This window comes from Phytopseudomonas punonensis, assembly GCF_900142655.1.
GTDB classification, from domain to species: domain Bacteria; phylum Pseudomonadota; class Gammaproteobacteria; order Pseudomonadales; family Pseudomonadaceae; genus Aquipseudomonas; species Aquipseudomonas punonensis.
On sequence record NZ_FRBQ01000001.1, the window covers coordinates 286,637 to 343,764 of the forward strand.

Annotated in this window: 50 protein-coding genes and 1 pseudogene (1 of these 51 cut by a window edge); 19 read left to right on the plus strand and 32 right to left on the minus strand. The window is 63.4% G+C overall.

The genetic code is table 11. The features are described 5' to 3' along the window. The first annotated feature begins 56 nt into the window (after nt 1-56). Complete coding sequence (locus BUC40_RS01300; protein ID WP_073261846.1) at nt 57-734, plus strand: DUF4197 domain-containing protein; 678 nt, start codon at nt 57-59, stop codon at nt 732-734. Between the two features lie 578 nt (nt 735-1,312). On the opposite strand, the gene BUC40_RS01305 is transcribed toward BUC40_RS01300, so the two are convergent. After that, nucleotides 1,313-4,417, minus strand: coding sequence for an efflux RND transporter permease subunit (locus BUC40_RS01305; protein ID WP_073261848.1), 3,105 nt, complete (start codon nt 4,415-4,417; stop codon nt 1,313-1,315). Nucleotides 4,418-4,423: 6 nt separating this feature from the next. After that, a complete protein-coding gene (locus BUC40_RS01310; protein WP_073261850.1) occupies nt 4,424-5,527 on the minus strand; it encodes an efflux RND transporter periplasmic adaptor subunit in 1,104 nt (367 codons plus the stop codon). Nucleotides 5,528-5,620: 93 nt separating this feature from the next. Here BUC40_RS01310 and BUC40_RS01315 point away from each other — a divergent pair, with 93 nt between their 5' ends. The 8 genes from BUC40_RS01315 (at nt 5,621) to hutC (ending at nt 14,460) form a co-directional block, all read left to right on the plus strand. After that, nucleotides 5,621-6,256: a TetR/AcrR family transcriptional regulator gene (locus BUC40_RS01315; protein ID WP_073261852.1), complete on the plus strand. Its 636-nt coding sequence runs from the start codon at nt 5,621-5,623 to the stop codon at nt 6,254-6,256. A gap of 57 nt (nt 6,257-6,313) precedes the next feature. Beyond that, the gene (locus BUC40_RS01320) at nt 6,314-6,685 is read left to right on the plus strand and encodes a GFA family protein (RefSeq protein ID WP_073261855.1); all 372 of its coding nucleotides are present in this window, start codon (nt 6,314-6,316) and stop codon (nt 6,683-6,685) included. Nucleotides 6,686-6,838: 153 nt separating this feature from the next. Continuing rightward, nucleotides 6,839-8,056 carry an imidazolonepropionase gene (hutI, locus tag BUC40_RS01325; protein ID WP_073261857.1) on the plus strand — a complete coding sequence of 406 codons (1,218 nt, stop codon included), beginning with the start codon at nt 6,839-6,841 and terminating at the stop codon, nt 8,054-8,056. Next, entirely contained in the window at nt 8,046-8,981 is a 936-nt protein-coding gene (gene hutG / locus BUC40_RS01330) for a formimidoylglutamase (protein WP_073261859.1), read from the plus strand. Before hutI ends, hutG begins: the two co-directional genes overlap by 11 nt. 88 nt (nt 8,982-9,069) lie before the next feature. Further along, entirely contained in the window at nt 9,070-10,392 is a 1,323-nt protein-coding gene (locus tag BUC40_RS01335; protein WP_073261861.1) for a YjiH family protein, read from the plus strand. 38 nt (nt 10,393-10,430) lie between these two features. After that, nucleotides 10,431-12,101, plus strand: a complete 1,671-nt coding sequence (hutU, locus tag BUC40_RS01340; protein ID WP_073261863.1) for a urocanate hydratase — start codon at nt 10,431-10,433, stop codon at nt 12,099-12,101. A 3-nt stretch (nt 12,102-12,104) separates the two neighbouring features. After that, nucleotides 12,105-13,637 (plus strand): histidine ammonia-lyase, encoded by a 1,533-nt coding sequence (hutH, locus tag BUC40_RS01345; protein ID WP_073261865.1) that lies wholly within the window; start codon nt 12,105-12,107, stop codon nt 13,635-13,637. Nucleotides 13,638-13,758: 121 nt separating this feature from the next. After that, a complete protein-coding gene (gene hutC / locus BUC40_RS01350) occupies nt 13,759-14,460 on the plus strand; it encodes a histidine utilization repressor (RefSeq protein WP_208605750.1) in 702 nt (233 codons plus the stop codon). Here the strand turns inward: hutC and BUC40_RS01355 are convergent, their stop codons facing one another. Next, the gene (locus tag BUC40_RS01355; protein ID WP_073261869.1) at nt 14,461-15,315 is read right to left on the minus strand and encodes a LysR family transcriptional regulator; all 855 of its coding nucleotides are present in this window, start codon (nt 15,313-15,315) and stop codon (nt 14,461-14,463) included. 98 nt (nt 15,316-15,413) lie between these two features. Between BUC40_RS01355 and BUC40_RS01360 the strand changes: the two genes are divergently transcribed. Next, nucleotides 15,414-16,379 carry a DMT family transporter gene (locus BUC40_RS01360; protein ID WP_073261871.1) on the plus strand — a complete coding sequence of 322 codons (966 nt, stop codon included), beginning with the start codon at nt 15,414-15,416 and terminating at the stop codon, nt 16,377-16,379. Here the strand turns inward: BUC40_RS01360 and BUC40_RS01365 are convergent. The 4 genes from BUC40_RS01365 to BUC40_RS01380 form a co-directional block, all read right to left on the minus strand. Beyond that, nucleotides 16,357-18,552, minus strand: coding sequence for a xanthine dehydrogenase family protein molybdopterin-binding subunit (locus BUC40_RS01365; protein ID WP_073261873.1), 2,196 nt, complete (start codon nt 18,550-18,552; stop codon nt 16,357-16,359). The two genes, BUC40_RS01360 and BUC40_RS01365, sit on opposite strands and share 23 nt — an antisense overlap. Next, complete coding sequence (locus tag BUC40_RS01370) at nt 18,549-19,538, minus strand: FAD binding domain-containing protein (protein WP_073261875.1); 990 nt, start codon at nt 19,536-19,538, stop codon at nt 18,549-18,551. The genes BUC40_RS01365 and BUC40_RS01370 overlap by 4 nt, the downstream gene beginning before the upstream one ends. Then, nucleotides 19,535-20,044, minus strand: coding sequence for a (2Fe-2S)-binding protein (locus BUC40_RS01375; RefSeq protein WP_073261877.1), 510 nt, complete (start codon nt 20,042-20,044; stop codon nt 19,535-19,537). Before BUC40_RS01375 ends, BUC40_RS01370 begins: the two co-directional genes overlap by 4 nt. A gap of 340 nt (nt 20,045-20,384) precedes the next feature. Continuing rightward, a complete protein-coding gene (locus BUC40_RS01380) occupies nt 20,385-21,164 on the minus strand; it encodes a class I SAM-dependent methyltransferase (protein ID WP_073261879.1) in 780 nt (259 codons plus the stop codon). Nucleotides 21,165-21,274: 110 nt separating this feature from the next. On the opposite strand from BUC40_RS01380, the gene BUC40_RS01385 reads away from it, so the two are divergent. Further along, nucleotides 21,275-21,688, plus strand: a complete 414-nt coding sequence (locus tag BUC40_RS01385) for a hypothetical protein (RefSeq protein ID WP_073261881.1) — start codon at nt 21,275-21,277, stop codon at nt 21,686-21,688. 1 nt (nt 21,689) lies between these two features. Here the strand turns inward: BUC40_RS01385 and BUC40_RS01390 are convergent, their stop codons facing one another. The 6 genes from BUC40_RS01390 to BUC40_RS01415 form a co-directional block, all read right to left on the minus strand. Further along, nucleotides 21,690-22,379 carry an extensin-like domain-containing protein gene (locus tag BUC40_RS01390; protein ID WP_073261883.1) on the minus strand — a complete coding sequence of 230 codons (690 nt, stop codon included), beginning with the start codon at nt 22,377-22,379 and terminating at the stop codon, nt 21,690-21,692. A 1-nt stretch (nt 22,380) separates the two neighbouring features. Next, nucleotides 22,381-23,211, minus strand: coding sequence for an isocitrate lyase/PEP mutase family protein (locus tag BUC40_RS01395; RefSeq protein WP_073261885.1), 831 nt, complete (start codon nt 23,209-23,211; stop codon nt 22,381-22,383). Nucleotides 23,212-23,325: 114 nt separating this feature from the next. Further along, complete coding sequence (locus BUC40_RS01400; RefSeq protein WP_073261887.1) at nt 23,326-23,544, minus strand: hypothetical protein; 219 nt, start codon at nt 23,542-23,544, stop codon at nt 23,326-23,328. Nucleotides 23,545-23,786: 242 nt separating this feature from the next. Further along, on the minus strand, nt 23,787-25,427 hold the full coding sequence (gene groL / locus BUC40_RS01405; protein WP_073261889.1) for a chaperonin GroEL: 1,641 nt from the start codon (nt 25,425-25,427) through the stop codon (nt 23,787-23,789). Between the two features lie 48 nt (nt 25,428-25,475). Continuing rightward, entirely contained in the window at nt 25,476-25,769 is a 294-nt protein-coding gene (locus BUC40_RS01410; protein ID WP_010486228.1) for a co-chaperone GroES, read from the minus strand. 268 nt (nt 25,770-26,037) lie between these two features. Next, on the minus strand, nt 26,038-26,496 hold the full coding sequence (locus tag BUC40_RS01415) for an FxsA family protein (protein ID WP_073261891.1): 459 nt from the start codon (nt 26,494-26,496) through the stop codon (nt 26,038-26,040). A 311-nt stretch (nt 26,497-26,807) separates the two neighbouring features. On the opposite strand from BUC40_RS01415, the gene BUC40_RS01420 reads away from it, so the two are divergent. Beyond that, nucleotides 26,808-27,566: an SDR family oxidoreductase gene (locus BUC40_RS01420; protein WP_073261893.1), complete on the plus strand. Its 759-nt coding sequence runs from the start codon at nt 26,808-26,810 to the stop codon at nt 27,564-27,566. A 263-nt stretch (nt 27,567-27,829) separates the two neighbouring features. Here BUC40_RS01420 and BUC40_RS01425 read toward each other — a convergent pair whose 3' ends face one another. Continuing rightward, on the minus strand, nt 27,830-28,834 hold the full coding sequence (locus BUC40_RS01425) for a DUF481 domain-containing protein (protein ID WP_073261895.1): 1,005 nt from the start codon (nt 28,832-28,834) through the stop codon (nt 27,830-27,832). A 133-nt stretch (nt 28,835-28,967) separates the two neighbouring features. On the opposite strand from BUC40_RS01425, the gene BUC40_RS01430 reads away from it, so the two are divergent. Then, entirely contained in the window at nt 28,968-29,372 is a 405-nt protein-coding gene (locus tag BUC40_RS01430) for an MGMT family protein (protein WP_073261897.1), read from the plus strand. A gap of 64 nt (nt 29,373-29,436) precedes the next feature. Further along, nucleotides 29,437-30,978, plus strand: a complete 1,542-nt coding sequence (locus tag BUC40_RS01435) for an AmpG family muropeptide MFS transporter (RefSeq protein WP_073261899.1) — start codon at nt 29,437-29,439, stop codon at nt 30,976-30,978. A gap of 63 nt (nt 30,979-31,041) precedes the next feature. Here the strand turns inward: BUC40_RS01435 and BUC40_RS01440 are convergent, their stop codons facing one another. Then, complete coding sequence (locus tag BUC40_RS01440) at nt 31,042-31,878, minus strand: mechanosensitive ion channel family protein (protein WP_073261901.1); 837 nt, start codon at nt 31,876-31,878, stop codon at nt 31,042-31,044. A gap of 112 nt (nt 31,879-31,990) precedes the next feature. Continuing rightward, entirely contained in the window at nt 31,991-32,470 is a 480-nt protein-coding gene (locus BUC40_RS01445; RefSeq protein WP_073261903.1) for a YajQ family cyclic di-GMP-binding protein, read from the minus strand. Between the two features lie 261 nt (nt 32,471-32,731). Here BUC40_RS01445 and BUC40_RS01450 point away from each other — a divergent pair. The 4 genes and pseudogenes from BUC40_RS01450 to BUC40_RS01465 all read left to right on the plus strand — a co-directional run. Continuing rightward, nucleotides 32,732-33,700, plus strand: a pseudogene (locus BUC40_RS01450) (GGDEF domain-containing response regulator); the annotation flags it as partial. Next, nucleotides 33,697-34,608, plus strand: coding sequence for a putative 2-dehydropantoate 2-reductase (locus BUC40_RS01455; RefSeq protein WP_073261907.1), 912 nt, complete (start codon nt 33,697-33,699; stop codon nt 34,606-34,608). The pseudogene BUC40_RS01450 and the gene BUC40_RS01455, both read left to right, overlap by 4 nt. A gap of 46 nt (nt 34,609-34,654) precedes the next feature. Beyond that, entirely contained in the window at nt 34,655-36,658 is a 2,004-nt protein-coding gene (locus tag BUC40_RS01460; RefSeq protein ID WP_073261909.1) for a sensor histidine kinase, read from the plus strand. 16 nt (nt 36,659-36,674) lie between these two features. Next, a complete protein-coding gene (locus tag BUC40_RS01465; RefSeq protein ID WP_073261911.1) occupies nt 36,675-37,250 on the plus strand; it encodes a cob(I)yrinic acid a,c-diamide adenosyltransferase in 576 nt (191 codons plus the stop codon). Here the strand turns inward: BUC40_RS01465 and BUC40_RS01470 are convergent. The 6 genes from BUC40_RS01470 to BUC40_RS01495 form a co-directional block, all read right to left on the minus strand. Beyond that, nucleotides 37,240-38,124, minus strand: a complete 885-nt coding sequence (locus BUC40_RS01470) for a pseudouridine synthase (protein ID WP_073261913.1) — start codon at nt 38,122-38,124, stop codon at nt 37,240-37,242. The genes BUC40_RS01465 and BUC40_RS01470 overlap by 11 nt on opposite strands. Before the next feature lie 207 nt (nt 38,125-38,331). After that, a complete protein-coding gene (locus tag BUC40_RS01475) occupies nt 38,332-39,282 on the minus strand; it encodes a Nudix family hydrolase (protein WP_073261915.1) in 951 nt (316 codons plus the stop codon). Nucleotides 39,283-39,284: 2 nt separating this feature from the next. After that, nucleotides 39,285-39,911: a glutathione S-transferase family protein gene (locus tag BUC40_RS01480; protein ID WP_073261917.1), complete on the minus strand. Its 627-nt coding sequence runs from the start codon at nt 39,909-39,911 to the stop codon at nt 39,285-39,287. Nucleotides 39,912-40,060: 149 nt separating this feature from the next. Then, a complete protein-coding gene (gene argJ / locus BUC40_RS01485) occupies nt 40,061-41,278 on the minus strand; it encodes a bifunctional glutamate N-acetyltransferase/amino-acid acetyltransferase ArgJ (RefSeq protein WP_073261919.1) in 1,218 nt (405 codons plus the stop codon). Between the two features lie 187 nt (nt 41,279-41,465). Then, entirely contained in the window at nt 41,466-44,204 is a 2,739-nt protein-coding gene (secA, locus tag BUC40_RS01490; protein WP_073261921.1) for a preprotein translocase subunit SecA, read from the minus strand. Nucleotides 44,205-44,371: 167 nt separating this feature from the next. Next, nucleotides 44,372-45,298, minus strand: a complete 927-nt coding sequence (locus BUC40_RS01495; RefSeq protein WP_073261923.1) for a M23 family metallopeptidase — start codon at nt 45,296-45,298, stop codon at nt 44,372-44,374. A gap of 86 nt (nt 45,299-45,384) precedes the next feature. Here BUC40_RS01495 and BUC40_RS01500 point away from each other — a divergent pair, with 86 nt between their 5' ends. Continuing rightward, complete coding sequence (locus BUC40_RS01500; RefSeq protein ID WP_073261925.1) at nt 45,385-45,843, plus strand: DUF721 domain-containing protein; 459 nt, start codon at nt 45,385-45,387, stop codon at nt 45,841-45,843. A 180-nt stretch (nt 45,844-46,023) separates the two neighbouring features. Here BUC40_RS01500 and lpxC read toward each other — a convergent pair whose 3' ends face one another. From lpxC to mraY, 10 genes are all read right to left on the minus strand, one after another. Beyond that, a complete protein-coding gene (gene lpxC, locus BUC40_RS01505; protein WP_073261927.1) occupies nt 46,024-46,935 on the minus strand; it encodes a UDP-3-O-acyl-N-acetylglucosamine deacetylase in 912 nt (303 codons plus the stop codon). 112 nt (nt 46,936-47,047) lie between these two features. After that, a complete protein-coding gene (gene ftsZ / locus BUC40_RS01510; RefSeq protein WP_073261930.1) occupies nt 47,048-48,238 on the minus strand; it encodes a cell division protein FtsZ in 1,191 nt (396 codons plus the stop codon). Nucleotides 48,239-48,315: 77 nt separating this feature from the next. Further along, the gene (gene ftsA / locus BUC40_RS01515) at nt 48,316-49,566 is read right to left on the minus strand and encodes a cell division protein FtsA (RefSeq protein ID WP_073261932.1); all 1,251 of its coding nucleotides are present in this window, start codon (nt 49,564-49,566) and stop codon (nt 48,316-48,318) included. Nucleotides 49,567-49,588: 22 nt separating this feature from the next. Next, nucleotides 49,589-50,443: a cell division protein FtsQ/DivIB gene (locus tag BUC40_RS01520; RefSeq protein ID WP_073261934.1), complete on the minus strand. Its 855-nt coding sequence runs from the start codon at nt 50,441-50,443 to the stop codon at nt 49,589-49,591. A 2-nt stretch (nt 50,444-50,445) separates the two neighbouring features. Continuing rightward, entirely contained in the window at nt 50,446-51,396 is a 951-nt protein-coding gene (locus BUC40_RS01525; protein WP_073261936.1) for a D-alanine--D-alanine ligase, read from the minus strand. Then, a complete protein-coding gene (gene murC / locus BUC40_RS01530; protein WP_073261938.1) occupies nt 51,393-52,841 on the minus strand; it encodes a UDP-N-acetylmuramate--L-alanine ligase in 1,449 nt (482 codons plus the stop codon). Before murC ends, BUC40_RS01525 begins: the two co-directional genes overlap by 4 nt. Continuing rightward, nucleotides 52,834-53,904 (minus strand): undecaprenyldiphospho-muramoylpentapeptide beta-N-acetylglucosaminyltransferase, encoded by a 1,071-nt coding sequence (gene murG, locus BUC40_RS01535; RefSeq protein WP_073261940.1) that lies wholly within the window; start codon nt 53,902-53,904, stop codon nt 52,834-52,836. Before murG ends, murC begins: the two co-directional genes overlap by 8 nt. Continuing rightward, on the minus strand, nt 53,894-55,120 hold the full coding sequence (gene ftsW / locus BUC40_RS01540) for a putative lipid II flippase FtsW (RefSeq protein ID WP_425272909.1): 1,227 nt from the start codon (nt 55,118-55,120) through the stop codon (nt 53,894-53,896). Before ftsW ends, murG begins: the two co-directional genes overlap by 11 nt. Further along, nucleotides 55,117-56,463, minus strand: a complete 1,347-nt coding sequence (gene murD, locus BUC40_RS01545) for a UDP-N-acetylmuramoyl-L-alanine--D-glutamate ligase (protein WP_073261943.1) — start codon at nt 56,461-56,463, stop codon at nt 55,117-55,119. The genes ftsW and murD overlap by 4 nt, the downstream gene beginning before the upstream one ends. A 7-nt stretch (nt 56,464-56,470) precedes the next feature. Continuing rightward, nucleotides 56,471-57,128 carry the 3' portion of a phospho-N-acetylmuramoyl-pentapeptide-transferase gene (gene mraY, locus BUC40_RS01550; protein WP_073261945.1) on the minus strand. Its footprint extends 425 nt past the window's final position, so the window shows 658 of its 1,083 coding nt (coding positions 426-1,083); the start codon falls outside the window, past its right edge — the gene reads right to left on this strand; its stop codon occupies nt 56,471-56,473.

A 57,128-nucleotide genomic window follows, 5' to 3' on the forward strand; every position in this document is an offset into this window, starting at 1 on the left:
CAGCGCGCCAGCCTGCTAAGCTCGCTGCTTATCTCCACCGCTCGAAGGTTACCGCCATGCTCCGCATCCCCGCTCTCGTCGCCGGCCTGTTGCTGTCTGCCAACGTGTTCGCCCTGTCGCTTTCCGACCTCAGCCAGCAGGACGCCAGCGGCGGCCTCAAGGATGCCCTCACCCAGGGTGCCAAGGTGGCCGTGCAGCAGCTCGGCAAGCCAGGCGGCTTCAGCAACAACCCCGAAGTGCGCATCGAGCTGCCCGGCAAACTCGGCAAGGCCGCCAAGACCATGAAGATGATGGGCATGGGCGCCCAGGTCGAGCAGCTGGAAACCAGCATGAACAAGGCCGCCGAGGCTGCCGTGCCACAGGCCCAGGCGCTGCTGGTCGACGCGGTGAAGAAAATGAGCGTGCAGGACGCCAAGAGCATCCTCTCCGGCCCCCAGGACTCGGCTACCCAGTACCTGAACAAGAGCAGCCGCGAGCAGATCCGCGCCAAGTTCCTGCCTATCGTCAAACAGGCCACCGACCAGGTCGGCCTGGCCAAGCAATACAACGGCTTCGCCAGCCAGGCGGCGACCTTCGGCGTGCTCGACGCCAAGAGCGCGAATATCGAAAGCTACGTGACCGAGCAGGCCCTCGACGGCCTGTTCGACATGATCGCCAAGCAGGAAGCCAGCATCCGCGAAAACCCGGCGGCGGCGGCTACCAGCCTGGCGAAGAAGGTGTTCGGCGCGCTGTAAGCGGCGAGCTGCAAGAAAAGGGGCTGGCGCGTTATGCGCCAGCCCCTTTTTTATTCTGCGTGTGAGCGCGAGGTTGGTGGATGGATAAAGCATCATCCAACTTACGACTGGAATGGCTGCAAAGTGGCGGAAGCGGCCGTTCGGCCGCTTTGCCTTTTGGGTGCTACTCATGCCACAGAATTATCAGGCGCTACCAAGCGCCCCTTCAGGAGGCCGAGTGGAATCATTGTGCAGGGGGACGAGCCGCATGGATGCGGCGAGAGGCCTGATGGGCCATGGATGGCCCTTCCAGGCCGGCCCCCGGAACAATGATGGAACGAGGGAACCCCAGCGAAGCTGGGGCCGGATGTCGGGGCTAGACCTTTTGGTTTCTTTTGGGGCGATGCCAAAAGAAACCCGCTCGACAGGCCGGAACCGAACGTAAGAGCAATGCGATAACGATGGCAAACCACTGCTCAAGCATGTGCAGCGAGCTGTCCAGAAAACTCGAGGCTAAAGCCTCTCCCACAATAGCTTTACTCATCGTCCACTTCTGCCTTATTGCTGACACGGGACTAGACGTTTCCAGCCCCCAAAAATCATGAACCGGGCTCTTGGCGGTCACCCGCAGCCTGCGCCCTGCCACTCGGCTTCACCCTGAACCACGCCGCATACAGCGCCGGTAAAAACAGCAGGGTCAGCGCCGTGGCCACCACCAGCCCCCCCATGATCGCCACTGCCATCGGCCCGAAGAATACGCTGCGCGACAGCGGAATCATCGCCAGTACCGCCGCCAGCGCGGTCAGCACGATGGGCCGGAAGCGCCGCACGGTGGCTTCGACGATGGCGTTCCAACTGTCCAGCCCCGCGTCGCGGTCCTGCTCGATCTGGTCGACCAGAATCACCGAATTACGCATGATCATGCCCGACAGGGCGATGGTGCCGAGCATCGCCACGAAACCGAACGGCTGGCCGAACAGCAGCAGGAACAGGGTTACGCCGATCAGCCCCAGTGGCGCGGTAAGAAACACCATGGTCATGCGCGAGAAGCTCTTGAGCTGCAGCATCAGCAGAGTCAGCACCACCACGATGAACAAGGGCACCCCGGCCGCCACCGAGGCCTGGCCCTTGGAGGAATCCTCCACCGAGCCGCCCACTTCCAGCAGGTAGCCATCGGGCAGGCTGGCGCGGATATCGGCCAGGGTCGGCAGAATCTGTTGAGTCAAGGTAGCCGGCTGCTGAGGCCCGTAGATATCGGCGCGCACGGTGACCGTCGGCAGGCGGTTGCGGTGCCAGATCACGCCCTCTTCGAAGCCGTATTCCAGGGTGGCGATCTGCGCCAGCGCCACGCTCTTGCCGCTGTCGGTGGGCACTGCCAGGCTCGGCAGCAGTTGCAGCGCCTGGCGCTCGGCCGAGGTGCCGCGCAGGAGGATTTCGATCAGCTCGTTGTCCTCCCGGTAATCGCTGACCGACGAGCCATTGAGCGAGCTGCGCAGGAACTTGGCCACCTCTGCGGTGCTCACGCCCAACGCACGGGCACGCTCCTGGTCGATGTTCAGGTACACCACCTTGCTCGGCTCCTGCCAATCCAGGTGCACATTGACCACATCGGGGTTGTCGCGCACCTTGTCGGCGACCTGGCGGGCCAGGGCACGCACTTCGTCGATATGCTCGCCGGAAACCCGGAACTGCACCGGGTAGCCCACCGGCGGGCCGTTCTCCAGCCGGGAGATACGCGTGCGCAGGCTCGGGAAGTCGTCATGCAGTACACCGATCAGCCAGGCGCGCACGGCCTCGCGCTCCTCGATGGAGGTGGCCAGCACCACGATCTGCGCGAAGCTGGTGGCCGGCAACTGCTGATCCAGCGGCAGGTAGAAGCGCGGCGAGCCAGTGCCGACATAGGCCACGTAGTTATCCACACCCGGATGACCGGCCAGGCGCTCCTCAAGGCGGCGCACCTCGGCCTCGGTGGCGATCAGCGAGGCGCCTTCGGCCAGCTTGAAATCGACCATCAGCTCCAGGCGCCCCGAGGCCGGGAAGAACTGCTGCGGCACGAAACGAAACAGCAAGATCGAGCCGACGAACAGCGCCAGGGTCAGCACGATGACCGTCTTGCGCCAGCGCACGCACCAGTCCACCAGGCGCCGAACGCGCTGATAGAAAGGTGTCGAATAAGGGTCATGCCCGCCCGTGCCACCATGCTTGAGGGCAGCGCGCTTGGCCAGATCCGGCAACAAACGCGCGCCCAGATACGGCACGAACATCACCGCCGCCACCCAGGACATCAGCAGGGCGATGGTCACCACCTGGAAGATCGAGCGGGTGTATTCGCCGGTGCCCGACTGCGCGGTGGCAATCGGCAGAAAGCCCGCCGCGGTGATCAGGGTGCCGGTGAGCATCGGGAATGCCGTGCTGGTCCAGGCGAAGCTCGCCGCCTTGAGGCGGTCGTAGCCCTGCTCCATCTTGATCGCCATGATCTCCACGGCAATGATCGCGTCGTCCACCAGCAGGCCCAGGGCCAGCACCAGGGCGCCGAGGGAAATCTTGTGCAGGCCGATGTTCAGGTAGTACATGGCGGCGAAAGTCATCGCCAGTACCAGCGGAATCGACAGCGCCACCACCAGCCCGGTGCGCAGCCCGAGGGAAAAGAAGCTGACCAGCAGCACGATGATCAGCGCCTCGGTAAGCACCTTGACGAACTCGCCGACGCCGGTCTTCACCGCCGCTGGCTGGTCCGACACCTTGCGCAGCTGCATGCCCGCCGGCAGGTTGTTCTGCAGGCGGGTGAACTCGCCCTCCAGCGCCTTGCCGAGCACCAGGATGTCGCCGCCGGGTTTCATGGAGACCGCCAGGCCGATGGCATCCTCGCCCATGAAGCGCATGCGCGGCGCCGGTGGGTCGTTGAAGCCACGGCTGACCTCGGCCACATCGCCGATGCGGAAGGTGCGGTCGGCCACACGGATGGGGAAATCGCGAATCTGCTCGACCGTCTCGAAATTGCCGCTGACCCGCAGCTGCACGCGGTCGGAGCCGGTCTCGAAGAAGCCAGCCACGGGCATGGCGTTCTGCTGTTCGAGGGCCTGTTGCACGGCGGCAAGCGGCAAACCGAGGGTGGCCAGCTTGGTGTTGGACAGCTCGATCCAGATCTTCTCGTCCTGCAGGCCGACCAGTTCGACCTTGCCGACATCCTTCACGCGCTGCAGCTGCAGTTGCACGCGGTCGGCGTAATCCTTGAGCACCGCGTAGTCGAAACCGTTGCCGGTCAGCGCGTAGATATTGCCGAAGGTGGTACCGAACTCGTCGTTGAAGAACGGCCCCTGGATACCGGCGGGCAGGGTATGGCGGATGTCGCCGATCTTCTTGCGCAGCTGGTACCAGAGCTCGGGAATCTCGTTGGAGTGCATCGAGTCGCGAGCCATGAAGGTGACCTGGGACTCGCCGGGCCGAGAGAACGACACGATGCGCTCGTACTCGCCGGTTTCCATCAGCTTCTTCTCGATGCGCTCGGTGACCTGGCGCGCCACCTGCTCGGCGGTGGCCCCCGGCCAGTTGGTCTTCACCACCATGGCCTTGAAGGTGAACGGCGGGTCCTCGCTCTGCCCCAGCTTGGTGTAGGACAGCGCACCGACGACGCCGAGCAGCAACATCAGGTAAAGCACGATCTGGCGCTGTTGCAGCGCCCAGGCGGAGAGGTTGAACGACATCGGCGCTTACTCCTTGGCAGCCAGGTCGACGGCGCGGTTCTGCCGGTCCACCGGGCGCACCTGCTGCCCATCCAGCAGCACCTGCACACCGGCCACCACCACCCAGTCGCTGGCCTTCAGGCCGTCGAGCACCGGCACGCTATTCTCGCCATAGGCGCCGACCCGCACGCTGGTGCGCTTGAGCTTGGACGTCTGTGGGTCGACCACCCAGACATAGGGCTGGCCCTGTTCCGCACTCAGCGCCGACAACGGTACCGCCAGCGGCACGTCGCCATTGCGGGCGATAAAGACTCTGGCGCTCTGGCCAAGCTCGACCTGAGCCTCCGACTGTTGCAAGGCGACGCGCGCCGCGTAGGTGCGCGAGCGTGAGTCGGCTGCCGGTGACAGTTCACGCACGCGCCCGGCCAGCTGCTGGCCGGGCTGCGACCACAGCTCCACGGCCACCTCCTGGCCGATGGCGAGGTTTCCGATCGCCTGCTCGGGCAAGTCGATCGCCACCTCGCGCTCGCCGTCGGCAGCCAGCACGAACACCGTCTGCCCGGCCGCCACCACCTGCCCGACCTCGGCACGGCGCTGCACGATCACCCCGCTCTGCGGCGCTTTCAACACGGCATAGCCAGCCTGGTTGTCGGCGACGTTGAGCTCGGCGCGTACCTGGCGCAGGCGCGCTTCGGCAGCGCGATAGGTGTTTTCGGCGTTGTCGGCCAGGGATTTGCTGATCATCCCGCGCTGTTGCAGGGTGCGATAGCGGTCGCGCTCGGCGCGCGCCAACTGCAGGTTGGATTCGGCCGATTGCAGCTGGGCCCGGGAGGCGTCGAGCTGCAGGCGCACGTCCTGCGGGTCCAGCTCGGCCAGCGCCGCGTCCTTGTCGACCCGCTGGCCCACCTCGACCAGGCGTCGGGTCACCTTGCCGCCGATGCGGAACGCCAGTTCCGGCTCCAGCCGCGCCCTTATCTCGCCTGGGTAGGAGTCCACCTGCTCCGCCGCCAACTGCGGCTGCGCCACCATGGCTGGGCGAATGCCTGGCTGCGGCGCCTGGGTATCGCTGCAGGCAGCCAGAGACAGGGCCAGGCACAAAGGCGCAAGGCGAGACAGAGCATGGCGAGACATGATGAGCGTCCTTTCAGCGGGAACTTTTTAATATTTGTACTACCGGGTATATTAAAAATAGCGTACTCGGCAGTCCAGTATTAAAATCGCCGGATGTCAGACACTTCATTACAGTCCAGCGGCCCCGGCCGCCCAAAAGATCTCGCCAAGCGCGAGGCCATTCTCGAAGCGGCCAAATGCCTGTTCCTGCGCCATGGCTACGCCGGCAGCAGCATGGACGCCATCGCCGCCCACGCCGGGGTTTCCAAACTCACGGTGTACAGCCACTTCACCGACAAGGAGACGCTGTTCTGCGCGGCGGTGAAGGCCAGGTGCGAGGAACAGCTACCCGAGCTGTTCTTCGAGTTTCCCGCCGGTGCGACCGTGCATAACGTGCTGCTGAACATCGCCCGTGGCTTCAGCCAGTTGCTCAACAGCAGCGAGTCGGTGGACCTGCACCGCCTGATGACCAGCCTTGGCGCCCAGGATCCGCAGTTGGCGAAGATTTTCTACGAGGCCGGGCCGCAGCGCCTGCTCGCCGAAATGGAGTGTCTGCTGGGCAAGATGGACCAGAGCGGCCAGCTGCGTATCGAGTCGCCGAAGCTCGCCGCCGATCAGTTCTTCTCCCTGCTCAAGGGTGGCGCCAACTTCCGCCTGCTGATCGGCTGTGGCGAGCCGGAAACCGAGGCGCAGCAGGAGCAGCACGCACGTGCCACCGTCGAGATGTTCCTGCGCGCCTATCGCCCCTGACTCGCCGAGTGCTCGCCTGCTGCTATGGTTCTGCCATGAGCCTGCAGGAGGTGCGACATGGATCGATTGAGCGGCGGTTGTCTGTGCGGACAGGTACGCATCGAGGCATTGGGGCAGCCTGAGCGAGTCGGCATCTGCCATTGCCTCGACTGTCGCAAGCATCACGGCGCGCTGTTCTACGCAGCCGCCATCTATCCCCAGCGCGCCGTGACCGTCAGCGGCGAAACCAGCAGCTACGCCGGGCGCCACTTCTGCCCACGCTGCGGCTCATCGGTATTCGCCCGCAGCGGCGAGGAAATCGAAGTGCATCTGGGCGCTCTCGACGCGCCCGATCAGCTGCAACCGACCTATGAGTGCTGGACGAGCCGTCGTGAAGCCTGGCTGCCGGCCTTTGCCGTCAGCGAGCGCTATCCCAAGGATCGTTCCTGAGGCGCCAGGCTCAAGTCCATGTTGTCGCACTCGCAATGTATATACATAAGCGACGTAAAAACCTTTTCACTCTCCAGCAACGACTGCATAGCTATTGACCGCCGTCATCCTTTCGCTTAATTGTATATACATTACAAGAACAGGCGATCTGCAATGGCTTCTTCTCAAACCACCCGCCGGCTCTGGCGCAACGTCACCCTGTTCGACGGGCTCGAACAGCTTCCCGAACCAATGGTCGTTCTGGTCGAACAGGGCCGCGTGGTTGGCCTGTGGCCGGAAAGCGGCTTCGACCCGAGCCTGGCCCGCGGCGCCAAGGAAGCCGCCAGCGGCGGCGTGATGACCCCGGGGCTGGTCGACTGCCATACCCATCTGGTTTACGCCGGTGATCGAGCCGGTGAGTTCGAGCAGCGCCTGGAAGGCGTCAGCTACGAAACCATCGCCCGCGCCGGTGGCGGTATCCTCAGCAGCGTGCGCGCCACCCGTGCGGCCAGCGAGGATGAACTGATCGCCGCCAGCCTGCCGCGCCTCGATGCGCTGCTGGCCGATGGCGTGACCACGCTGGAGATCAAGTCCGGCTATGGCCTGACCGTCGACAGCGAACTGAAGATGCTGCGCGTGGCCCGCCGCCTCGGTGAACTGCGCCCGGTGCGGGTGCTCACCACCCTGCTTGGTGCCCATGCCCTGCCGCCGGAATATGCCGGTCGCGCCGACGACTACGTAAGCCTGGTTTGCGACGCGATGATCCCGGCTGCTGCCCGTGAAGGCTTGGCCGATGCAGTGGATGTGTTCTGCGAGGGCATCGGTTTCTCTCCGGCGCAGTGCGGGCGCATCTACCAGGCGGCCCAGGCCCACGGCCTGGCGATCAAGGCCCATGCCGAGCAACTGTCCAACCTCGGTGGCAGTGCCCTGGCCGCGCGTTACGGTGCGCTGTCCGCCGACCATATCGAATACCTGGACGAAGCCGGCGTACGCGCCATGGCCGAGGCCGGCACGGTCGCCGTGTTGCTGCCCGGTGCCTTCCACGTATTGCGTGAAACCCAGTTGCCGCCCATCGAGTTGCTGCGCCAGTACGGCGTGCCCATGGCCGTGGCCAGCGACGCCAACCCTGGTACCTCGCCGATCTGCATGCCAACGCTGATGGCCAACCTGGCCTGCACCCTGTTTCGCCTCACCCCGCGCGAGGCTCTGGCCGGCATGACCGCCCATGGCGCCCGCGCCCTCGGCCACCCCGAACTCGGCCGCATCGCCGCCGGCGCCCCGGCCGACCTGTGCCTGTGGGATATCCAGCAACCGGCCGAGCTGGCCTACGCGGTGCAGACCGGCCGCCTGCGTCAGCGCGTGTTCAACGGAAAGGTGGTTTATGCACGCTGACCGACATTGCATGAGTGCCTGGACTGGCCGCACCGACCCGGAAGCCGACAGCACGCGCTGGCATCAGCGCATCCAGGTTCTGGCCGAAGACAGCCAGCCGGGCCTGGCGCTGTTGGGTTTTGCCTGCGACGAAGGCGTGCGCCGCAACCAGGGTCGCGTCGGTGCTGCCGGCGCGCCGCAAAGCGTACGCAAGACCCTGGCCAACCTGGCCTGGCATCGCCAGGCGCCGGCCTATGACGCCGGTGACGTGACCTGCGAGGACGGCGACCTGGAAGCGGCACAGGCACGCCTCGCTCATAACGTCTGCGTGCTGCTGGAGGCCGGTCATCTGCCGCTGGTGATTGGCGGCGGCCATGAAGTGGCGTTCGGCAGTTGGTCCGGGCTGGCCGAACATCTCAGTGGCCAGCCCGCCCCGCGTATCGGGATCGTCAATTTCGACGCCCATTTCGACCTGCGTGATCCGACCCATGTGCATTCCTCGGGCACGCCCTTCGCGCAGATCGCCGAGCAGTGCGCCGCACGCGGCTGGCCGTTCCGCTACGCCTGCCTCGGTGTCAGCCGCGCCAGCAACACCCGCGCACTGTTCGCCCGCGCCGCCGAGTTGAACGTGCTGGTGCGCGAGGATCACGAGATCCGTGAATCGACTCTGGAATACGTCGGCGCCGAGCTGGAGGCCTTCGCCGCCGAGTGCGATGCGCTCTACCTGACCCTCGATATCGACGTGTTGCCGGCCTGCGAGGCACCCGGCGTCAGCGCCCCGGCCGCCCGTGGCGTGCGCCTGGAACTGCTGGAGCCGCTGCTCGAACGGCTCAAGGCGAGCGGCAAGCTGCGCCTGGCCGACCTGGCCGAGCTCAACCCCGACTACGACATCGACAACCGTACCGCCAAGGTGGCGGCGCGGCTGATTCATCTGCTCAGCCTCTGAGCAGGCAAGAACCGCGCTTTCTCGCACAACAACAATTACGAGGAAACCCCGATGTTCACCACCGCCCGCCGCGGCCAGGAGCCGCGCCATGTCTAAGTCCCTGCCCGTGAGCACCGGCGTGTCGCGCCCCCGAGCCCTGGCGCGCTTGCTGGGCTACAGCCTGATCGGCCTGCTGCTGTTCTTCGTGCCCTTCGAGATCGCCGGGCGTTCGACCATCCTCCTCGACCACGCGGCCAGCGCCCTGCAACTGCATGCGCGTCCACTGGTGATCGGTTTGGCGTTGCTATTCATGCTCTACGGTGCGCTGGCGCCCTGGCTCGACGGCAGCTGGCGGCGCAGCCTGACCCACAGGGTGTTCAGCGTGCTCAAGGTGTTCGGCCTGCTGATCGGCACCGCCTACCTGTTGCAGCTCGGCCCAGAGGCGCTGTACCAGCCGGACATGCTGCCATTCCTGTTCGAGAAGCTGGTGCTCAGCCTGGCGCTGATCGTGCCGCTGGGTTCGCTGGCCCTGGTGTTCCTGATCGGCTTCGGCCTGCTGGAGCTGATCGGCGTGCTGATGCAGCCGGTGATGCGACCGATCTGGCGCACGCCGGGCAAGTCGGCCATCGACGCCGTGGCCTCCTTCGTCGGCAGCTACTCGGTGGGCCTGCTGATCACCGACCGCATGTACCAGCAGGGCCACTACAGCGTGCGCGAGGCGGCGATCATCGCCACCGGGTTCTCCACGGTGTCAGCGCCGTTCATGGTGATCATCGCCAAGACCCTGGGCCTGATGGGCCAGTGGAACCTGTATTTCTGGGGCGCCATGGCGGTGACCTTCGCCGTCACCGCGATCAGCGCACGTATCTACCCGCTGTCGCGCCTGCCATCCGACTCCACCCCCGAGGCGCAGCTGCAACCCGGCGAGAGCCGCCTGGGCAGTGCCTGGCGCGCCGGTATGCAGCAGGCCGGCAGCGCGCCGTCGCTGGGCTCGGCGCTGCGCGAAACCTTCGACGGCCTGCGCATGACCGCCGCCATCCTGCCGAGCATTCTCGCCGTCGGCCTGCTCGGGCTGCTCGCCGCCAAGTACACGCCGCTGTTCGACGCCCTCGGCCTGCTGCTCTACCCGCTGACCTGGCTGTTCGGCCTGGACGAGCCGATGCAGGTGGCCCGTGCCTTGTCCGCCGGGCTGGCGGAGATGTTCCTGCCGGCGATGCTGCTCAAGGACGCCGACGTGCTGGTGAAGTTCGTCACCGCCGTCGTCTCGGTCAGCAGCGTGCTGTTTCTCTCCGCCTCGATTCCCTGCGTGCTGGCCACGCGGATTCCCCTGAGCCTGGGGCACCTGCTGCTGATCTGGCTGCAGCGCACCCTGCTCAGCCTGCTGCTGGCCATCCCCCTGGCCTATCTCGCCCGATTTCTGGGTTGGCTCTGACCGCCCACCCTTGATCCGTTCCCACAGGAGCCCGCACCATGACCAAGTTCCGCGACACCGAAATCCGTGCCCCGCGCGGCACCACGCTCACCGCCAAGAGCTGGCTGACCGAAGCGCCGCTGCGCATGCTGATGAACAACCTCGACCCGGACGTAGCCGAGAACCCCAAGGAATTGGTGGTGTATGGCGGCATCGGCCGTGCCGCGCGTAATTGGGAGTGCTATGACAAGATCGTCGAGAGCCTGACCAACCTGAATGACGACGAAACCCTGCTGGTGCAATCCGGCAAGCCGGTCGGCGTATTCAAGACCCATAGCAACGCGCCGCGCGTGCTGATCGCCAACTCCAACCTGGTGCCGCACTGGGCGAGCTGGGAGCACTTCAACGAGCTGGATGCCAAGGGCCTGGCCATGTACGGCCAGATGACCGCTGGCAGCTGGATCTACATTGGCAGCCAGGGCATCGTCCAGGGCACCTACGAAACCTTCGTCGAGGCGGGCCGCCAGCACTACGCCGGCAACCTCACGGGCCGCTGGGTGCTGACCGCAGGCCTGGGTGGCATGGGCGGTGCCCAGCCGCTGGCCGCGACCCTGGCCGGCGCCTGCTCGCTGAATATCGAATGCCAGCAGAGCAGCATCGATTTCCGCCTGCGCAGCCGTTACGTCGACGAGCAGGCCACCAATCTGGACGACGCCCTGGCGCGCATCGCCCGCTACACCCGCGAAGGCAAGGCCACCTCCGTCGCCCTGCTGGGCAACGCTGCCGAAATCCTGCCGGAGCTGGTACGCCGTGGCGTGCGCCCGGATATGGTCACCGACCAGACCAGCGCCCACGACCCGCTCAACGGTTACCTGCCGATCGGATGGAGCTGGGCCGAATACAAGGACCGTGCAGCCACCGATCCGGCTGGCGTGGTCAAGGCTGCCAAGCAATCCATGGCCGTGCACGTGCAGGCCATGCTCGACTTCCAGAAGATGGGCGTGCCGACCTTCGACTACGGCAACAATATCCGCCAGATGGCCAAGGAAGAAGGCGTGAGCAATGCCTTCGATTTCCCCGGCTTCGTGCCGGCCTATATCCGCCCGCTGTTCTGCCGTGGCATCGGCCCGTTCCGCTGGGCGGCGCTGTCCGGCAACCCCGAGGACATCTACAAGACCGACGCCAAGGTCAAGGAACTGATCCCGGATGACGCCCACCTGCACCGCTGGCTGGACATGGCCCGCGAGCGCATCGCCTTCCAGGGCCTGCCGGCGCGTATCTGCTGGGTCGGCCTGGGCCAGCGCGCAAAGCTCGGCTTGGCCTTCAACGAGATGGTGCGTTCGGGTGAGCTGAGCGCACCGGTGGTGATCGGCCGCGACCACCTGGACTCAGGCTCGGTGGCCAGCCCCAACCGCGAGACCGAGGCCATGCAGGACGGCTCCGATGCGGTGTCCGACTGGCCGCTGCTCAATGCCCTGCTCAACACCGCCAGCGGCGCCACCTGGGTGTCACTGCACCACGGCGGCGGCGTCGGCATGGGTTTCTCCCAGCATTCGGGTATGGTCATCGTCTGCGATGGCACCGATGAAGCAGCCGCGCGCATTGCCCGCGTACTGACCAACGATCCGGCCAGCGGCGTGATGCGCCATGCTGACGCCGGCTACCCGCTCGCCATAGAGTGCGCGCACGAGCAGGGCCTGAACCTGCCAATGATCACCAAAGGAGCCTGATTCATGACCACCCTGAACCTCAAACCGGGCTCGCTAACCCTGGCCGAGCTGCGCGCCGTGTACCTGCAACCGGTGCACGTCACGCTCGACGCCAGCGCCCATGCCGGCATCGACGCCAGCGTCGCCTGTGTCGAGCAGATACTCGCCGAGGGCCGCACCGCTTACGGCATCAACACCGGTTTCGGCCTCTTGGCCTCGACGCGCATCGCCCCGGACGACCTGGAAAAGCTGCAGCGCTCACTGGTGCTATCCCACGCCGCCGGTGTCGGCGAGGCGCTGGACGACGCCATGGTGCGGCTGATCATACTGCTCAAGGTCAACAGCCTGGCGCGCGGCTTTTCGGCCATCCGTCGCACGGTGATCGACGCGCTGATCACCCTGATCAACGCCGAGGTCTATCCGCATATTCCGCTCAAGGGCTCGGTGGGCGCCTCCGGCGACCTGGCGCCGTTGGCACATATGTCTCTGCTGCTGCTCGGCGAGAGCAAGGCACGCCATAAGGGCCAGTGGCTGCCAGCCCGCGAAGCACTGGCAGTGGCGGGCCTGAAGCCGCTGACTCTGGCGGCCAAGGAAGGCCTGGCACTGCTCAACGGCACTCAGGTCTCGACCGCCTATGCGCTGCGCGGCCTGTTCGAGGGCGAAGACCTGTTCGCCGCCGCCACCGTGTGCGGCGCCCTGAGCGTGGAGGCCATGCTTGGCTCACGCGCGCCCTTCGACGCCCGCATCCATGCGGCGCGTGGCCAGCACGGACAAATCGACGTGGCAGCGGCCTACCGCGATCTGCTCGGCGACAGCAGCGAAGTGGCGCGCTCCCACGCCAACTGCGACAAGGTGCAGGATCCCTACTCGCTGCGCTGCCAACCCCAGGTGATGGGCGCCTGCCTGACCCAGCTGCGCCAGGCTGCCGACGTGCTACAGATCGAGGCCAATGCGGTGTCCGACAACCCGCTGGTGTTCGCCGAACAGGGCGACGTGATTTCCGGCGGCAACTTCCACGCCGAGCCAGTGGCCATGGCCGCCGACAACCTGGCCCTGGCCATCGCGGAAATCGGTGCGCTGTCGGAGCGGCGTATCTCGCTAATGATGGACCGCCACATGTCGCAGCTGCCGCCGTTCCTGGTCGAGAACGGCGGGGTCAACTCGGGCTTCATGATCGCCCAGGTCACCGCCGCGGCGCTGGCCAGCGACAACAAGGCCTTGGCCCACCCACATAGCGTCGATAGCCTGCCGACCTCGGCCAACCAGGAAGATCACGTGTCCATGGCGCCGAACGCTGGCAAGCGTCTGTGGCCGATGGCCGAGAACGTACGCGGCATCCTCGCCATCGAATGGCTGGGTGCCTGCCAGGGCCTGGACTTCCGCCATGGACTGAAGAGCTCGGCGAAACTGGAAAAGGCCCGCAGCCTGCTGCGCGCCGAGGTGCCTTATTACCAGGAAGACCGCTTCTTCGCGCCAGACATCGAGGCAGCCAGCGAACTGCTCGCCAGTGGCTGCCTGAACGTCTTGGTGCCCCGTCCGTTGTTGCCCAGCCTGTGACGGGGTTCGCTGGTCAAAGCCGCCCTTTGCCTCGCGATCTGCAGCCGCTGATGGCAAGGTGCAGGGCGCGCGCTATCATGCTGCCGTTTGATGGCGCCCTGGAGGGCCTGTGACCAGCGCAATGCCCCCTCGCTACAAGGTGATCGAAGAGTTTCTGCTCGAACGCATCGGCAATGGTGACTATCCGCTGCATCACCAGATTCCGCCGGAAGAGCAACTGGCCCGGGATTTTTCCGTCAGCCGCATGACCGCCAACAAGGCCATCACCAACCTGGTGCAGCAGGGTTACCTGATTCGCCAGGCGGGCCTGGGCACCTTCGTCACCGACCGCAAGTCCGAGTCGTCACTGCACGAGGTGATGAATATCGCCGCCGAGGTGCGCGCCCGTGGCCACGCCTATTCCAATCGCATCCTGCGCAGCGAAGCGCTGGCCGCCGATGACGAGGTGGCACTGCGCCTGGGTCTGCGCATCGGCGCCGAGGTGTTTCACAGCATCCTCGTGCACCTCGAAAATGGCGTGCCGATCCAGCTTGAGGATCGCTTCGTCAATCCACGCTGGGTGCCCCATTACCTGAGCAGCGACTTTTCCAAGCAAACGCCCAACGAAGTACTGGTAGCCAGTTGCCCGATCAGCGACGTGGAGCATGTGGTCGAGGCCGTGCACGCCGATGCCCGCACCGCCGAATGGCTGGATATCGCACCGGGCGCCGCCTGCCTGTCGATGATCCGCCGTACCTGGTCGGATGAGCACCTGATCAGCTACGTGCGCCTGATCCATCCGGGCGAGCGCTACAAGCTGCGCTCAAGCACCAAGCATCGCTGATCACAAGCGGAAGTGCTGATGAATGGCCTGAGCCAATAGCTCTAGGGCTTCGTCGTGTTGCGCCTTCGCTGAACGCAGGAACATCACTTCATGTTCGGCGGCCTGGGGCAGCTCCTCGACGATACGCATGGCGCTGCTCATCTTCGCGCGATCCATCAGGGTGATCGCCAACCCCGATTCGACGCAGGCCCTGATGGCCTGGCTGGATGGGCTCTCAAGTACCACCCGCCAGCGGTGACCGGCGGCTTTCAGCGACTCCAGCATCAGGCTGCGGTACGGGCAATCGGCTGCGTGGATGGCCAGCGGAATGATGCCCGTTGCGGGCTGCGCATGGGACGTCGCGGCGACCCACACCGGCGTGGTGGCGACCAGCACCTGGGCCCTGGGCTCGCGCTGCCCCAGCGGCAGGGTCAGCACCGCGCCGTGCAGTTTGCCGGCCTGCACCTGCTCGCGCAGCGAGTAGCTGGAGGCAGTCTTCACCTCCAGCACCACATTGGGCCAGGCCGCCGCGAAGATCGGCAGGATGTCGCGGATCACATGGGCGGCGTACTCGTCGGGTATCCCCAGGCGGATGCGCCCGACCAGCCGCGGCCCGTGCAGCTCGGCGAGCACCCGGTCGTGGGTGTTGAGCAGTTCGCTGGTCGAGTGCAGCAGCCGCTTGCCAAGGGCCGTCAGGCTTACCGACTGGTTGTCACGATCAAACAGGCGGCCACCGGCGACCGTCTCCAGACGCTGGATATGCACACTGATCGCTGCCGGGCTCTTGTGCAGCAGCTCGGCTGCCGCCTTGAAGCGACCACTGCGCGCCACTGCATGGAAGGTGCGGACCAGCTCGATGTCGAGTACGGCATTCATCGTTCAATAATTCCGAACCACTGATTCAATACATTTTGATTTATTAGACTACTCCACCTTCGTAGGCTGGACCTACACCCTTAATCCGGTTTACCGCCATGTCCGCTCAACAGACTGCCCGCCTGTGGCCCATCGCGATTCCCTTGCTGCTGCTCGAAGCGGCACTGGTGGTGATCTGGAGCTCAGGCTTTATCGGCGCGCGCTTCACCATCGAGCACGCGCCGGCGATGCTGGTGGTGTTCTGGCGCAGCCTGCTGTTCGTGCTGCTGCTGGCGCCCTGGGCGTTGCCGCGCCTGCGCCACACCTCACCGGCCACCCTGCTGCGCCACGCTGGCATCGGTTTGCTGGCGATGGGCGGCTACCTCGCTGGTGTGGTTCAGGGCATCGCCTTGGGCGTACCGGCAGGCCTCGCCGCCCTGCTGGCCGACCTGCTGCCCATCGGCGTTGCCTTGCTGGGTGTGCTGGTGTTCCAGCAGCGCCTGGGCTGGCGCACCTGGCTGGGTTTGCTCATCGGCCTGACCGGCGTGGTGCTGGTCACCTCGGACGCGCTGGCCTGGGGCGATGCGCCATTGTGGGTCTACGGTTTGCCGCTGCTGGGCATGTTTTCGCTGGCGATCGCCACCCTGTGGCAGAAACGCACCAAGGCCACGGCCTCGCTCGACCTGCTCGGCAATCTGTGGCTGCAGTGCTGCATCTGCTGCGTACCCTTCGCGCTGCTGGCCGCGATGGATAGCAGCCTGATGCCGGTGCCTTCGGGCGGCTTCGCGTTGAGCGTGCTGTGGACGAGCATCTCCACCATGGGCGGCTACGGCCTGTACTGGCTGTGCCTGAAGCGCTCGACGCCGACCCGGGTAGCCAGCGTGCTGTACCTGAGCCCGGCGCTGACCCTGGTGTGGGCCTGGGCGATGTTCGGCGAGCCGCTGTCCTGGCTGATGGGCCTGGGCACGGTCATTTCGGGGTTGGGAATCTGGCTGGTGATACGCAACGAACCGAGACAGAACGATGACGGGCGCGCCTCGGCGAACCCGTCATCGACAACCGTCAAAGCAGCTTGTCGAGGGTGATCGGCAACTGGCGAATGCGCTTGCCGGTAGCGTGGTAGACCGCATTGGCGACCGCCGCGGCAACCCCGACGATACCGATCTCGCCCACGCCCTTGGAGCCCAGCAGGTTGATGATGCTGTCGTTCTCCTCGACGAAGATCACCTCGATATCGCCGATATCGGCCTGCACCGGCAGGTGGTAGTCAGCCAGGTTGTGGTTCATGCAGCGCCCCAGGTCATGGTCGATCATCGCCTCCTCGTGCAAGGCCATGCCGATACCCCACACCACGCCACCGAGAATCTGGCTGCGTGCGGTTTTCGGGTTGATCACCCGGCCCGCGGCGATGGCGCTGACCACCCGGGTAACCCTTACCGTGCCCAGCGCCTCGTCCACCTGCACCTCGACGAACACCGCCGAGTGGCTGGCACTGGCGTAGCGCTCGCGCTGCTTGCCAGGCTGCGCCTGCACCTCGACCTCCAGGCTGCCGTGGCGAGCGAGTAGCGCGCTCAGCTCGACCGCACGACTGGCATCCTCGCCCTGCTGCACGCGGCCAGCGCTGAAACGCAGCGCCGCACCATCGCTGAACGGCGCTTCCGGCCACTGCCGCGCCGCCTCGCAGAGTTTGTCGGCCAGGGCCATGCAGGCCTCGCGTACCGCACTGCCCACCGACGACACGGTGAACGAGCCGCCCTGCAGTGGCGCCTTGGGCAGGCTGGAGTCGCCGAGGCGAAACTCCACCTGGGACGGTTCCATCCCCAGCACGTCGGCGGCGATCTGGGTCATCACCGTGGCGGTACCCGGGCCGATGTCACAGGTGGCGCTGGCGACGACCAGACGGCCATCGGCGGTGAAGCTGGCACGGGCACTGGCCGGCATCTGCATGGCTTCCCACACGCCAGTGGCCATGCCGTAGCCGATCAACTGGTCGCCCTCGCGCATGCTGCGCGGCTGCGGGCTGCGCTTGCTCCAACCGAAGGCATCGGCACCCTGCTGGTAGCAGGCGCGCAGCTCCTTGCTGGAATAGGGTTTGCCTTCGTTCTGGTTGGTTTCGGCGTAGTTGGTCAGGCGCAGTTGCACCGGGTCTACCCCTGCTGCCCAGGCCAGTTCGTCCATTGCCGACTCCAACGCATAAACGCCGGTGGCAGCGCCCGGCGCGCGCATATCCAGCGGCGTGTAGACATCCAGCGGCGCCAGCCGGTAGGCCAGGCGCACGTGATCGCAGTGGTAGAGCATTCCCGACCATTCAGCGACGTGCTCGGTGAAGTCTTCGAAGCGCGAGGTCTGGGCGATCACCTCGTGCACCAGGCCCCGCAACTTGCCATTTTCATCGGCACCGAGTTGCAGGTGCTGCACCGCCCGCGGTCGATAGCCGAAGGTGAACATCTGCTGGCGGGTCAGGGTCACGCGCACCGACTGCTGTAACTTCAGTGCGGCCATGGCAGCCAGGGGCAGCTGGTACTGCGGGCGCAAGCCGGAACCGAAGGCGCCCCCCACGAAGGATGACTTGACGCGCACGCGATCCGGTTCGAGCTTGAGCACATCGGCCAGGTAACGCTGGCTGTTCTGCGGGCCCTGGGTCTTGTCGTGCACCAGCAGGCTGCCATCGGCCTGATAGATCACCGTCGAGGCGTGGGGCTCCATTGGGTGGTGATATTCGCTGGGCAACTCGTATTCCAGCTCCAGGCGCACTGGTGCACCGGCGATCACCCCATCGGCGTCGCCACGCGGCGTGGGCAGTTCGGCGGGCGCGGCATGCGCCTCGCTCAGGGCTTCACGCAGATCGGTAGCATGGGGCTGCTGCTCATAGCTGATGCGCACCAGCGAGCCGGCGTGACGGGCCAGCTCCAGGGTATCGGCGACCACCAGGGCCACCGGCTGGCCGCTGTAGCGGATACGCTCGTTGAACAGCGGGCGAAATGGCGAGCCGTCGGCAGCATCGTCGTCTTCGTAGCTCTCGTCGTCCTGGGCCATGGGCGGACGATTCAGGTGACTGAGCACCAGTTTGACACCGGGCAGCGCCAGCGCCGCCGAGGCGTCGATAGCGGTGATACGGCCACGGGCGATCACGCTGCAGATCACGCTGCCATGCAGCAGGTCATCGGCCGGATGTTCGGCGGCATAACGCGCCTGGCCGCTGACTTTCAGTGGGCCGTCGACGCGGTCCAGCGGTTGGCCGAGGGTTCGCGCATTCATGGGCGGGCTCCTTGTGCGGCAGTGGTCAGGGCCCGAACCACGGCGCGGCGCGCCAGTTCGACCTTGAAGGCATTGTGAGCCAGCGGTTGGGCATCCTTGAGCAGCAGCTCGGCGGCCGCCGCGAAGTGCTCGGGCGTGGCGGGCTGGCCGACCAGACTGGCCTCCACGTCCGCTCGGCGCCATGGCTTGTGAGCGACGCCGCCCAGGGCGATACGCGCCTGGCGGATCTGCCCGCCCTCGTCCAGCTCGAGTGCCGCGGCTACCGACACCAGGGCGAAGGCGAACGAAGCGCGATCACGCAGTTTGAGGTAGGCGTGATGCCCGGCGAAGCCTGCGGCCGGCAGCTCGATGGCGAGGATCAATTCGCCTGCCTCCAGCACGGTGTCGCGCTGCGGGGTATCGCCAGGCAAACGATGGAAGTCGCTCATCGGCACGCGGCGCTCACCCTGCGGGCCGGTAATCACCACCTGGGCATCCAGGGCGGCCAGGGCCACACAGAAGTCCGATGGGTGCACCGCCACGCAGTGCTCGCTGGCGCCGAACAGCGCATGGTTGCGGTTCAGCCCTTCGCGGGCCGGGCAGCCGCTGCCAGGTTCGCGCTTGTTGCACGGTACCTGAGCGTCATAGAAATAGTGGCAGCGGGTGCGCTGCAGCAGGTTGCCGCCGGCGCTCGCCATGTTGCGTACCTGGGGCGAGGCGCCGGAGAGCAGCGCCTGGGCCAGCAGCGGATAACGCCGCTCGATCTCCGGGTGCCAGGCCAGCTCGGCGTTGCCGACCAGGGCGCCGATACGCAGGCCGCCGTCGGCGGTGGCGGTCACGTCACGCAGCGGCAACGCGTTGATGTCGATAAGCCGCTTGGGGCGCACCAGGTTTTCCTTCATCAGGTCGACCAGGTTGGTGCCGCCGGCGATGAAATGGCTGTCCGGCCCGGCCAGGCGCACCGCTTCATCAATGGCCGCAGGCTTGCTGTAGGCGAAGGGCGTCATGGGCGCACCGCCTGTTCGCTTTCGGGCAGTGCTTCTTCGATGGCCGCCAGGATGTTGCTGTAGGCGCCGCAACGGCACAGGTTGCCGCTCATGCGCTCGCGGATATCGGCGGTGTCGCCGACCCGCCCTTCATTGGCCAGACCGACCGCCGAGCAGATCTGCCCGGGCGTGCAATAGCCGCATTGAAAGGCGTCGTGTTTGACGAAGGCGCGCTGCATGGGATGCAGCTCATCGCCCGTGGCCAGGCCTTCGATGGTGGTCAGCTCGCGGCCGTCGAGCATCACTGCCAGGGTCAGGCAGGCGTTGACCCGCTGCCCGTCCACCAGCACCGTGCAGGCGCCGCACTGGCCGTGGTCGCAGCCTTTCTTGGTGCCGACCAGGTCGAGCTGTTCACGAAGCAGATCGAGGGCCGTGATCCACGGGTACACCTCGACCTGGGTAGGGCTGCCGTTCAACGACAGGGAAATCGTCCGGCGCTCGGCGCCGGCTGTGATGGTCTCGCTCATGGGGCTACCTCGGTTCGCGTGGATGTCTCGTGCATCCGTTCAAAATCTGAGGTGAGGCCCGCTAAAAACGTTCAGGTTGGATCGCGACCGTAGAGCGGTTCGTTTAAGAACCTGTTCACGATCTTTTAGGCGACATTAAGGAGACTGCTACAAGGCAAAAGCGGGCATTGTTGCTTTACCTGTGGGAACGGGCGGGGGCGCCCAGTCCACGCCCGTGATTTTTCGCGGGCATGGCCCGCTCCCACAGATAATCACCAGCCACCCTAACGGGGGCGACCGGCCGCTTTCGCCACTTTGCAGCCAAAGCGCTGAAATTGAGCCGAACGATCGTGAACAGGCGCTAAGGCGTGAGCTTCTTCAGCGGGTAGATATCGTAGCGGCTGGACTTGCCCTCCAGCGCATAGCCCGGTTTGGCGCCCTCGATGATCGGGGCCTTGCGCGGGCGCTTGACCACCACACGGTGGCTGGCAAGCCGCAGAGCGGCCTGGAGCAACGCCGGGGCATCCAGGTCGTCGCCGACGAAGGGCCGGAACAGGCGCATCTCTTTCTTCACCAGGGCGCTCTTGTCGCGGTGAGGAAACATCGGGTCGAGGTAGATCACTTGCGGCGCCCCGTCCTGCCAAGCACTCATCAGCTCGATGGCGTTGCCCTGCAGCAGGCGCATACGCGCAACGATACTCGCCACCTCGGCATCCGCCGTCGCCCGCTGCAGCCCGTCTTCGAGCAGCGCACCGATCAACGGCTGACGCTCGATCAGATCCACCTGACAACCCAGGCTGGCCAACACGAAAGCATCGCGGCCCAGCCCGGCGGTGGCGTCCAGCACCCGCGGGCGAATGCCCTGGGCGATGCCGACGGCCTTGGCGATCATCTGCCCGGCACCGCCGCCGAACTGGCGACGGTGTGCGACTGCGCCCTCGACGAAATCAACCCGCACCGGCCCTGGCGCCTGGGGGCCCAGCTCGACCAGTTGCAGACCGGCATCACCCAGTTGCAACGCGTACCCGGCCTCTCCCTCGAGAGGTAGGCCAAGGCGCTGCGCCCACTGCTGCGCACTCCCGTCCAGGTACGGCGTCAGAGCCTCCATGCGGATGCGCGTGTCGGGCTGTATTTCACTCATTGCAGATAGTCCATCGCTTGGGCGGCAAGATTTGATCGGCCGGTGGCTCAACTCGGGCCGGCGGCAGCCGATACCCAAGCAAGCGATAGTTTGCCAGAGCCCGCCGTCCGATGTTCGAGGTCATCTCCCATATTCCCGGTGACACCCGGGTCGCCGCCCAGAAAGCCGGCACGCCGTCGAGCGCCGGCACGGCGCTGTACGACCAGATTCTGCGCAGTGTATTGCGCGACATGGAAAGTGCCCTGGCAGCCCCCCCGGCGCCGGCCCCGACCACGCCTGCAGACGAAGCGCCCATGCACGGCATGCGCACCCTGGAAGATGTGATGATGCAGCGCCAGTTCGTCTGCTCGCTGAACGACATCGATACCGCCCTGCCCCTTGAAGAGCTGGCCTTGCAGCAGCAACTGCTGGCGCCCCGCGGTGCAGCCGAGAACGCGGCGAGCAACCCGTTGCTGCAGGAGTCGCTGGCGCCTTGGGAGCTGCTGATGGGCCGCCTGACCTTGCAACAACGTTTGCAGGGCTGACTCAGCGGCACATACGAAAGCCGCCCATATCCAGGTGAAAGTGATCGCGGTGCGCCGCGTTGTAATCCGGCCCCAGTGTGGTGTTGAAGCTGGAACAGGCCGCCTCTTTTACCTGCCGCAGAAACAGCGACTTGTCATCCTCGCCCGGCCAGTCGCGCAGCACGCTGATCCGCTGGCCATCGGCCAGGCGAAAGCCGACGATATCGAGGGCATTGGCCGAGGCATGCTGGCTGCGCCGCTGACTGCCGGCGATGGTGCGGCAGGCGAAGCTGCCGACATGATCGACCTGTACCACACGGTGACCAAAGCGTTGCTCGGCCGCCGGCTGCAATCCATGGCGTTCGAACAGGGCGAAGGCCGCGGCCACCGGGCAGGTGGCGATAAAGCTGCTGCTCAGGCGCACGTCGCTGCCCTGCACCCTCACCGTATTGCTCAGCGGGCAATCGGCGGCCGGCGTGCTGTCGGGCAGTGCGACGTAACGCAGCGCCGAGGTATCGAGCACCGTGCGGCATAACTCGGCGTCGCCCTGCAAACGGCGCAGCTTGTAGGCAGTCAGCCAGTTGGGCGTATCGCGCAGGTCGAGGGGTGCCCAGGGGTTCCAGCGCGGCGGCACGTCGATCCACTGGCGATACAGCGCCAGCGGGCCGCCGACCACCACGAAGATCAACAGCGCGATCAGGAACTGCCGCACGCTAGCCCTTGAACAGATCGTTGATGGTATCGAACGGCAGCGCCTGCCTAGCGCCGCTCAGGTCGCCGCGCTCGGCCAACCCGGTGGCCGCCTGCAGGAAGGCGCCATAGGCGACGCGCGCCAGGTTGGAACCCAGGCTCACGCGCTTGACGCCCAGCTGTGCCAACTCGTCCAGCGACAGCGCCAGGCTCGGCGAGCCGACCAGCACGTTGACCGGCTTGGGCGCCACGGCTTCGACCACCGCCAGGATCTGCTCACGGGTGGTCAATCCTGGCGCGTAGAGTACGTCCGCGCCCGCCTCGGCATAGGCGACCAGGCGGCGAATGGTGTCGTCCAGGTCGGCGCGGCCATGCAGGAAGTTTTCCGCACGGGCGGTCAGGGTGAAGGGTATGTCCAGCGCCCGAGCGGCCGCTACCGAGGCGCGAATGCGCGCTACCGCGAGTTCGAAGGGATAGATAGGCGCGTCCGCGTGGCCGGTGGCATCTTCGATGGAGCCGCCGACCAGGCCAACCTGCGCCGCCAGCCGTACGGTCGCGGCGCAATCCTCGGGTGTATCGCCGTAGCCATTTTCCAGATCGGCGACCACCGGCAGCGCCGTCGCTTCGACGATTGCCCGGGCATTGGCCAGCGCCTCGTCGCGGCTTACCGCACCTTCGGCATCGCGCCGGCCCAGCGAAAAGGCCAGCCCGGCGCTGGTGGTGGCCAGGGCATGGAAACCGAGCGCCGCGAGCATCTTCGCCGACCCGGCATCCCAGGGGTTGGGCAGCACCAGCAATTCGGCCTGTTGGTGTAAGGATCGAAGGCGTTCGCCACGCTCACGGTAAATGGACATCTGCTGCCTCCCCTGCGTCGAATGTTCGCTCAGGGTATCGGAGTTCGCAGCGGCGGTAGAAATTCACTGTTCCGGCATTACGCCAGGGGCTGATGAGGTTTTAACGCGAGCCGGTCAGCGCATGCCCTGGGACAGGCCCATTACCAGCAGCAACAGGTTCTGGTTGGCCTGCACCGAGGCGGGCGTCAGCGGTTTGAGCGCAGGGCTCAGGCAATAGCTGCGGCCGTTGCTACTGATGACCCCAGGACCCGGCTCGTACCAGGAAGCCGCCGCCAGCGCCGAGACGCTCAGCGCCGCAACGAAAAACAAACCTCTGACCAAGCCTAAGCTCATGATCGCAACCTCTTGATAGTGCGGCCAATGCGTCCGCTAACACTAGATCAGGATTGCTCGAAACAGATTGCAACAAGACGAACGGTCAAAACCCTTTGCGCCGACCGCTGTCACGCTGCCTGCGCTGTTCGCCTGAAGCCCGCCGCCCAGAGGCCCCGGCGTACATTGCGGCCATTACCCGCGGCAATAAAAAACCCCGCGCCAGGGCGCGGGGTCTTGGTACTGCTCAGGTGCCGGGTGGCTTACATCATGCCGCCCATGCCACCCATGCCGCCCATGTCAGGCATGGCCGGAGCGCCTTTGTCGTCAGGCACTTCAGCGATCATCGCCTCGGTGGTGATCATCAGGCTACCGATGGAAGCTGCAGCTTGCAGCGCCGAACGGGTGACTTTGGCGGGGTCGAGAATACCCATCTCGATCATGTCGCCGTAGACGCCACTTGCAGCGTTGTAGCCGTAGTTACCCGAACCCTGCTTGACCTTGTCGACCACTACGCTCGGCTCGTCGCCGGCGTTGGCAACGATCTGACGCAGCGGCGCTTCAACAGCGCGGCGCAGCAGAGCGATACCGACGTTCTGGTCTTCGTTGTCGCCCTTGAGCTCGGAGATCGCCTGCAGAGCGCGCACCAGGGCAACGCCGCCGCCAGGTACCACGCCTTCTTCGACGGCTGCGCGGGTAGCGTGCAGGGCGTCTTCAACGCGGGCTTTCTTCTCTTTCATCTCAACTTCGGTACCGGCACCGACCTTGATCACAGCAACACCGCCAGCCAGTTTGGCCAGACGCTCTTGCAACTTCTCTTTGTCGTAGTCAGACGAAGTGTCTTCGACCTGCTTGCGGATCTGTGCAACGCGCGACTCGATGTCGGCTTGCTGGCCAGCGCCGTCGATGACGGTGGTGTTTTCCTTGTTCAGGACAACGCGCTTGGCTTGACCCAGGTGCTCCAGAGTGGCGCTTTCCAGGCTCAGGCCGATCTCTTCGGAGATCACGGTACCGCCAGTCAGCACGGCGATGTCCTGCAGCATGGCCTTACGACGATCACCGAAGCCCGGTGCCTTGACGGCAGCGACCTTGACGATACCGCGCATGTTGTTGACTACCAGGGTAGCCAGCGCTTCGCCTTCGACATCTTCGGCAACGATCAGCAGCGGACGGCCAGCTTTGGCAACAGCTTCCAGCACCGGCAGCAGTTCGCGGATGTTGGAGATTTTCTTGTCGACCAGCAGGATCAGCGGGCTGTCCAGCTCGGCAACCATGGTGTCCGGCTTGTTGATGAAGTACGGGGACAGGTAGCCACGGTCGAACTGCATGCCTTCGACGACGGACAGTTCGTTTTCCAGGCCCGAGCCTTCTTCAACGGTGATCACGCCTTCTTTACCGACTTTTTCCATGGCTTCGGCAATGATGTCGCCGATGGAGTTGTCGGAGTTGGCGGAAATGGTGCCGACCTGAGCGATTGCCTTGGTGTCAGCGCAAGGCTTGGACAGGTTCTTCAGCTCTTTGACGATGGCGATGGTGGCTTTGTCGATACCACGCTTCAGGTCCATCGGGTTCATGCCGGCAGCGACGGCCTTGAGGCCTTCGTTGACGATGGCCTGAGCCAGAACGGTAGCGGTGGTGGTGCCGTCACCGGCAGCATCGTTGGCCTTGGACGCAACGTCCTTGACCAGCTGAGCGCCCATGTTCTCGAAGCGATCTTTCAGCTCGATTTCTTTGGCGACGGAAACGCCGTCCTTGGTGATGGTCGGAGCACCGAAGCTACGCTCCAGAACCACGTTGCGACCTTTCGGGCCGAGGGTAGCTTTAACAGCGTCAGCCAGGACGTTCACACCGGCGAGCATTTTCTTGCGGGCGGAGTCGCCGAATTTAACTTCTTTAGCAGCCATGGAAATTGATCCTCAATTCTTGACGATTAAACGGAAATTCGCGGGCGATCAGGCTTCGACGACGGCGAGGATTTCGCTCTCGCCCATCACCAGCAGGTCTTCGCCATCGACCTTGACGGTGTTGCTGCCCGAGTACGGGCCGAACACCACTTTGTCACCGACCTTGACGGCCAGGGCACGGACTTCACCGTTATCCAGAACACGGCCAGTACCAACGGCAACGATTTCGCCCTGATTCGGCTTCTCGGCAGCCGAGCCCGGCAGCACGATACCGCCAGCGGTCTTGGTTTCTTCTTCGCTGCGACGGATCACGACGCGGTCATGCAAAGGACGAAGCTTCATTGTCGATCTCTCCCAATAGTTGTTGACATCAACCGGTGCTTTCACCGGCAGGATCATGGCGTTGCGCAGTACACGTAACGCCGAAATTTGTTTCAGCGCACAAACGCTGAAAAACCTTGCGGTGACCGCTACATAAGGTCGATGAACAGCAATTCAAGGGCGAGGCGGTAAATTTTTTAATACCGCGACTCAGCAAATCGGCCCGCCTGAAAATGCACAGCCCCGGGCAGATGGCTCTGACCGGGGCTGTAGGCGACAGCTCAAGCGATTACTCGCGGCGTTCGTACTCACCTTCCAGCACGTTCGGCTTGTGCGCACCGGGCTGGCCATTGCGGGCCGCCAGGTCATCGGCAAAGGCACGTTGTCGCGCGGCCTGCTCGGCGGCGCGCTGGCGCACGCGCTCGACCAGCCAACGGCGGGTAAACGGCAGCAGGCAGAGGATGCCGATGGCGTCACTGATGAAGCCCGGCAGCAGCAGCAGGCCGCCGCCGACGGCCATCATCAGCCCCTGCAGCACTTCCTGATCCGGCATTTCGCCGCGGGCCAGACGCTCGCGGGCACGCCAGGCCGTGGTGATACCGGCAATGCGCAGCATCAGGCCGCCGAAGATCGAGGTGGCGATCACCAGGGCAATGGTCGGCAGCACGCCGATGGCGCTGCCCACCGAAATGAGCACGGCCAGCTCGAGGATCGGGAACAGCAGGAACAACAACATGAAAATGCGCATCGCGGTTTCCTTGACGGAAGAACACCTTCCAGTAGGAGAGAAATATGGGGTGTTGCGCTTAATTCAAGCTGAAGCTTGGACTTCGCCCGTGACTGCCGCGTTCAACGCCAGGCGATACAAGGCCCGTCGCAGGGCGGCGACGCTGTTACAGGATGTTGAGGCTAACCTGTGTACCGCTGGTGCCAGGCCCATGTCGCACTCTATGCTGCTGCCTGTACGTCATGGCAATCGACCGGCCTGAGCATGCGCCAAGCGCTGTGGTGCGGCAATCACCGGTATGCCCCGTTCGACTCTCAAACAAGGGAATTGGCATGCAACTCGAAGACAAAGTCATCATCATCACCGGCGGCGGCCAGGGCCTGGGCCGTGCCATGGCCGAGTACCTTGCCCAGCGCCGGGTGCGCCTGGCGCTGGTCGATCTGAATCAGGAAAAGCTCGATGACACCGCCGCGGCCTGCCGGGCACTGGGCGTGCAGGCGCGCACCTACCTGTGCAACGTGGCCAGTGAGGAGCAGGTCACCCAGACCATCGCGCAGATCGCCGAGGACTTCGGCTCGATCAACGGCCTGGTCAACAACGCCGGCATCCTGCGCGACGGCCTGACCATCAAGGTCAAGGACGGCGAGATGAGCAAGATGAGCCTGGCGCAGTGGCAGTCGGTGATCGACGTCAACCTGACCGGCGTGTTCCTGTGCACCCGCGAGGTAGCGGCGAAGATGATCGAGCTGCAGAACACCGGTGCAATCATCAATATTTCCTCGGTGTCGCGGGCCGGCAATGTCGGCCAGGCCAACTACTCGGCCGCCAAGGCGGCAGTCGCTGCCGACACCGTGGTCTGGGCCCGCGAGCTGGCGCGTTACGGCATCCGTGTGGCCGGTGTGGCACCGGGGTTCATCGAGACCGAGATGGTCGCCAGCATGAAGCCCGAGGCGCTGCAGCGCATGGCCGAGGTGATTCCGCTCAAGCGTCTCGGCAAACCAGAGGAAATCGCGCACGCCATTGCCTTTCTGCTGGAGAACGAGTACTTCACCGGGCGCATCCTAGAGCTCGACGGCGGCGTTCGCCTGTAACAGCTTCCCTGAGCTCCCGCGCGTGATTCGGCATCACGCACGGCGATCGCCAGATAAATAGCAGGCGAAAAAAAGCCGCACTCAGCAGGCTGTGTGAAAACGTAGCGAGCGAAGGTCAGGCAAGGCAAAAACCGGCGAAAAAGCGCAGTTTACGTGGTGTAAATGAGCATTTTGAGCCGGTTTTTAACGCAGCATGGCCGAGTGCAGTAGTTTTCACACTGCCTGACTCAGGCGGGGCTTTTTCAGCAGTGCAGCAAAGCGAATTACCAGCCCACACCGAAACCGAGGGTGTAGCGGGTTTCGTCCTTGTCGCCTTCCGAGCCACTGACCTGATCCTTGGAGGCCTTCATGTTCAGCGAGGCCCAGTCGGTGACCTTGTAGCGCAGGCCCACTTCGGCATCCAGAGAGTAATCGGCAGCGCCAGCCAGCGGTTTGCCAATCTCGCCATTGCTGAACAGCTCGATGGTCTTGCCAACCAGATAACGGTTGTAATCCCACTTCATACTGATGGCGTAGAAGTTTTGCTTCTCGCCATTGGCGAACTCATAGTCCGAGCGGTTGACCAGGCCCGCCAACGAGAAGGCACCCAGCTCGTCATCCCAGAACTGGTAACCAGGACCGGTACCGATAGTGCGCTGGCGCGCCAGGTCCTCGATCTTGTCGCGTTTGTATTCCAAACGCCCCTGCCAGAACCATTTCTCATCGAGAAAGCGGTCGAGCGCGTACTCGGTGCTCCAGTTGTCGGTGCTGACCACGTCGTCCTTGAGTTCGCGGTTGTAGTCGACTTCGGCGTTGTGACGCCACTTACCATGGCGCGCCTGGGTTTTGAGATCGACGTCGTAGTCATCGGTGTCGCGCTCAGCGCGCTTGTAGTCCATGGCCACGTCGACGTTGCCCTTCCACAGGAAGTCTTCGACGATGGGCTTGGGCTTCATGATCTGTTTGATGCTGGCCAGCTCGACGGTCTTCGGTGCATCGCCGTTGGCGAGTGTCACCTTACCGCTGTCGGCGGCCTTCAACGACTTGGCGCGCTCGCCGGTGGTGTTGTTTTCCTTGACCAACAACTCACGGTCGCTTTCCAGCGTGGCGACTTTTTTCCAGTCCAGAGGGATGGAGCCACCGTACTCGGTCTCCAGCATCAGCTTGCCGCCGTCGAAAACCCTGATGGTTCCGGTCAAACGGTCGCCGTTCTTCATCCAGACGGTATCGGCCATCAGCGGTGTTGCCGCTACGCTCAGGCCCAGGCACAACAAGGTACGAGTAAACATAGGCGGATGCTACTGCTCCGGTTCGCGGGAAATCGGGCATTATCCGCATACCCGATAATTGAGCAAGAAATGACCGACGGAATTATCACGAGTTCATCGCGGGCCGTCGTTTATTAGACGCCAGGAGCGTGCCATGCCCGCAAGACAGCCCAGTGACAGCGCCTCTCTGAACAGCGGTGACCAGCAAGCGCGCCGAGATGCCTTGTACCTGGCTCTCGCCCAGGTGCCGCCCGGCAAAGTGGTCACCTATGGCGAACTGGCTGCGCTGGCAGGCCTGGGGCGTGCCGCGCGCTGGGTGGGCCGCACGCTGAGCCAGTTGCCTGATGGCACCAGCTTGCCCTGGCACCGGGTGGTGGCCGCTGGTGGCCGGCTGAGCCTGACAGCCGACTCGCCAAGCGGCGTTGAACAACGCACCCGATTGCGCGTCGAAGGGGTGCTATCCCACAATGGTCGGGTGGATATCCGACGCCACGGCTGGCGGCCTCTGGAGCACGAGCACCTAGACTCGGCGCCCCACACGCAACCGGCTTGCACTTAAACGTCAACAGCCCCTAGAGTGCGCCACTTGTTCATGCTTACTCCCTCCAGGCCGACCCCTTTCAATGCATCGTAAAAGCTGGCGCGACGCGATCGCCGCCTATTCCAGCCCCTCGACACTGGTTCTTCTGGTGCTTGGGTTCGCCGCCGGCCTGCCCTATATGTTGGTGTTCTCGACCCTCTCGGTGTGGCTGCGCGAGGCCGGCGTGGCGCGGGAAACCATCGGTTTCGCCAGCCTTATCGGCCTGGCCTATGCATTCAAATGGGTATGGTCGCCGCTGCTCGACCAATGGCGCCTGCCGCTACTCGGCAAGCTTGGCAGGCGGCGCTCCTGGCTGGTGCTGTCGCAAATTCTCATTGCCATCGGCCTGGCTGGTATGGCGCTGTGTGACCCGCACACCCACCTGACCTGGCTGATCGCCCTCGCCGTGCTGGTAGCGTTCGCCTCAGCCACCCAGGACATCGCCGTCGATGCCTACCGCCTGGAGATCGTCGACGACACTCGCCAGGCCGCGCTGGCCGCCGCCTACATGGCCGGTTACCGGGTCGCCGCGCTGCTGGCCACCGCAGGCGCGCTTTATGTCGCCGAAGGCCTGGGCTCTACCACCCTGCTCTATCAGCACGCGGCCTGGGCTGGCACCTACCTGCTGTTCGCGTTGCTGATGCTGCCGGGCTTGTTGACCAGCCTATGGATGAAGGAGCCGAACGTTTCCCTGAAGACTCAGCTGGCCGCCGCCAAGTACGGTTTCAGCCATCAGATCGCCTCGGTGCTGGTATTGATCGTGCTGCTGGTGTCGGTACCGGCGATGTTCACCCAACTCTACAACACCGACTTCCCCAGCCTGGTCACGGGCGAGTCGACCCTGCTGGATCTGCTGCTCGAAGATCGCGCCTTCCTGCGCGCCATCCTCTACACCATCCTCACCACCTTGTGCCTGTCGTCCATGGGACGCCGCGGTCTGGCGCCGGTGCTCACCCCGGTCAACGACTTCATCCTGCGCTACCGCTGGCAGGCCCTTTTGCTGCTCGGGCTGATCGCCACCTATCGCATGTCCGACACGGTGATGGGCGTGATGGCCAACGTGTTCTACATCGACCAGGGCTTCACCAAGGACCAGATCGCCAGCGTCAGCAAGCTGTTCGGGCTGATCATGACGCTAGTGGGCGCCGGCGCCGGCGGCCTGCTGATCGTGCGCTTCGGCATCATGCCGATTCTGTTCATCGGCGGCGCGGCCTCGGCGGCGACCAATCTGCTGTTCATGATGCTGGCGGATATGGGCACCAACCTGCAGATGCTGATCTTCACTATCTCGGCCGACAATTTCAGCTCCGGCCTGGCAACGGCGGCGTTCGTCGCCTACCTGTCGAGCCTTACCAACTTGAAATTCTCGGCCACCCAGTACGCACTGCTCAGCTCGATCATGTTGCTGCTGCCGCGCCTGATCGGCGGTTATTCCGGGGTGTTGGTGGAGAAGTTCGGCTACGGTGACTTCTTCCTGATCACCGCGCTGATGGGCGTTCCTACCCTGCTGCTGATCCTCTTGCAGTGGCATCGCCAGGGTAACCGGGCCAGCGCGCTGCCTACCGAGCAGAAGCCGGACGCCTGATATTCACGCCCATGAAAAAGCCGACGCGAGTCGGCTTTTTCGTTTCTGCGGGGCGGGCCTGGATCAGCCAGCCTTGCCCTGCTGCACCACCTGCATCATGCGCGGTGGCTGGGCCAGCTCCACGCCTTCGGCACGCAGGCGATCACGCACGCTTTCGTTGAGCATGAAGATCACCGGCCAGTAGTCGCCAGCCGCCGTCCACATGCGCAGCGACAGGTTGATCGAGGTTTCGCCCAGGCTGGAGACCACCACCACTGGCGCTGGCTCCTGATGCACGCGGGCGTCCTTGGACAGCTCCAGCAGCACTTCGCGAGCCTTGGCCAGATCGGCGTCGTAGTCGAGCTTCACGTCGTACAGCACCTGACGGGTGTTCTGCCGCGAGTGGTTGGTGATGATGCCGTTGGACAGCGTGCCGTTGGGCACGATCACCACCTTGTTGTCGCCGGTGCGCAGCACGGTGTGGAAGATCTGGATGTAATCCACCGACCCGGATACACCCTGGGCCTCGATGAAATCACCGGCCTTGAACGGGCGGAACAGCATGATCAGTACGCCACCGGCGAAGTTCGCCAGGCTGCCCTGCAGCGCCAGGCCGATGGCCAGACCTGCAGCGCCGATCACGGCGATAAACGAGGTGGTTTCCACACCGATCATCGAGGCCACGCTGATGATCAGCAGCACCTTGAGCACGATGCTCGCCAGGCTGCCGATGAAGCTGCTCAGCGCTCGGTCGACCTTGCGGCCGTCCATCAACGCACTGACCTTGGCTGTCAGCTTGCTGATCAGCCACCAGCCGATCAGCAGGGTGAAGATGGCCAGGGTCAGCTTGCCGCTGTACTGCAGCAACACCGGGATCCAGGCCTGCGACATGACGACCAACTGGTCGATGCTCATATCCATCGGGCGTTCCTTCTAGCAATTCAAACGAAAACGCCATGGCAGGCCATGGCGTTTGCACGGGTCACAAGCTGCGACGTCGCCGCTTCGCCGGGGTTCAATAAACCCCGGTCTATCAGTCGCGGAAGTTGTTGTACTGCAGGGGCATGCCGAAATCCTTGCCGCGCAGCGAGGCGATGCATTCCTGCAGATCGTCACGCTTCTTGCCAGTCACACGGACCTGCTCGCCCTGAATGGCGGCCTGCACCTTGAGCTTGGCGTCCTTGATATGGGCGACGATCTTCTTCGCCAGCTCCTTGTCGATGCCTTCGCGGAATTCGACCTCCTGCTTGACCACCTTGCCGGATGCATAGGCATCCTTGGTTTCCATGCACTGGCCGTCGATCTTGCGTTTGATCAGGCAGCTGCGAATGATCTCGAGCATCTGCTCAAGCATGAAGTCGGCCTCGGCAGTCAGCGTGACGGCCTTGTCCTTGACCTCAAGGCTGCATTTGCCGCGCAGATCGAAGCGCCGCTCCAGCTCCTTGGCTGCGTTGTCCAGGGCATTGGTGAGTTCGTGTTTGTCCAGCTCCGACACCACGTCGAACGAGGGCATGAAATTGCTCCAGATAAAGGCGCAACAGGGCAGAGGCGTTATCCGCAACATTTCGCTACCAGCTACCTTCAGCCACCACTGCAGTAAAAAAGCTGCGTCGGGCTGGGCGCCAGGTATCAAGATCGTGAATAAGTTCTGCGCAAATCGCGCGTATGGCTTGACGATAAAATTGGCGCGATCATTATATCCGCTCTGATACAGACCGTTCGGCGTTGTATTGGTTACTCCCCTCCCCTCGACACGTTTTCCTGCCAGCGAGTGCCATTAATGCCCAACCCCCATCTCAGCATCCTGGTGGTGGACGATGCCAAGTTTTCCAGCGCCATCATCGGTCGTGCGCTGAGTCAGGCTGGCTATCAGGATGTACGCTTCGCCAGCAGCGCAGCCGAAGCCATCAGCAACCTCGAGCAACGTCCGGCCAGCGTGCTGCTGGCAGACTGGCTGATGCCCGAAATGGACGGCCTTGAGCTGACCGGGCAGGTGCGCCAGCTCGACGAAGCGGCCGAGCATTACACCTACATCATTCTGCTGACCGGCAAGGAAGGCGAGAACGTACTCAATGAAGCCTTCGACCGTGGTGTCGATGACTTCATCAGCAAATCGGCGATGAACGAACAGCTGCTGCCGCGCATATTCGCCGCCGAGCGCCTGTGCAGCACCCTGCAGCGCCTCCTGCAAGAAAACGCGCTGTTGGTGCAAAACATCGCCAGCCTGGAAGAACGCAACCTGGTCGACCCGCTCACCGGCCTGGGCAACACCCGCTACCTGAATCAGAAAATGGCGGACAGCCTGCGCCAGGTGGAATCGCGTGGTGGCGCACTGTGCTACCTGATGATCGGCCTGCAGGGCGTCGACGAACTGGTCGAGCGGCATGGCGTAACCTTCGCCAACGAGCTGCTGCGCAGTGTGGCGCGGCGACTGCAGCAACTGGTGCGCCCACTGGACGTACTGGTCAGCCTGGATGATCGTCATTTTGCGCTGATCACCCTGCTCGAAGACCTGCAGGAATGTTCGCCAAGCAGCTTCAAGCGTCTGCATGAGGGTCTCAATCTCAAGGCGTTCAAGACCAGCGAAGGTTTCATCAGCCTCAAGGCCGGCATTGCCGTAGTCGGGCTGGATAGCAAGGCCATGCCGATGGAGCAGCAGCAACTGTTCGATCTGGCCGCCCGCCTGCTGCCCGAAGCCCACGCCAGCGGCCGTGTAACCGCAGTGCGCCTGCCACGCCCATGAGCTGGCACGTACTCGGCGCAGGCAGCCTGGGCAGCCTGTGGGCAACCCGCTTGTTTCGTGCCGGCGTGCCAGTACAGCTGATTCTGCGTGACCCGCAGCGCCTGGCCTCGTACCGCCAAGTGAGTGGCCTGACGCTGATCGAGCAGGGCCAGACCAGCGTTTACCCTATCGCCGCGGCTGACCTTTCCGACCAAACGCCCATCACCCGCCTGCTGCTTGCCTGCAAGGCCTATGACGCAGCCGAGGCCGTCGCGGCCGTGGCTCATCGCATGGCGCCAGGTGCCGAGGTAGTCCTGCTGCAGAACGGCCTTGGCAGCCAGGAGGAAGTATCTGCCTTGCTGCCTGGCAAGCGCTGCCTGGTGGCCTCCACGACCGAAGGGGCGTTTCGCGATGGCGACTGGCAAGTGGTCTTCGCCGGTCAGGGCCACACCTGGCTAGGCGACCCGGCCGACAACACGCCGCCGGCCTGGCTGAGCGACCTGGAGCGCGGCCAGATCCCGTACACCTGGAGCCCGGACATCCTCGCGCGGCTGTGGCACAAGCTCGCACTCAATTGCGCCATCAATCCTCTGACCGTGCTCTACGGCTGTCGCAACGGCGGGCTGATGCCACATCACGAAGAAGTCGATGCGCTCTGCGCAGAGCTCGTCCAGTTGCTGATCAGTTGTGGCTACGCGCAGGCAGCTGAGCAGCTGCACGGCGATGTATGGCGAGTGATCGAAGCCACAGCGGCCAATTACTCGTCCATGTACCAGGATGTAGCCAGCGGTCGGCGTACCGAAATCAGCTACCTGCTTGGTTACGCGCGCACCGCCGCCGAGCGCAGCGGCCTGCAACTGCCGGCGCTGCAGAGTGTTTACCAGCGCCTGCTCGAGCATCTGGACGCCCACGGATTGCCGCGCTACTGAGTCACGCGCTAACCTGCGCCCTCACCTGCCACCACGACAAAGTCCAATGCGCCTGCGCCATCGCCTGAAGAACCTGCCCGTAGGCCGAAAGCTGCTCGCTGCCCTGCTGGTCCTGCTGGCTGCCGTGCTGGTGGTCGCCAACATGACCTTCATCAGCGCGGCCTATTGGATCTCCCAGGAAAGCGTTGCGCCCCAAGCATTGCAGACCCTCGGCCGACTGATTGCCACCCCGGTTCTGAGCCGCGAAGCGCTGAGCTCGCCCGAAGCCGCCCATGAAGTGCTCAAGCGCCTGGAAGGTTATGGTCCGCTACGCGCCGCGGTGATCTACGACGCCAACGGCAACAGCATGGCGCAACTGCAGCGCGGAGAAAAACTCGACCTGCCAGACCAGGTCGGCGCGCTGGACAACTGGCGCATCGGCGAATTTCGTGCCCACCAGCTGGTCGAGCTGCCACGCCCCGATGCCCCGCCCGGCCACCTGCTGCTGGTTGCCTCCAGCGAGCTGCCAGGCGCCTTCTACACCGGCACCGTGACCGCCAGCCTGGTGATTCTGGGCTTCAGCCTGGTGCTCTGGCTGCTGGTGGCGCGGCAGATACGCCGCCTGGTCACCAGTCCGATCAAACGCCTGGAAGAACTCACCCGCCAGGTCACCCGCGAAGAGAACTACTCGCTGCGCGCACGACGTGGCAACCGCGATGAAATCGGCAGCCTCGCCGAAGCCTTCAACACCATGCTTGAGCGTATCGAGGCCCGCGAACAGCAGCTCAAGCGCGCCCGTGACGACTCCGAGGAAGCCTACAACCAGGCCCGCGGCCTAGCCGAAGAAACCCGCCTGTCGAACCGCAAGCTGGAGCTCGAAGTGCAGGTGCGCAGCAAGATCGAGAAGAAGCTCACCGGCTTTCAGAACTACCTCAACAGCATCATCGACTCCATGCCCTCGGCGCTGATCGCCCTCGACGAGCAGCTCTACGTGGCGCAGTGGAATCAGGAGGCCAGCGCGCTATCCGGTACCTCCATCGACGAAGCGGTGAACCAACCGGTGTTCCTCGCCTTCCCGCTGCTCAAGCCGTACTTGTCCAAACTCAAGCGCACCGCCGAGCAGCATCGGGTCGAAAAGATCGAGCGCGTGACCTGGATTCGCGATGACGAGCCTCACCATTACGCCCTGACTTTCTACCCGCTGATCGGCAGCATCGGCCGTGGCGTGGTGATCCGCATCGACGACATCACCCAGCGCCTGAACCTCGAAGAGGTCATGGTGCAATCGGAGAAGATGCTATCGGTCGGCGGCCTAGCAGCTGGCATGGCCCACGAGATCAACAACCCGCTGGGCGCCATCCTGCACAACGTGCAGAACATCCGCCGACGACTGTCGCCGGAACTGCCGCGCAACCAGGAGCATGCCGAGGTAGCCGGCGTCAGCCTGCCAGCCATCAATCATTACCTGACAGCCCGGGAAATTCCCATGCTGCTCGACGGCATCCAGCAGGCCGGCACGCGAGCCTCGAAAATCGTCACCCACATGCTCAGTTTCAGCCGCCTGAGCAACCGTCAGCTGGCGCCCTGCCAGTTACCCGCACTGATCGACCAGGCAGTGGAAATCGCCAGCAACGACTTTGACCTGACCGAAAGCTTCGACTTCAAGAGCCTGCTGATCCAGCGCGAATTCGACCCGCAGCTGGGGCCAATCCCCGGCATCGCCAACGAACTCGAACAGGTGCTGCTTAACCTGCTGAAGAACGCCGCCCAGGCCATCCACCTGCGTGAAGATGACAGCGTGCCCGGCAAGCTGATCTTGCGTACGCGCCTGGCGCCACCGTGGGCTGAGATACAGGTCGAGGACAACGGCGTGGGCATTCCCGAAGCGGTACGCAAGCGTATCTTCGAGCCATTTTTCACCACCAAGGAAGTCGGCCAGGGCACCGGCCTGGGGCTTTCCGTGTCGTATTTCATCGTCACCAACAACCACAAGGGCCAGATGGAGGTGCACTCGCGCATCGGCCAGGGCACCTGTTTCACCCTGCGCCTGCCGCTGGGCGTGGCCAACTGATTACCACGGAGACCCCATGGGCTACCGACTCTCGAAAATCTACACGCGCACCGGCGATGCCGGGCAAACCGGGCTGGCCGATGGCCGCCGGGTCGCCAAGGATCACCCGCGCATCGAAGCCATCGGTGAAGTGGATACGCTCAATAGCCAGCTTGGTCTGCTGCTCGCCGACTTGATCGAGCAACAGGCCGTCTGCCCTGGGCTCATAGAGCTAGTCGAGGTGTTATCGCCGTGTCAGCACCGTCTTTTCGATCTGGGTGGCGAGCTGGCCATGCCGGATTACCAAGCGCTGCAGGCGGTCGAGATCGAACGCCTGGAAGCGGCAATCGACCGTTGGAATGAAGAAGTCGGCCCGCTTACCAACTTCATCCTGCCCGGTGGCTCGCGGCTGATCGCCCAAGCCCACCTGTGCCGCAGCAGCGCCCGCACCGCCGAGCGCCGCTGCGGCCAGTTGCATGCCATCGAGCCGCTGCGTGGCGAGCTGCTGGCCTATATCAATCGGATGTCCGACTTGCTGTTCGTCGCCGCGCGGTTGATCGCCAGGCGCCAGGGCATCGATGAAGTGCTCTGGCAGGCAGCCGTCAAAGGTTGAGGCGGCTTTCGAAACACCTGAGTTCGCCAGTCAGCGGATCGCTGAACTGCAGCCCGCGTGCCAGCAGCTTCAGCGCCTTGCTGTAGTCATCCGGCTCGCCCTCGGCGCAGCTCACCTCGGGATAGAACGGATCGTTGAGAATCGCCGCGCCCAGCGCCGCCATGTGCACCCGCAACTGGTGCTTCTTGCCGGTAACCGGTTCGAGCCCATACAACCAGTACTCGGCGCGTTTCTCGATCACCTCGATGCGTGTGCAGGTGTTGGCCACGCCCGGTGCCTCGCGCATGCGAAAGAACGGCTCCCCCGCCTCGAAGCGCGTATTGCGCACGACGGGAAATTGCAGATGCGGCAACGGAGCGGCCAACGCCTCGTAGCGTTTGTCGATGGCTCGTTCGCGAAACATCGCCTGGTAACGGCCGCGCGTCTGCGGATTTGTGGAAAAAAGCACGAGCCCGGCGGTGTGTCGGTCGATACGGTGTAGCGGCACCAAATCGGCATTACCAGTGCGGTTGACCAGCCGCGCCAGCAAGGTTTGCTCGACATAGACACCTGCCGGCATCACCGACAGGAAATGCGGTTTGTCGGCGACCAGCAGATGCTCGTCGACATGCACGATCGTCTCCTCGAAGGGAATCTGCGGCTCGGCCGCCACCTCGCGAAAGTAATGCACGCGCAGGCCAACCCGATAAGGGTGCTCCGCACCAATCGGCACGCCCTGCGCATCCTGCACCCGCCCGCGGGCCATGCGCTCCAGCCAGGTGTCCCGAGAAATCGCCGAAAAATGTGCGCACAGGCAGTCGAGCACGGTGCTCCAGCTGCCCTGGGGCAAATGCAGAGTGCTGGGGCGCATGGTCGTGTGGTCGGACGGTGACATGGGGAAACTCCAGGCGCGTTGGTCAGGGCGCAATCAGGTAAAGGCAGACCGACAGCGTTACCAGCGGGCCCGGTGCCGCTTGGCTGAGCGCTGAGCAACAACGCCGAGCGTGCTCACATTTTCGGAAGACGAAGGAAATAAACGGCCTGCAGCCACATCATTTAGCTGTATTCACATAGGTGGCCCGGCCATGCAAGCCGCCGCGCCTCAGCTTTGGTGCTGCGGCCAGAACGCGCGAATACCGGCTACGCCTTGCGCGCCGATCTGCCAGGCTTGCTCATAATGCTGCGGGCCAATACCGCCGAGCAGATAGCAGGGCTGATTGAAGCCCTGAAGCAGTTCGCTCGCCAGCTCCCAGCCTAGTGGCCGAGCCTCCGGGTGACTCTCGGTGGCCTGCAGCGGTGACAGGGTGACGAAATCGGCGCCGATCTGGGTGGCCAGATCCAACTCTTCGGCGCTGTGGCAGGAGGCGGCCAGCCAGCGATCCGCTGGCAACGGGCGACCTTTGCTCGCGTACTTGCGCAGCTGCTCGGCGGTCAGGTGCCAGCCAGCGGCAGGAAAGTCACCGAGCCACTCCAGCGGGCCCTTGAGCATCAACTGCGCCTTGCCGGCGCACAGTCCCTGAATATCCACCGCCAGATCACGGTATTGGGCATCGAACATCGCCGGCGCCCGCAGCTGGATAAGGCGGATGCCACCCGCGACAGCGGCACGCACACCGGCCAGCAGTTCCGGGCCGTCCAGCCCTTCAGGGGTGATCAGATAATGTTCGGGCAGCCGTGCTGCCGCGACGATTGGCCGGTTGGCCAGGGGGAACTCGTACTCGCCCAACTGCCGCGCGCTGACCCAGGCCAACGGCTGGCCTTCGGCGCCGTGGGGCTCGCCAGTGAAACGGCTGACTTCCCAGACATCCAGCAGCACGTGCTTGTCAGTGTAATCGTGGCGCACCTGAATCAGCGGCCGTGCAGCAGCGACGGTGATCCCCAGTTCCTCGTGCAACTCGCGTGACAGCGCGGCTTGTACGGCCTCGCCCTCCTCGACCTTGCCTCCCGGAAACTCCCAGAGCCCGCCCTGATGTTTGTCATCAGGGCGCTTAGCAATCAGGATTCGGCCGTCTTCACCGCGTATTACCGCTGCCGCTACATGCACGCGTTTCACGTTTACTCCTTCAAGGCTGCTTGCAACCAGCGCTGAAACGCCGGCCACTGAAAAATGGTCTCCACGTAGGCCGCAGCCTCTGCCGGAAGTTGCACGCCGTAGCTGCGCAGGCGGCTGGCGACCGGGGCGAAATAGGCGTCGGCGATGCTCACCTGACCGAACAGATAAGGGCCGCTCTGACCAAAGCGCTCACGGCAGCCCGTCCAGATGGCGACGATACGCTGGATATCACTTTTGACCTCATCGGCCACGCTGGCCAGCGGCGAATTGCGCTGCATATCCATCGGCATATGGCTGCGCAATGCACCGAAGCCGCTGTGCATTTCCGCACAGACGGAACGTGCCATGGCACGTGCTGCTACGTCACGCGGCCACAGGGCCGCTTCGGGGAATCGCTCGGCCAGGTATTCGGCAATCGCCAGGGAATCCCAGATCGCACCGGCATCCTCGGTCTTGAGAACTGGCACCTTGGCCGTTGGCGAATGCTCCAGCAGCCGCGCATGGGTGTCAGGACGAAACAGCGGCACCAGAGTTTCCTGATAAGCCGTACCAGTGAGCTCGACCAACAGCCAGCCGCGCAGCGACCACGACGAGTAATTCTTATTGCCTACCACCAATTCGAGCGACATCTATTTCTCCAGCAGTCAGAAGAACAGAGCGACAGCTTCACCGTTGGCTGCCGGCAGGGCAAATTCCGCTCGCTCATGGGGCCATGCGCGGGCGGAATGCGACAGCGTGAAGGTTACCAGCCGACCGCTTTAAGCGGCCGGCACCGCCATCAGGTGCGGTATTCGGCGTTAATCTTCACGTACTCGTGGGACAGGTCGGTGGTCCAGATGGTCTCGCTGCAGGTGCCGCGTCCCAGCTCGATGCGGATGGTGATTTCCTCCTCGGCCATCACCGCCGAACCCTGCTCTTCGGTGTAGGTGGTCGCGCGGCAGCCCTTGCTGGCGATGCATACGTCACCGAGGAATACGTCGATCTTGCTGACGTCCAGCTGCGCCACGCCTGCGCGGCCGACGGCTGCAAGGATGCGCCCCCAGTTGGGGTCGGAGGCGAACAGTGCGGTCTTGATCAGCGGCGAATGGGCGACGGCATAGCCAACGTCCAGGCATTCCTGATGCGTCGCGCCACCGTTGACCTGCACGGTGACGAACTTGGTCGCGCCCTCACCGTCACGCACGATGGCCTGGGCCACGTCCATGCACACCTCGAATACCGCCTGCTTGAGCGCAGCGAACAGTGCGCCGCTGGCCTGGGTGATTTCCGGCAGCGCCGCCTTGCCAGTAGCGATCAGCATGCAGCAGTCATTGGTGGAGGTATCGCCGTCGATGGTGATGCGGTTGAACGACTTGTTCGCCGCGTCACGCAGCAAATCCTGCAGTACGCCCTGAGCGACCTTGGCGTCGGTGGCAATGTAGCCGAGCATGGTGGCCATGTTCGGCTTGATCATCCCAGCGCCCTTGCTGATGCCAGTCACGGTGACGGTCACACCTTCGTGAGTGAACTGGCGGCTGGCGCCTTTGGGCAACGTATCGGTGGTCATGATGCCGGTGGCGGCATCGGCCCAGTTGTTCTCGGAGAGGTTATCCAGCGCTGCCTGCAGCGCGCCTTCGATCTTCTCGACGGGCAGCGGCTCACCGATCACGCCGGTGGAGAACGGCAGTACTTCGCTTTCGTCTACGCCGGCCAGCTTGGCCAGGCTGGCGCAGGTGCGCATAGCGTTCTGCAGGCCCGGCTCGCCAGTGCCGGCATTGGCGTTGCCGGTGTTGGTGAGCAGGTAGCGCACGCTACCGGAAGCACGCTTCTTGGCCAGGATCACCGGTGCCGCGCAGAACGCATTGAGGGTGAACACGCCCGCCACGCTGCTGCCTTCAGCACAACGCATAACCACCACATCCTTGCGCCCCGGGCGCTTGATGCCGGCGGAGGCGATGCCCAGCTCGAAACCTGGAACCGGATGCAGGGTAGACAGCGGGCCAAGACCAACAGCCATGGGAGAGCTCCTCGAATTAGGTTGATGTGCACAGCATGTTCGATGCGAAAACGCCGCGAAGGGCTGAACCCTCGCGGCGTTAAGATTTTACAGCCAGCTCAGGCTAAGAACCTGCTCACGACCTGGCGAGCGAGAGTCCTGCTTTAAACGCCGCAGGACCGACGCGCAGCCAGTCGTGTTCAGGTTCTCAGTTCACCTGACCGTGGCAGTGCTTGTACTTCTTGCCGGAACCGCACGGGCAAAGCTCGTTGCGGCCGATCTTCTGCTCGGCACGCACCGGGGCAGTGGCAACGGCGACATCGCCACCGTCCTGCGCTTCGGCTTCAGGCTCTTCGAGCGCGGAAACTTCGTCGTGCTGGAACTGCATGCGCTGGGCCAGGGCTTCGGCATCGCGACGCAGACGGGCTTCCTCTTCGACCGGATCTTCGCGCCGAACCTGCACGTGCGAAAGCACACGGATAGCGTCGCGCTTGATCGAATCCAACAGTTCCTGGAACAGGGTGAAGGACTCGCGCTTGTACTCCTGTTTCGGGTTCTTCTGCGCGTAACCACGCAGGTGAATGCCGTGACGCAGGTGATCCATGGTCGACAAGTGGTCTTTCCACAGGTCATCGAGCACGCGCAGCAGAATCTGTTTCTCGAACGTACGCAGGGCTTCGGCGCTGGCCTGGGTTTCCTTCTCGTTGTAAGCGTCGATCAGCTCCTTGAGGATGCGCTCGCGCAGTGTGTCCTCATAGAGTTTGTCGTCTTCGTCGAGCCATTGCTGGATCGGCAGGCGCAGGTTGAAGCCGGCGTACAGCGCCTCTTCCAGACCAGCGATATCCCACTGCTCAGGCAACGACTGCGGCGGCATGTGCGCGTTGATGGTGCTGTCCAACACTTCCTTGCGGAAGTCCTCGATGGTCTCGCCCACGTTGTCGGCGGTCAGCAAGGTGTTGCGCATGTGGTAGATCACTTTGCGCTGTTCGTTGGCCACGTCATCGTATTCGAGCAGCTGCTTACGCATATCGAAGTTGCGACCTTCGACCTTGCGCTGCGCTTTCTCGATGGCGTTGGTAACCATGCGGTGCTCGATGGCCTCGCCCGGCTGCATACCCAGCGCCTTCATGAAGTTCTTCACGCGGTCAGATGCGAAGATGCGCATCAGGCTGTCTTCCAGCGACAGGTAGAAGCGGCTCGAACCGGCGTCACCCTGGCGACCGGCACGGCCACGCAGCTGGTTGTCGATACGGCGCGATTCATGGCGCTCGGAAGCGATCACATGCAGGCCGCCGGACTCCAGCACCTGCTGGTGGCGCTTCTGCCAGTCGGCCTTGATCTGGGCGATCTGCTCGGGCGTAGGATTATCCAGCGCCGCGACTTCTACTTCCCAGTTGCCGCCGAGCAGGATGTCGGTACCACGACCAGCCATGTTGGTGGCGATGGTCAGCGCACCCGGGCGACCGGCCTGGGCGATGATCTCGGCTTCCTTCTCGTGGAACTTGGCGTTGAGCACCTTGTGCTCGATGCCTTCCTGTTCCAGCAGGCGCGACATGTACTCGGACGTTTCGATTGTCGCGGTACCGACCAGAACGGGCCGGCCCTGAGCCTGGCACTCCTTGATGTCGGTGATGATTGCCGCGTACTTCTCTTCCTGGGTCAGATAGACCAGGTCATTGAAGTCCTTACGGGAAATCGGCTTGTTGGTCGGAATGACCATCACGTCCAGACCGTAGATCTGGTGGAATTCGAAGGCTTCGGTATCCGCAGTACCGGTCATACCGGCCAGCTTGTTGTACAGGCGGAAGTAGTTCTGGAAGGTGGTCGATGCCAGGGTCTGGCTCTCGGCCTGGATCTGCACGCCTTCCTTCGCTTCGATGGCCTGGTGAAGGCCTTCGGACAGGCGACGGCCCTGCATGGTACGGCCGGTGTGTTCGTCGATCAGAATCACCTGACCGTTCTGCACGATGTATTCGACGTTGCGCTGGAACAGCGTGTGTGCGCGCAGACCGGCATATACGTGAGTCAGCAGACCGAGGTTGTGCGCCGAATACAGGCTCTCACCTTCAGCCAGCAGACCTGCTTGGGTCAGCATGTCTTCGATGACCTGATGGCCTTCCTCGTTGAGTTCGACCTGGCGGCTCTTCTCGTCGACCTTGTAGTGGCCTTCCTGAGTGACCACGCCCTCTTCTTCCTCGATGTGCTGCTTGAGGCGAGGAATCAGTCGATTGATCTCGGTGTACATTTTCGAGCTGTCTTCGGCCTGGCCGGAGATGATCAGCGGGGTACGGGCTTCGTCGATAAGAATCGAGTCGACTTCGTCGATTACCGCGAAATTCAGCTCGCGCTGGAATTTCTCTTCAACGCTGAACGCCATGTTGTCGCGCAGGTAGTCGAAGCCGAATTCATTGTTGGTGCCGTAAGTGATGTCGGCGGCATAGGCAGCGCGCTTCTCATCCGGCGGCATGAACGGGGTGACGATACCCACCGACAGGCCGAGAAATTCATACAGCGGACGCATCCAGTTGGCGTCGCGGCGGGCCAGATAGTCGTTGACCGTGACCACGTGCACGCCTTTGCCTTCCAGCGCGTTGAGGTATACCGCCAGGGTGCCGACCAGGGTTTTACCCTCGCCGGTACGCATCTCGGCGATCTTGCCTTCGTGCAAGGTCATACCGCCAATCAACTGGACGTCGAAGTGGCGCATGCCCATCACGCGCTTGCCGGCCTCGCGTGCTACGGCAAAGGCTTCGGGCAGCAGTTGATCCAGGGTTTCGCCTTTGGCCAGGCGGGCCTTGAATTCTTCGGTCTTGGCACGCAGTTGCTCATCGGAGAGCGCGAGCATCTGCTCCTCGAATGCATTGACGGCCTGAACCGCCTTGAGCATGCGTTTGACTTCACGCTCGTTCTTGCTTCCAAAGAGTTTTTTCAACAAAGGCGCAAACATATCGACAGGATCTTCCACGCTATGAATGGAGGGCGGCCCCGTGAGTCGCCCATGCAGCCCGTATGGCTGCGTGCGAAGGGGGCATTCTACCCGGAAACGAAATTGAAGAAAGAGCGCGATTGGCACAGAGCCATCGGCGGAACGCGAGCCGGCCTCGGCCGGCTCGATCAGGGCTCGTCGCTGACTCGGGCGATGTAGCTGTGCGGATTGACCAGCTCACCGTTGCGGCTGACTTCGAAGTGCACATGATTGCCGGTCGAGCGCCCGGTACTGCCCACCGTGGCGATGGCCTGGCCGCGCTGGACGATGTCACCGACCTGCACCGTGTTGCTGCGGTTGTGTGCGTACAAGCTCACGTAACCATCGGAGTGGCTGATTTCCACGGTATTGCCATAACCGTTACGGCGCCCGGCGAAAGTCACCACGCCTGCGCCGACTGCTACGACATCACTCCCGGCCTTGGCGGCGAAATCTACTCCCTTGTGCACACTGACTCGGCCGGTCAATGGATCGATGCGGCGACCAAAGGGCGACGATACATAGCCCTGCAGCACCGGGTGACCAGACAAGGTCGCAGCCTCATCGAGACGGCGATCGGCAAGCAGCTGCTCGAGCACCTCAAGCTGCTGCTCGCGGCTGTCCATACGCAGCGCCAGCTCGTCCAACGTGCTCATGAACGGCGGTGGTGCGTAAGCGGCGCCGACAGAAAGCTCTTCAGGGCCGCCCTGACCGACGCCCAGCGAGAAATCGAATTCACTGGCATCCAACTCGGCCAGCTCAGTAAGCCGCTCGCCGAGTGCATCCAGTCGGGTCAGGCGCGCTTGCAGTTCGGCCACATGAGCGGCAAAGGCATCGAGTTGACGCTGCGCATCGACCCGTACCGCACCGACTTCCTCACGCTGCGCGTCGAGCGCCTGATTGACCACCGCGCTGTCCAGTGCAGGCACTGACTGCGGCGCCATCCAGGCGCCCAGCGCGGCACCGCCGCCTACCGCCACAACGGCCAGCAATAGCAGGCCGGCCAGCAGCCAACGCAGATCGAGGCTGAGCGATCGCGCGGCGCCATGGCGTCGGCTGAGCAAAATGATGTGCATGACATCCCCAATGAAAAAAGTGGAACCAGAGCTGGCAGCAGAAGTTCTGCTACCATGACGGCCCCAAAAGTCGCAGGCTTCCTGCCATGAGTTTTCGTCCCTTGCCGGCCAAGGCGCCCGCTGCACTGCTGCGCGAGGCGAAGCCGTTGAAAGCCCTGTTCAATCAGGCTCAACGCATCGACCACCTTCAGCAGATAGTGGAAAGCCAGCTGCAACCCGCCGCCCGTGAACACTGTCGCGTGGCATCGTGGCGAGAGGGCTGTTTACTTCTGATCGTCACCGATGGCCACTGGGCCACTCGGCTGCGCTATCAACAAAGACGCCTGCAAAGGCAGTTACAGGCGCTCGAAACGTTCGCGACCTTAACGAAAATCCTCTTCAAGATGCAACCTTCGAACACAGAGAAACGCCCGCCTGCCCAGCCATTCGAGCTCTCTGACAGTGCTGCCGACAACATTCAGGAAACCGCCGAAGGCGTCAGCGACCCCCGCCTCAAAGCTGCACTGGAACGCCTTGCCAGCCATCGTCGCCGCAGCGATTCGTAACTCACTTCAGCTCGTTACGAACGCTGATAAAAATTTGCCATAAAAATGACGCCATTCACCGATAGCGATATCGGCGGCTCGTTTCGCCTGTCTCGTGCCGCCTGTCGGGCGATAAAAATAATCCATAAAAAAGGCCACCCGAAGGTGGCCTTGAAGAAGATAAAACTAGGAGAGAGTGCCTTACACCGCCGCAGCCGGGCGCATGTAAGAGATCGGAGCAGTCTCGGCGTCTTCGAACGTCACCATTTCCCAAGCATCCGGCTGCGCGATCAAAGCACGCAGCAGACGGTTGTTAAGGCCATGGCCGGATTTGTAACCGCGGAACTCACCGATCAGGCTGTTGCCGAGCAGATAGAGGTCACCGATTGCATCGAGAATCTTGTGCCTAACGAACTCGTCCTCGTAACGCAAGCCGTCTTCGTTGAGTACACCGTCTTCGTCCACCACGATGGCGTTATCCACACTGCCGCCGCGTGCCAGGTTGTGCGAGCGCAGGAATTCGATGTCACGCATGAAACCGAATGTGCGAGCACGGCTGACTTCCTTGACGAACGAGGTGCTGGAGAAATCAACACTCGCGGTCTTGGTGCGATCGTGGAATACCGGGTGATCGAAGTCGATCTCGAAACTCACCTTGAAGCCATCGAACGGAACGAAGGTGGCGCGCTTGTCGCCGTCCGTTACGCTCACTTCGCGGGTGATGCGGATAAACTTCTTGGGCGCGTCCTGCTCTTGCAGACCAGCCGACTGAATCAGGAAAACAAAGGGACCAGCGCTGCCGTCCATGATCGGCACTTCACATGCAGAGAGCTCGACGTAGGCGTTATCGATGCCCAGGCCAGCCATGGCCGAAAGCAGATGCTCTACCGTATCCACCTTGACATCACCATTGACCAACGTGGTCGACATGGTGGTTTCACCGACGTTCAGGGCGTGACCGGTTACCTCTACCACAGGGTCGAGGTCGGTACGACGGAACACGATGCCGGTATCCACCGGAGCCGGCTTCAGGGTCAGGTAAACCTTCTCCCCGGAGTGCAGGCCGATACCCGTGGCGCGGATGATGTTCTTCAGGGTGCGTTGTCTGATCATGGGTCTGGCCGCTATTGCGCTAGGTGCGAATTGTTTTCAACAAAGGCTGGCGATAATAGCAGAACCGACCTTTGCTGAACACCAATCACCTTCATACTCCTGATAGATTTCATTAATCCGCCTGACGACGCAGGAAGGCTGGAATATCCAGATAATCCAGGTCATCCTGCGGATTCATTTTCGCCGCAGTGGCAGCGCCACCATGGCTCTGACGCTGTACGGTCGGGCGCTCGTAGTCTTTGTAGTTGACGTTCTGCTCGGCACGAACCGGAGCGGCAACTGGGGCGACGGACTGAGCGGCGGCAACCTGAACGGTGTTGTCGACGACCTTGACCGGCTTCTCCATACGCGCGCCCAGACCAGTGGCAACCACGGTCACGTGCAGCTCGTCGCGCATGTCCGGATCGATCACAGTGCCGACCTTGACGGTGGCGTGCTCGGAAGCGAATTGTTCAATGATGTTACCCACGTCGGAGTACTCACCCAGAGACAGGTCAGGGCCGGCGGTGATGTTGACCAGAATGCCGCGAGCACCCTGCAGGTTGACGTCTTCGAGCAGCGGGTTACGGATGGCCGCCTCGGTGGCTTCACGCGCACGGTTCGGACCGCTGGCGCAGCCAGTGCCCATCATCGCCATGCCCATTTCGCTCATCACGGTTTTCACGTCGGCGAAGTCGACGTTGATCATGCCCGGACGCTTGATGATGTCGGAGATACCGCGAACGGCACCGCTCAGCACGTCGTCGGCCTTGGAGAAAGCGGACAGCAGGCTGGCGTCCTTACCAAGGATGGTCAGCAGCTTCTCGTTGGGGATGGTGATCAGCGAGTCAACGCTTTCCTGCAGCGCACGGATGCCTTCGTCGGCGATCTGCATACGCTTTCGGCCTTCGAACGGGAACGGACGAGTCACCACCGCAACGGTGAGGATGCCCAGCTCCTTGGCCACTTCGGCGATGACCGGAGCAGCACCGGTACCGGTACCACCGCCCATGCCTGTGGTGATGAATACCATGTCGCAGCCCTGCAGCACTTCGGCGATGCGCTCACGGTCTTCGATGGCAGCCTGACGGCCGACTTCCGGGTTGGCGCCAGCGCCCAGACCCTTGGTAACGCCAGTACCGAGTTGCAGAACGGTACGTGCGCCGATGTTTTTCAGTGCTTGAGCATCGGTGTTGGCGCAGATGAATTCGACGCCTTCGATGTTGCTCTTGGCCATATGGTTGACTGCGTTGCCGCCGCCACCACCAACACCGATAACCTTGATGACCGCGCTCTGCGGAAGGTTGTCTACGAGTTCAAACATGGTCTCTCTCCTGTATTTTCTAGTTTTTAACGCCTACTGCCAGCAATGCTGCACACGCCCGTGCAGCGTTACCCACATTAGAAATTGCCCTGAATCCAGCGCTTGAGCCGTTCCAGAACGGGTGTCTTGGTTTCATCACCGTACCCGCCACCATTGCCGGGCATCGGGATGTCGTCGGACTGCTTGCGCAGGCCGTACATCAACAGGCCAACGCCCGTCGAATAAATAGGGTTGCGCACCACATCGCTGAGGCCTTTGACGCTGTGCGGGACACCGAGGCGAACCGGCATGTGGAAGATCTCTTCGGCCAGTTCGACCGCGCCTTCCATCTTCGCCGTGCCGCCGGTGAGCACGATACCCGCGGGGATCAGATCCTCGTAGCCGCTGCGACGCAGTTCGGCCTGAATCAGGGTGAACAGCTCGTCGTAACGCGGCTCGACCACCTCGGCCAGAGACTGACGCGACAGATCGCGCGGCGGACGATCACCGACGCTCGGCACCTTGATGGTTTCGCCAGCGCCGGCCAGTTTGGCCAGAGCGCAGGCGTAACGGATCTTGATCTCTTCGGCGTACTGAGTCGGAGTGCGCAGCGCCATGGCGATGTCGTTGGTGACCTGATCGCCAGCGATCGGGATCACCGCGGTGTGGCGAATCGCGCCTTCGGTGAAGATGCAGATGTCGGTGGTGCCACCGCCGATGTCGACCAGGCACACGCCCAGCTCTTTCTCGTCGTCAGTCAGCACCGCATAGGCGGAAGCCAGTTGCTCGAGGATGATGTCGTCGACTTCCAGGCCACAGCGGCGCACGCACTTCTCGATGTTCTGCGCCGCGTTAACCGCGCAGGTCACCACGTGCACCTTGGCTTCCAGGCGTACACCGGACATGCCCAGTGGCTCGCGAACGCCTTCCTGGTTATCGATCACGTAATCCTGTGGCAGCGTGTGCAGCACGCGCTGGTCAGCCGGAATGGCAACGGCCTGGGCGGCATCGAGCACGCGCTCCAGGTCAGCACCGCTCACTTCACGGTCGCGAATGGCGACGATGCCGTGGCTGTTCAGGCTGCGGATGTGATTACCGGCCACGCCGACGAAGGCCGAGTGGATGCGGCAACCCGCCATCAACTGGGCTTCTTCCACTGCGCGCTGGATCGAGGCCACCGTGGACTCGATATTGACCACCACGCCCTTCTTCAGGCCGCGTGACGGGTGAGTACCGATGCCGACGATTTCCAGCTGACCATCAGCGGTCACTTCGCCTACCAGCGCCACCACCTTGGAGGTGCCGATATCAAGGCCGACGATCATCTTGCCGCTCTGCACGTTTGCCATGTTTCCTGCCTTCTCTCTTTATTCACTGCACCGCAGCGGTATCGACCGCTACGGGTGCTGGCGGCTCGCGCCACGCTACGGCCAGGCCGTTGGCGTAACGTAGATCGACCCGCGCAATATTGTCTTTCTGATCCTTCAGCGCCTTGCTGTAGATGGCGCCGAAACGACGTATTTTTTCCACCAGATGGTCGCGCCCCAGCAGCACTTCGATGCCCTGCCCGGTGGACAGGAACCAGCTGCCACGCTCACGCAACTCCAGGCGTGCCACGGTGAACCCCATTGGTCGCAGCATCTGGCTCAACACCTGATACTGCTGCATCACTTGTTGCTGTGCCCGTTTGGGGCCGTACAGCTGTGGCAGATTTTCGTAATGCGCCAACTCTTTCGGCGCGAATGCCTGGCCCTGATTGTTCAGAAGTGCCTCATCACCCCAACGGGCGATCGGCAGTTGCTCCTCCAAACGCACCATCACCTGATCCGGCCACACACGGCGTACTTCAGCGTGGGCGATCCATGGCATCTGTTCCAGTTCGTGGCGCATACCCACGAGGTCGACACTGAAGAAGCTCGCACTGACAAAAGGTTCAATACGTTGTTGCACCGATTGCTGGCTGATGTAGCTCAGGTCACCTTCCACGCTGATCTTGGTGATCGGCCGGTCGGCATACGGCAGCAGCCGCAGCGACAGCTCGTAAGCACCAAAGCCCAGCACCAGCAGCATCACCGGCCAGGTAATACGCTTGAGCAGGCTGAAATTCGGCCGCGGCAAACGCACGCTGATCGGCTCCTTGGCCACCAGGCGGCTGGCGCCGCGCGGCACAGCCTTGCCGCGTACCGGCGTGCCTGAACCTGGCTGATGACGAAGGATGGCGCCCATGCTTACCCCCGAGCCTCGAGGCTATCGGCAAGGATCGCCAACACCAGTTGCTGGAAATCCAGACCGGCCGCCTGCGCCGCCATCGGCACCAGGCTGTGGTCGGTCATACCCGGAACGGTGTTCACTTCGAGCAGCCAGAAGCGCCCCTGCTCGTCCTGCATAACATCAGCGCGCGCCCAGCCCTGGGTGCCAACGGCTTCACAGGCACGGGCGGTCAGGGTTTTCAGCTCGGCCTCTTTCTCGGCCGACAGGCCACAGGGCACGCGGTACTGGGTGTCATCCGCCAGGTACTTGGCGTCGTAATCGTAAAAGCTGTGCGAGGTGCCGAGCGCGATAGGTGGCAGCACCTCGCCACGCAGCATGGCGATGGTGAATTCCGGGCCATGGATCCACTGCTCGACCAACACCTGGCTGTCGTAGCCGGCGGCGTCTTGCCAGGCAGCGATCAGCGCATCCACATCGCCAACCTTGGCCATGCCGATGCTCGAGCCTTCGTGGGCCGGTTTGACGATCAGCGGGAAACCCAGCTCGCCAGCGGCGCGGCGGCAATCGTCGGCGCTGGCCAGCACGGCATGGCGCGGCGTCGACAGGCCCAAGCTCTGCCACACCTGCTTGGTGCGCAGCTTGTCCATGGCCAGGGCCGAGGCAAGAATACCGCTGCCGGTGTAAGGAATGCCGGCGCACTCGAGCAGGCCCTGCATGCTGCCGTCTTCACCGCCACGACCGTGCAGCACGATAAACGCGCGGTCGATCTTCTCGCCCGTAAGGCGCGCGAGGAAGTCGTCACCCACGTCGATACCAAAGGCGTCAACGCCGGCGCTTTGCAGCGCAGCCAGCACGGCATTGCCGGATTTGAGCGACACTTCACGCTCGGCGCTCTTGCCGCCGAACAACACGGCGACGCGGCCGAAAGCCGAGACCGGCAGTTGAGATTTCAGGGTTTCAGCACTCATTTCCCTTGACCTTGCGCGCTGAACAGCGAGCTTTGCAGCAGTTGTGGGGCGACGCCGCCAATGTCCCCGGCGCCCTGACACAGCAGGATGTCGCCAGCACGCAGCAGCGGTTTGATCAGCGGTGCCAGGTCGGCACCGCGCTCGATATAGATGGGGTCCAGCTGACCGCGCTGGCGGATGCTGTGGCACAGCTGACGGCTGTCAGCACCAGGGATCGGCTCTTCGCCGGCCGGATAGACTTCCATCAGCAGCAGCACGTTGGCGTCGGCCAGCACCTGCACGAAATCGTCGTACAAATCACGGGTACGGCTGTAGCGGTGCGGCTGATAGACCATCACCAGGCGACGCTCAGGCCAACCACCGCGAACGGCTTTGATCACCGCGGCCACTTCACGTGGGTGATGGCCGTAATCGTCAACCAGCATCACGTCGCCGCCATCGACCGGCAGGTGACCGTAAACCTGAAAGCGCCGACCCACGCCCTGGAACTGCGACAGCCCCTGCACGATGGCTTCATCGCTGATGCCTTCATCGGTGGCGATGCAGATAGTGGCCAGGGAATTGAGCACATTGTGGTTACCCGGCATGTTCACCGACACATCGAGCGGCTCGCAGTCCGGGCGCAGCACGGTGAAGAAGGTCTGCATGCCCTGCTGGCGCACATTGATGGCGCGCACGTCGGCATCTTCGCTGAAACCGTAGGTCAGGGTCGGGCGGCCGACCTGCGAGAGAATCTCGCGCACCACCGGATCATCCACACACAGCACAGCCAGGCCATAGAACGGCAGGTTGTGAAGGAACTCGATGAAGGTCTTCTTCAGTTTGTTGAAGTCGCCCTCATAGGTGCTCATGTGGTCCATGTCGATGTTGGTGACTACCGAAACCATGGGCTGCAAGTGCAGGAAGCTGGCGTCGCTCTCATCAGCTTCGGCGATCAGGTAGCGGCTCGAACCCAGCTGGGCATTGGTGCCTGCTGCATTCAAACGCCCGCCGATCACGAAAGTCGGATCCAGACCGCCAGCGGCAAACACCGAGGCCAAGAGGCTGGTGGTGGTGGTCTTGCCGTGGGTGCCGGCTACGGCGATTCCATGGCGGTAGCGCATCAGCTCGGCGAGCATTTCGGCGCGCGGTACTACCGGGATACGGCGCTCGAGCGCGGTCGCCACTTCCGGGTTGGAGGTGTTGATGGCGCTGGAAACCACCAGCACGTCGGCGCTCTCGGCGTTCTCGGCGCGGTGACCGATGAAGATCTGCGCGCCGAAGTTTTCCAGGCGCTCGGTGACTGCCGAGGTTTTCAAGTCGGAACCGGACACTTCGTAACCAAGGTTGAGCAGCACTTCGGCGATACCGCACATGCCGGCGCCGCCGATACCAACGAAGTGAATGCGGCGGATACGGCGCATGCGCCGCACTTCTGCCTTGACCGCTGCGGGAGACTTAGCCACGGGCCACCTCCAGACAGACATCGACAACGGTACGGGTAGCATCGGGCTTGGCCAGGCGACGTGCAGTGCTGGCCATTTGTTTGAGTCGTTCGGGGTGCATCAAGACCTCGGTCAGCTGCGCTGCAAGATCGGCAGCGTCAGTGGAGCGTTGTGGCAGAAGAACGGCAGCACCGTCCTTCGCGAGATAGCTGGCATTGCGCGTCTGGTGGTCGTCGATCGCGTGGGGCAACGGCACCAGGAAAGCCGGCAGGCCGGCGGCAGCCAGTTCGCTGACGGTCAGCGCGCCGGAGCGGCAGACCACCAGGTCGGCCCAGGCATAGGCACGGGCCATGTCGCTGATAAAGGGCGCGACCTGCGCTTCGACGCCCGCAGCGCTGTAACGTTCGCCGGTCACTTCGGCGTGTTGTTTGCCTGCCTGATGGAACACTTCCGGGCGCAATTGGGCAGAGACCTGCGCCAGCGCCTCTGGCAGCAATTTGTTCAACGGTTCGGCGCCCAGGCTGCCGCCCAGAATCAGCAGACGCGGGCGACGACCGGTCAGGGAATCGCGTGGTGTTTCCAGGAACAGCTCTTCGCGCACCGGGTTGCCGGTGGTGCGGCGCTTGTCCGAGGCCGCGAAGGTATCGGGGAAAGCCTCGCAGACCCGGCTGGCGAAAGCCACCAGGCTGCGATTGGCGGTACCGGCCACGGCATTCTGTTCGTGAATGATCAGCGGCACGCCTGCCAGCTTGGCAGCAAGACCGCCTGGGCCAGTCACGTAACCACCCATGCCGAGCACGCAGACCGGCTGCAGCTCACGCACAACCTTGCGCGCCTGGAACAGCGCCTTGATCAGTTGCAGCGGCGCCTTGAGCAGCGACAGCTTGCCCTTGCCGCGCAGGCCACTGACGTCTATCAGGTGCAACGGCAGGCCGGCAGCCGGAACCAGTTCGTTTTCGATGCCGCGCGGCGTGCCCAGCCAATGCACACGATAACCACGCGCCTGAAATTCACGGGCGCAAGCCAGGGCCGGGAACACATGGCCACCGGTGCCGCCTGCCATGATCAGCACATTACCGGCCATGCTGCACCTCCCGCTCGGGCTCGGGGAAATCGGTTTCATCAAACTCGATATCCTCGTTGCCCAGGCCGTTGCGCGCTTCCCACTCGATACGCAGCAGCAGCGCCAGGCTGACGCAGCAGATAACCAGGGAGCTGCCGCCATAGCTGAGGAAGGGCAGCGTCAGACCTTTGGTTGGCAGCAGACCGATATTCACGCCGATGTTGATCAGGAACTGACCGATCCACAGGAAGCCCAGACCAAAGGCCACATAGGCCGAGAAGTACTGCTTGGCCTTCTCTGCCCACAGGCCGATGTATAGCGCGCGTACGCTGACGAACACGAACAGGCCAACGGTGGCGAGTGCGCCGACCAGGCCCAGTTCTTCGGCCAGTACCGAGAACACGAAGTCGGTGTGCGCTTCGGGCAGGTAGAACTGCTTCTGGATGCTGTTGCCCAGGCCAACGCCCAGCCACTCGCCGCGACCAAAGGCGATCAGTGCCTGGGTCAGCTGATAACCCGAGCCGTACTGATCGGCCCACGGGTCGGTGAAGGTGATCAGACGCTGCAGGCGATACTCCTGGCTCTGCACCAGCACGAATACTGCGCCGACCGCCAGGGCCACCATCAGCAGGAAACGGAACAAGCCAACACCGCCGAGGAACAGCATGGCCATGGCCGCGCCCATCATTACCACCGTGGCACCGAAGTCGGGCTCAAGCAGCAGCAGGAACGCCATAGGCAGCAGCACCACGAACGGCTTGAAGAAGCCTGCCCAGCTTTCGCGCACTTCTTCCTGGCGACGCACCAAGTAGCCGGCCAGATAGAGCACCACGAAAACCTTGGCGATCTCAGACGGCTGAATGTTGAACGCACCGAAACCAATCCAGCGCTTGGCACCGTTGACCTCACGGCCGATGCCCGGCAGCAGCACCATCACCAGCAGGGCGATGGCGATCAGCAGCAACAACCAGCTATGACGTTGCCAGGTAGCCAGCGGAACCATCAGCACCACACCAGCAGCGCCCAGGCCAATAACCAGGTACACCAGATGGCGAATCATGTAGTACAGCGGGCTGCCGGTGTTCACCGCAGCCACCTCGGTGGATGCTGAGGAGATCATCACCAAGCCAAGGCCGAGCAACGCCAGGCAACCGGCGAGCATCGGGAAGTCCATGTCCAGGCCACGACGACGGCCAAACAGCGGGGACGGATAAGGACGCAGGAAGGACAGCATCAGACGAGCGCCTCCACGGCCTGGGCGAACATGCGCCCGCGTTCTTCGAAGTTCTTGAACATGTCCAGGCTCGCGCAGGCTGGCGACAGCAGCACGGCGTCGCCGCTCTGGGCAATGGCGGCGGCCTGTTCGACCGCAGCCTGCAGGCTGTCGACACGCAGGATGTCCACGGCGCCATCGAGTACCGCGGCCAGCTTGTCGGCGTCACGGCCGAGCAGCACCACCACGCGGCAATGGGCCGCTACCGGCTTGCGCAGGCTGGAGAAGTCGGCGCCTTTGCCGTCGCCACCGGCAATCAGCACCAGCTTGCCGGCGATGTCATCGCCCAGGCCTTCGATGGCTGCCAGAGCAGCACCGACATTGGTGGCTTTGGAGTCGTCGTAGTAGCTCACGCCGGCGCGCTCACCAACCCACTGGCAACGATGCGGCAAGCCTGTGAAGCCCTTGAGGGTTTCGAGCATGGCCGCCATCGGCAGACCCACGGCGTGACCCAATGCCAGCGCCGCCAGGGCATTGGACTGATTGTGCGCGCCACGTACCTTCAGCTCGCGCACCGGCAGCAGCGCCTCGAACTGATAGGCCAGGTATTTCTCGCCGTTCTCTTCGAGCAGGCCGAAGCGTTTGAAATCGGGCTTGCCGAGGCCGAAGCTCCAGCATGGCACCTGATCGGCGATCATCGGCCGCGACAGCGGATCGTCACGGTTCACCACCACCTGACGCGCGCCGCGGAAGATGCGGTGCTTGGCCAGGTGATAAGCCGGCAGATCGGCGTAGCGATCCATGTGGTCTTCGCTGACATTCAGGCAGGTGGCCACTTCAGCGTTGAGCAATTCGGTGGTTTCCAGCTGGAAGCTGGAGAGTTCGATCACGTACAGCTCGACGTCATCAGCGAGCAGATCCAGTGCCGGCGTACCAAGGTTGCCGCCCACGGCGACCTTGCGGCCTGCCGCTGCGGCCATCTCGCCGACCAACGTGGTCACGGTGCTTTTCGCATTGGAGCCGGTGATCGCGATGATCGGCGCCTTCGCCGCGCGGGCAAACAGGTCGATGTCGCCGGACAATTTGACGCCGCGCTTGGCCGCTTCCTGCAGTGCAGGCGTGGCCACAGCCAGGCCGGGGCTGATTAGCAATTCGCTGGCACGGCTGAGGAATTCCACGTCCAGCTCGCCACAACGCACTTCGACCTGCGGGAACTGTTCACGCAAGGTGCTCAGTTCCGGCGGATTGGCACGGGTATCGACCACGGCAAAGCGCACGCCCTGGCGCGCAAGGTAGCGCACCAGGGACATGCCGCTCTTGCCGAGGCCGACAACGATGCGGAATTGGTCGGAAGCGATCAGGCTCATGCTGTCCTCAACGCAGTTTCAAAGTAGCGAGGCCGATCAACACCAGAATGACGGTGATGATCCAGAAACGAACGATGACCCGTGGTTCGGGCCAACCCTTCAACTCGAAATGATGGTGAATCGGTGCCATGCGGAACACGCGCTTGCCGGTCAGCTTGAAGCTGGCGACCTGGATGATCACCGACAGGGTTTCCATGACGAACACGCCGCCCATGATGAACAGCACGATTTCCTGACGCACGATCACCGCGATGGTGCCCAGCGCAGCGCCCAGCGCCAGCGCACCGACGTCGCCCATGAACACCTGCGCCGGGTAGGTGTTGAACCATAGAAAGCCGAGGCCAGCGCCGATCAGCGCGCCGCAGAACACGATCAGCTCGCCAGCGCCGGGCACATAAGGAATCAACAAGTATTCGGAGAAATTCACGTTGCCCGACAGGTAGCAGAAGATGCCGAGGGCGCCGCCGACCATCACGGTGGGCAGAATCGCCAGGCCATCCAGGCCGTCAGTCAGGTTGACCGCGTTGCTCGAACCGACGATCACGAAGTAGGTGAGGATGACGAAGCCGATGCCCAGCGGAATGCTGACATCCTTGAGCAGCGGCACGATCAGGGTGGTTTCGATCGGCGTCTGCGCAGTCATATAAAGGAAGAGCGCCGCGCCA

Excerpts from the sequence above, each read along its gene's own strand:
- BUC40_RS01300 (WP_073261846.1), top strand. The coding sequence starts at position 57 with ATGCTCCGCATCCCCGCTCTCGTCGCCGGCCTGTTGCTGTCTGCCAAC.
- BUC40_RS01305 (WP_073261848.1), bottom strand. The coding sequence starts at position 4,417 with ATGTCGTTCAACCTCTCCGCCTGGGCGCTGCAACAGCGCCAGATCGTG.
- BUC40_RS01310 (WP_073261850.1), bottom strand. The coding sequence starts at position 5,527 with ATGTCTCGCCATGCTCTGTCTCGCCTTGCGCCTTTGTGCCTGGCCCTG.
- BUC40_RS01315 (WP_073261852.1), top strand. The coding sequence starts at position 5,621 with ATGTCAGACACTTCATTACAGTCCAGCGGCCCCGGCCGCCCAAAAGAT.
- BUC40_RS01320 (WP_073261855.1), top strand. The coding sequence starts at position 6,314 with ATGGATCGATTGAGCGGCGGTTGTCTGTGCGGACAGGTACGCATCGAG.
- hutI (WP_073261857.1), top strand. The coding sequence starts at position 6,839 with ATGGCTTCTTCTCAAACCACCCGCCGGCTCTGGCGCAACGTCACCCTG.
- hutG (WP_073261859.1), top strand. The coding sequence starts at position 8,046 with ATGCACGCTGACCGACATTGCATGAGTGCCTGGACTGGCCGCACCGAC.
- BUC40_RS01335 (WP_073261861.1), top strand. The coding sequence starts at position 9,070 with ATGTCTAAGTCCCTGCCCGTGAGCACCGGCGTGTCGCGCCCCCGAGCC.
- hutU (WP_073261863.1), top strand. The coding sequence starts at position 10,431 with ATGACCAAGTTCCGCGACACCGAAATCCGTGCCCCGCGCGGCACCACG.
- hutH (WP_073261865.1), top strand. The coding sequence starts at position 12,105 with ATGACCACCCTGAACCTCAAACCGGGCTCGCTAACCCTGGCCGAGCTG.
- hutC (WP_208605750.1), top strand. The coding sequence starts at position 13,759 with ATGCCCCCTCGCTACAAGGTGATCGAAGAGTTTCTGCTCGAACGCATC.
- BUC40_RS01355 (WP_073261869.1), bottom strand. The coding sequence starts at position 15,315 with ATGAATGCCGTACTCGACATCGAGCTGGTCCGCACCTTCCATGCAGTG.
- BUC40_RS01360 (WP_073261871.1), top strand. The coding sequence starts at position 15,414 with ATGTCCGCTCAACAGACTGCCCGCCTGTGGCCCATCGCGATTCCCTTG.
- BUC40_RS01365 (WP_073261873.1), bottom strand. The coding sequence starts at position 18,552 with ATGAATGCGCGAACCCTCGGCCAACCGCTGGACCGCGTCGACGGCCCA.
- BUC40_RS01370 (WP_073261875.1), bottom strand. The coding sequence starts at position 19,538 with ATGACGCCCTTCGCCTACAGCAAGCCTGCGGCCATTGATGAAGCGGTG.
- BUC40_RS01375 (WP_073261877.1), bottom strand. The coding sequence starts at position 20,044 with ATGAGCGAGACCATCACAGCCGGCGCCGAGCGCCGGACGATTTCCCTG.
- BUC40_RS01380 (WP_073261879.1), bottom strand. The coding sequence starts at position 21,164 with ATGAGTGAAATACAGCCCGACACGCGCATCCGCATGGAGGCTCTGACG.
- BUC40_RS01385 (WP_073261881.1), top strand. The coding sequence starts at position 21,275 with ATGTTCGAGGTCATCTCCCATATTCCCGGTGACACCCGGGTCGCCGCC.
- BUC40_RS01395 (WP_073261885.1), bottom strand. The coding sequence starts at position 23,211 with ATGTCCATTTACCGTGAGCGTGGCGAACGCCTTCGATCCTTACACCAA.
- BUC40_RS01400 (WP_073261887.1), bottom strand. The coding sequence starts at position 23,544 with ATGAGCTTAGGCTTGGTCAGAGGTTTGTTTTTCGTTGCGGCGCTGAGC.
- groL (WP_073261889.1), bottom strand. The coding sequence starts at position 25,427 with ATGGCTGCTAAAGAAGTTAAATTCGGCGACTCCGCCCGCAAGAAAATG.
- BUC40_RS01410 (WP_010486228.1), bottom strand. The coding sequence starts at position 25,769 with ATGAAGCTTCGTCCTTTGCATGACCGCGTCGTGATCCGTCGCAGCGAA.
- BUC40_RS01415 (WP_073261891.1), bottom strand. The coding sequence starts at position 26,496 with ATGCGCATTTTCATGTTGTTGTTCCTGCTGTTCCCGATCCTCGAGCTG.
- BUC40_RS01420 (WP_073261893.1), top strand. The coding sequence starts at position 26,808 with ATGCAACTCGAAGACAAAGTCATCATCATCACCGGCGGCGGCCAGGGC.
- BUC40_RS01425 (WP_073261895.1), bottom strand. The coding sequence starts at position 28,834 with ATGTTTACTCGTACCTTGTTGTGCCTGGGCCTGAGCGTAGCGGCAACA.
- BUC40_RS01430 (WP_073261897.1), top strand. The coding sequence starts at position 28,968 with ATGCCCGCAAGACAGCCCAGTGACAGCGCCTCTCTGAACAGCGGTGAC.
- BUC40_RS01435 (WP_073261899.1), top strand. The coding sequence starts at position 29,437 with ATGCATCGTAAAAGCTGGCGCGACGCGATCGCCGCCTATTCCAGCCCC.
- BUC40_RS01440 (WP_073261901.1), bottom strand. The coding sequence starts at position 31,878 with ATGGATATGAGCATCGACCAGTTGGTCGTCATGTCGCAGGCCTGGATC.
- BUC40_RS01445 (WP_073261903.1), bottom strand. The coding sequence starts at position 32,470 with ATGCCCTCGTTCGACGTGGTGTCGGAGCTGGACAAACACGAACTCACC.
- BUC40_RS01455 (WP_073261907.1), top strand. The coding sequence starts at position 33,697 with ATGAGCTGGCACGTACTCGGCGCAGGCAGCCTGGGCAGCCTGTGGGCA.
- BUC40_RS01460 (WP_073261909.1), top strand. The coding sequence starts at position 34,655 with ATGCGCCTGCGCCATCGCCTGAAGAACCTGCCCGTAGGCCGAAAGCTG.
- BUC40_RS01465 (WP_073261911.1), top strand. The coding sequence starts at position 36,675 with ATGGGCTACCGACTCTCGAAAATCTACACGCGCACCGGCGATGCCGGG.
- BUC40_RS01470 (WP_073261913.1), bottom strand. The coding sequence starts at position 38,124 with ATGTCACCGTCCGACCACACGACCATGCGCCCCAGCACTCTGCATTTG.
- BUC40_RS01480 (WP_073261917.1), bottom strand. The coding sequence starts at position 39,911 with ATGTCGCTCGAATTGGTGGTAGGCAATAAGAATTACTCGTCGTGGTCG.
- argJ (WP_073261919.1), bottom strand. The coding sequence starts at position 41,278 with ATGGCTGTTGGTCTTGGCCCGCTGTCTACCCTGCATCCGGTTCCAGGT.
- secA (WP_073261921.1), bottom strand. The coding sequence starts at position 44,204 with ATGTTTGCGCCTTTGTTGAAAAAACTCTTTGGAAGCAAGAACGAGCGT.
- BUC40_RS01495 (WP_073261923.1), bottom strand. The coding sequence starts at position 45,298 with ATGCACATCATTTTGCTCAGCCGACGCCATGGCGCCGCGCGATCGCTC.
- BUC40_RS01500 (WP_073261925.1), top strand. The coding sequence starts at position 45,385 with ATGAGTTTTCGTCCCTTGCCGGCCAAGGCGCCCGCTGCACTGCTGCGC.
- lpxC (WP_073261927.1), bottom strand. The coding sequence starts at position 46,935 with ATGATCAGACAACGCACCCTGAAGAACATCATCCGCGCCACGGGTATC.
- ftsZ (WP_073261930.1), bottom strand. The coding sequence starts at position 48,238 with ATGTTTGAACTCGTAGACAACCTTCCGCAGAGCGCGGTCATCAAGGTT.
- ftsA (WP_073261932.1), bottom strand. The coding sequence starts at position 49,566 with ATGGCAAACGTGCAGAGCGGCAAGATGATCGTCGGCCTTGATATCGGC.
- BUC40_RS01520 (WP_073261934.1), bottom strand. The coding sequence starts at position 50,443 with ATGGGCGCCATCCTTCGTCATCAGCCAGGTTCAGGCACGCCGGTACGC.
- BUC40_RS01525 (WP_073261936.1), bottom strand. The coding sequence starts at position 51,396 with ATGAGTGCTGAAACCCTGAAATCTCAACTGCCGGTCTCGGCTTTCGGC.
- murG (WP_073261940.1), bottom strand. The coding sequence starts at position 53,904 with ATGGCCGGTAATGTGCTGATCATGGCAGGCGGCACCGGTGGCCATGTG.
- murD (WP_073261943.1), bottom strand. The coding sequence starts at position 56,463 with ATGAGCCTGATCGCTTCCGACCAATTCCGCATCGTTGTCGGCCTCGGC.